This window comes from Pseudomonas violetae (genome assembly GCF_023072615.1).
Classification (GTDB): Bacteria; Pseudomonadota; Gammaproteobacteria; order Pseudomonadales; family Pseudomonadaceae; genus Aquipseudomonas; species Aquipseudomonas violetae.
Window position 1 is genome coordinate 282,679 of record NZ_JAKNRW010000003.1, and the last position, 56,275, is coordinate 338,953.

The window sequence follows — 56,275 nt, forward strand, 5'->3', positions numbered from 1 at the left end:
AGGCCATTTAATTTCATCCATTTTTGAAGAGTCTTCCAATGAAAACCCCAACAACATTGATCCGTTCGATGCTCCTGATCTGCTTCCTTGGCCTGATGACGGCATGCGGTGGTGAAAAAGGCACTACCTCCGAAAGCGCTGAGCACGGGCACTCGCACGAGTAGGTCGCTGGATGAAACAGGGCCGCATTTGCGGTCTTGTTTGCTTTCTTATCTCAACTTTTACCGAGTTCGATCACACGGTTCAGCGGCAAATTTTAGGTTTTCTAGTCGCTTACAGAGCAGGCGCCACATCCTGTTGTCATAGGGTAAGGCACGCAACCGTTCTCTTTGCTTCACTCGTGGTCAGCAGGCCACGCGGGAAGGCTGATCATAAAGGTCGTATGGCCTTCTCTGGAGACACATCCGACGGTGCCGTCATGGGCGTCAACCAGTGATTTGACGATTGCCAACCCTAACCCCGCATGGTTCGTAGCGCCCTCTCTCCGTGCGGGATCGACTCGGTAAAAACGGTCAAACAGCCGGGGCAGATGCTCTACCGCTATCTCCTCGCCGGGGTTTTCCACTGACAAGCTGATCATGTCGCCAAGGGGCTCGATTTTCACGGAGATCGTACAGTCAGGTGGGGTATACCTGAGCGCATTGGACAGCAAATTCGAGATCATCCTATCCAGCATCGTCCCGTCACCATTCACCGCGCCGTGCCCGACTACCTGCAGCTTTACCCCTGTGTCGTCTGCGAGAAGCTGGTAATACTCGAACAATTTCTCGACGACCGAACGCAACTCGATTTTCTCTTTGGCAGGTAGAATCAGACCGTTGTCTGACTTTGCTAAGAAAAGCATGCCGTCAATAATGCTGGAGAGTCGGTTCAGATCTTCCAGGTTGGAATAAAGATTCTCTTCATAATCCTCTGGTGCACGTTTCTTTGTGAGGATGACTTCGGTATGTGTGCGCAGATTGCTGATAGGAGTACGTAGCTCGTGCGCGATATCGGCTGAAAAGTTAGACAACCGAGCAAATGATTCTTCAAGGCGAGCCAGCATAGCGTTGAACGAAGTGACGAGGAGCTCTAGCTCGCGAGGCACAGAGTCCATGGGAATCCGCTGTTTCAGCGATCCGGCTGACATTGAGGCCGCGACTTGCGTCACTTGTGCGACCGGCTTCAGCCCGCTGCGCGCCACCAGCCACCCTAAACCTGCGCTGATCAAGGCGCTAATCGCCAGCCCGATCACCAACCACCAGCGCAGAGTTTCAACGAAATGCATATGGCTTGTGACGTCTAGACTCAGCCACGCGGTCAGCGGCTCAGCTTCATTCACCAAATGAACTTGGGCTTTCATGCCTCGGTACATATGGCCTCCAGCTGTCCACTCCCACATTTCTTTCCCAAGGACATCAGAGGAGAAAGGAGGAAGTCCAACTGCATTTGGAGTCGCAAAGATCGTCTTCCCTCCATTCGTGATAATTGAAGCCGAGAGTTCCTGGTGAGCACCGAGCAGAGCTTGTAGCTGCAACACAACTTCTGAGGGGTCTGCGGAGCCAGATTCGCCATCCATTATTTGCCGAATGGATTGGAGCTTTTCCGTCATCGCTTGACGGTCGAGGGCCTTGAAGTGATGTTGGCTGAATCCGTCAAAAGTAAAGCCTGCTACTACCAACACGGCCACCACGGCACAGACAAACATCATGCTTAAACGGAGGGTAAGAGATGCGCGCTTCATTCTGTATCCGGAGCATCTAGCATGTACCCCATTCCCCTCGTGGTCTGAATCAGCTTGATGTCGAAATCATCATCGATTTTGGCCCGGAGGCGACGAATCGCGACTTCGATCACGTTGGTATCACTGTCGAAGTTCATGTCCCAAACCTGCGATGCGATCAGTGATTTCGGCAAGACTTCTCCCCGACGGCGCATCAGCAGCTCTAGCAGCGAAAATTCCTTGGCGGTAAGGTCAATGCGTCGACCTGAGCGCGAAGCACGACGCTTCAGAAGATCGACCTCCAGATCCCCGATTTTAATAGATGTCTGGTTGGGTACGGCGGCACCACGGCGAAGCAAGCTTCTGACGCGAGCAAGCAACTCGGAAAATGCGAAGGGTTTGACTAAATAATCGTCTGCACCTAATTCCAAACCTTTGACCCGGTCGTCAACTCCGTCCCTGGCCGTCAGAAACAGCACAGGAACAGTGCTCCCGGCTGTGCGGATAGAGTGAATGACCTCCCAGCCATTCAGGCCCGGCATCATTACGTCCAGGATTAGAAGATCGTAGGCCTCATTTTGCGCCTGGTGCAGCGCCTCTGTTCCCGTCACAACCCGGTCGACACTGAAGCCAGCTTCTAGGAGGCCTTGCTGTAGGTACATTCCAATTTTGGGTTCGTCTTCTGCAACCAAGATTTTCATGCCGGGGCTCCGGTTTTGCGGTGTTCTAGTGTGCTACCAATCTGACGACTGTGCGGAAGCTTACGCAAATGTAATTGCCCCAACAGCAAACGGATAGCTCCCAGGCAAGACGGGGTCGGGGTGCGGTGGATTGAGGGAGAGCAGCTAGTCGGCAGCTTACAAAAACGTAATCGGCAATCTGAGCTTTTTGCGCTTAACCTACCTTCCATCCAGTGCGGAAGCGCGACTCCTGGCCTACGGCCAGTGCATACAGCGCAACCGCACACTAAAACGTGACGAGGTGCATCGAATGTTCAAACGAAAGCTATCGCTTGCTGTGGGATTGATGATTTGTGGGGTTGTGCAGGCAGCTGAGCCACTCACAATCGATGTACATCGGGACGCGAACTGCGGGTGCTGCAAGGAATGGGTCAAGCACCTCGAATCGAATGGATTCAAGGTAGTAGACCATGTGGAAAGTAATATGAGCGCTATCAAGCAGAACCTGGGCGTGCCACAGGGACTCGCTTCATGCCATACGGCTGTGATTGACGGAAAATTCGTAGAGGGTCATGTCCCAGCCGATGAAATCAAGAAGCTGAAGGGGCGTTCAGACCTCGCAGGAATTGCAGTGCCAGGCATGCCCGCAGGTTCTCCTGGTATGGACTACGGCCAGAATCATCAACCTTACCAAGTCCTGGGGCTCACCAAGGCAGGTGCACAAGAAGTGGTCGCTGACTACCCCATCAGCCGATAGTCGTTGCTCAGATCTGAGCGCCCTTGGGGCCGCTCGGATCTAGCTGCTGGATCACCCTTGAGCCATCTCGATTGAGGGGCTCAATGTTCCTAGCCAAGCCACCAAGCAAACGATGACGACAGCACAGGTCGATTCGATCACCACACTTTTTCTCAAAGCAGTTGCCGCTAGAGAAAAATCACCGGCCACCACAGACCGCTCTAGTGAAGGGCTCAGGTAGAAGCGATTGAGGGTAGCTAGCCCGATCATGCCCATGAAAAGTATGATCTTCACGAGTAGGAGAGCGCCATAGGTGCTGGTTACGACTTCGATTAATGTCGGCCCGACAATGAAGAGATAATTAGCGACGCCAGTAACTATGATCGTACCAACAATGAATGCGCCCGCTGTTTCGAATCCCTTGAGCGCTCGCGATAGCACTCGTACCAGTTGCTCCGAATTAGCCCCCCTAATACTCAACATCAGACCAAACGCCGCGAGAGCTCCGATCCAGCCGCCAGCGGCAAGTAGGTGCAGAATATCAGCGGCAAAGTGCCAGAATCGCAGGGCGCCTTCATCCATCGCCCCGTGACCTGTCCATGGGATTGTCGCTAAGGCAATGCTGCCCGCTATGGTAGCGACCCAGAGACTGCCCGTCGGCCATCGCCTGTTCTGGCTTCCAGCAAAAATCACCACTGCTAGCGAGATCATGCGTGTCACCCAGCTGTAGCCGACCTCGGTCTCGTACAGCATCATTTCCATGTGAGGTCGCAGCTCCGCCCAGTCGGATGCGCCGCTCATATTTTTTGTCATAACTACAAAAGCTGCTATGGACAAAAGCATACCTATAACAGCTGTGCCAGGTAGTAGCGACCCAAAATGCAACAGGGTTCCCGATACACGCTCTTTTCCCCGAAAGCTGTATAGCCCAAAGACGGCAAGACCGAAGAGGAGCATCAGATCCAAATACAGCGCGAGGCGCAGCGCCACGTTAATTGGGTCGCTCATACTTATTTCACTTTGAAGGTGACGCTGCCAGTAATCGGATGGGTATCGGACGAAACCGCTCGCCATTCCACTTTGTAGGTGCCAGCTGTGAGAGGAGAGGCCGGGGTCAAGACCATGGTTTTAGGGTCGTTACTGCCGGCCACGCTGGCTTTCACACCCATAGGAGAGTGCGACGACATGCCAGGCATTTCGGTCATGATCAACTTGGCTCCGGAAAACTGGGTAACCAGGTTTTCAGAAAAGTGCAGCTCAATCTTTGCTGGGGCTGGGCCGTTCGCGCCTTCAGCTGGAGTTGAAGAGACTAGCTTCGGGTGAGCCTGGGCAACTGCACTGAGCAGAAGGCTGGATGAAAGAGCGACGGCCACAACACAGGATTTAAATACAGACATGCAAGGCTCCTCACAGCGCGTAGCTGTTGTAATGAGGTTATATAATTATTTGGTGCCGCTAACTGTGGTTTAGAACCACACCCGGACGCCGAGCACCAGACGTGCTTCGTTATTGTCTTCGCCTTCCTCGCTGGCATAGTCAGCGGTCTTTCCATAAGCCCGATTCCAAGTCACGCCTACATAAGGTGCGAACTCAGGACGGATTTCGTATCGGAGCCGCAATCCGACTTCACTCTCAGACAACCCTGAACCGACTCCACGTTTGGGATCGTTTTTGCCATAGAAATTGAATTCTGCAGTTGGTTGCAAAATCAGCTTATTGGTTAGGAGAATGTCGTAGTCACCTTCCAGCCGCGCTGCGGTCTGGCCGCCTTCACCCAAATAAGCAGTAGCCTGGGCCTCGAAATTGTAGAGCGCCAAACCCTGGATGCCGAAAGCGGCCCACGTTTGAGGGTCGCCTGGTTTGAAGTCTTGACGAACCCCGCCGACTAGATCCCACCAAGGGCTGATGGCGTGTCCCCATAAAGCTTGAACCTCAGCTTCTTCAGTCTTCCCATTGGTGCGCTCGCCTTCGGAGCGCAACCATAGACGATCAACATCTCCCCCTATCCAACCTTGGGCTTCCCAGTTCAGTGCGCTTCCATCGTCAGCATCCTGCCATTCCAATTTCTCAAATATAAAAAATGAGTTGAGGGCTGTGTCATGAACCGCGTGACCACCTGGGGACTTATAGACTGCGGCTCTGTCAGCATCGGTTAGCGGCGGTATCGGAGTCCGGCTTTGGGTTTGTGGTTGCTTGGCGGGCTGCATACCCTCCATTTTGCTGTGATCCATGCCCTGCATCTGGCTGTGATCCATACCTTCCATTTTGCCGTGATCCATGCCCTGCATTTTGCTGTGATCCGCACCCTGCATTTGGCTATGATCCATACCCTGCATCTGGCTATGATCCATGGTCTGCATCTGCCCGTCTTCGGTGCCCTGGCTTATTTCAGCGGCTGCGGGGAAGACAAAACCAGCGGTCAGAGCGACCGTAAACACAGCTGAGTGCATGCGAGTCCCGCAAAGAAAATTGTTCATAGTCGACTCCTTATTCCTCTACACGCACTTCGCGGAACATCCCCATTTCCATGTGGTACAGGAGATGGCAGTGGTAGGCCCAGCGCCCCAGCGCATCGGCTGTCACTCGGTAGCTGCGCTTCGAGCCTGGCGGCATATCAATGGTGTGTTTGCGAACAAGGAATTGGCCATTTTCGTCTTCTAGGTCGCTCCACATGCCATGCAAATGGATGGGGTGAGTCATCATGGTGTCGTTGACAAGAACGATCCGGACTCGCTCGCCGTACTTCAGTTTTAACGGCTCTGCGTCCGAAAACTTCACGCCGTTGAAAGACCAGGAAAACTTCTCCATATGGCCAGTCAAGTGCAGTTCGATAGTCCGACTTGGCTCACGGCCATCTGGATCCTCAAACGTGCTCTTTAGATCAGAATACGTCAGCACTTTTCGACCATTGTCGCGAAGGCCCATGCCAGGATCATCAAGCCTTGGCGACGTTGTCATTGCCTGCATGTCGACGAGAGGGTTGTTGGATTCTGTGGCTGGGTGCGACTGCATTTCTCCCATACCACTCTTGCCGCCCATAGACATTTTGCTGTGATCCATCCCAGCCATACTGTCCATGCCGGACGTGTCTTGCGTAGCGCCATGGTTCATACTTTTCATGGCACCGCCGTCCATGCCTGACATACCCTCCATTGGGCCGTCACCCATACCGGCCATCTTGCTGTGATCCATTCCAGCCATATCGCCCATACCAGCCATCGCGCCATGATCCATACCGGCCATACCCATGTCGGCCATGGTGACGAGAGGACGTGGGTCTAGCTCAGGTACCGGAGCGGCCAGGCCTGACCGGACGGCCAAGGTGCCTCTTGCGTACCCCGACCGATCCATCGCCTGCGCAAACAGTGTGTAGGCGTCCTGAGTGGGTTCGACGATCACATCGAAAGTCTCGGCAGTGGCGATCCTGAACTCATCCACGCTCACAGGTTTGACATACTGGCCATCGGCAGCCACAACAGTCATCTTCAAGCCCGGAATACGGACATCAAAGTAGCTCATGGCCGAACCATTGATGAACCTCAATCTAAGCTTTTCGCCAGGTTTGAAGGTGCCCGTCCAGTTGGAGTTCGGCGCGTGGCCGTTCATCAAGTAGGTGTATGTCGCGCCACTGACGTCTGCAATGTCAGTGGGATTCATCTTCATTTCGGCCCACATCTTGCGGTCAGCAACGGTGGCTGACCAACCTTTGTCAGCTACGTCATGGATGAAGTCACTGACTGTGCGTTTGTGGGTGTTGTAGTAGTCAGACTGCTTCTTCAATGTTTTCATCAGCGAAGCAGGATCTTCATCCGTCCAGTCAGTGAGCATCACCACGTAGTCACGGTCATACTCAAATGGCTCGGGCTCTTTCGCGTCGATTACCAGCGGGCCATACACACCTACCTGTTCTTGGAAGCCGGAGTGACTGTGATACCAGTACGTTCCGTTCTGTTTGACCTTGAATTGATAGACATACGTGCCGTTAGGCTCGATCCCATGGAAGCTAAGGCCCGGCACACCGTCCATATTCGCGGGGAGGATAATCCCGTGCCAGTGGATTGATGTCATATCTTTGAGGCGGTTCTTGACCCGTAAGGTCACGGTATCGCCTTCACGCCAGCGCAGCTGAGGCCCCGGAATCCCACCATTGATTGTCATAGCAGTCCGGGCATTCCCAGTGATATTTACCGGGGTTTCTCCAATAAATAGGTCAAACTCTCTGCCTGACAGGACATTGGTTTCGCCCAAGCGAGGTGCCGCCCATATAGGCGTCTGCCAAAGCCCTAAGCCACCGAGAATCCCGCCTGCGGTGAGACCTTTCACAAAGGTGCGCCGAGAAGTTTTGGATTGCATACCGATTCATGTCCCGTCAGTCGGATGTCAGGTGCACACACTGTGGTGTGCTCCCGAGGGTTCACGCTTTGGATAGCTAGAGCGCTTGATACATCGGAAGATGCCATAAGCCAGCAAACGGGGTGATTACATTTCCGTAAGCTGGGCGGCTCAGCATTGATGCTTCTGCTCTTCAGCCGTGGGCTTTTCCTGTGCAATATCCTCTTGCACTTGCGCTTGTGAGACGGGTTTGGTGGTGGCCATTGCCGTCTCGCGAGCTCGTTCCATGCGCTCAACCGCACGGTCGCCGCCACCTTCGGCAAAGGCCAGGGACGAGATAGCCAAACTGAGTGTAAGAATCACAACGTTGGTTGCTTTCATAGTGCATCTCCTTCAAGGAATTGACTCTCGATGAAACCAGAGAGTTTGAGCGTCAGCTCGATGAGGATGATGAGGGGACGTACCTGTCAGCACGCTTAGCCGGTGATTACACTTTTGACAGCACACGGAGAAACTCAACATCTGAAAGATGGACGGGCTTCATAAAATTTGACCGCATCACAGAACCGACAGCCGGCTGCATAAATTGATGTAGATCAACCGTGGCACTTCAATGTGGCGTATGTTGAAGAATCAAGATCCGCTAATCAGTACCGGAGATTCTCCATGTTCTGGTTTCGCCATCGTCAACCAACGTTCATACGCCTCGCCATCGTGCTGTGGGTGTTAGCGTTTGGTCTGGCAGCGACCCAGGGATGTCTGGCACAGCCCAGCCACAATCCGGCTACAACGCATGTCTCGCTGAACACCGCGCAAGATCACGATAGCCACGACGCCCATGCCCTCGGCTGCCTTCAGCACTGCGCCGATGCGGCGATAGCTGTAAGTCCTTCGCTCCATCTTCAAACATTTGATCTGTTCAGTTGGACGTTTCTGCTCCTTATCCCAGCGTTGCTGATTTTGTATCCCGCCAATCCCTCCGCTTTTGCCTTTCTTGCATTACGACGCCCTGTACCCGCCAGACCTCCTGCCCGCCTGATTTTCGTTCGTTTCAACGATTAATCCGACCTTCTGCGCGCCGATCTTCGGCGCACTGTCTGACTGCGCCAACCTGGCGCGGCTTGGTATTACCTGAGTTGTCCTGACCCTTTGGAGATTGCCATGCATGCCACATTGAAATTGATCCTCGCCACCCTGCTCGTGAGCAGCCCACTTATCGCCTCGGCAGTCGATGAGCATCACCCGGCGGGGCAGACCGCGCCCGCCGAGACAAGCGAAGCAGCTACGCCGATGCAAAACAATGTCATGACCGAGCAAATGCAAAAAATGCAGGCTGCACACGACAAGGCAGCCGCCGCCAAGACCCCTGCCGAGCGACACGCCGCCATGCAGGAGAGCATGAAGACGATGAAGGACAGCATGGCCATGATGCATAAGAACTGTCATGGCAAGGGCATGGGCATGGGCATGGGCATGGACGGCAACAAAGACGGCATGGAGATGGGAATGATGAACATGATGATGAAAATGATGGATCAGCAAACGAGCATGATGAACATGCCGATGAGCAAGTGACGTGCACAAGCCTGTAGGCAATGCAGCGACGGTTTTACCTTAACCAATATGCCAAGGGTAAAACTGCCGCCCGTTGCACCTTTACGACGTATCACTAAACCGCACTCCCTCAGGAGTACAGAACCATGATGAATTCGCCACATTCCGCTAACACCTCTCCAACATTTTGGAGGAGCAAACCCGGCATAGCGCTGGGTATGCTGCTGGTGATCGTGCTGTTCTATCTGGCAAGAGAACACTACGGCCATATGCTGGGTTTACTGCCTTATATGATTTTGCTGTTGTGCCCGCTGATGCATTTTTTCGGGCACCACCACGGTGGTCACAATCATCACGGCGAAACCTCAGTCTCAACCAAGGATGCGAACAGGAGTTAGCTCATGCACACCCCTGAGGTTCGTCAAGAGCACGGCCCAATACAGAACTCTGAACCCCAAGCCACTGGCTCCCATGACCCGGTATGTGGCATGACCGTGAGTAACGACAGCCAGTTCAGCACGGAATATGAGGGGCAAAACTACCGGTTCTGCAGCCAGAAATGCCAAACGACCTTCAGGGCAGCGCCCGAGCGTTATCGAATATCTCAACTGAAAATCGAACCAGTCCCTCAGACAACAACAGAACCGTTAACGGGTGCCGCTGAATACACATGTCCCATGCATCCGGAAATTCGCCAGATCGGCCCCGGCGTCTGCTCTAAGTGCGGCATGACCTTAGAGCCGGTGATTCCCGAATTGGAGGAAGAAGAGAACTTAGAACTCAAGGACTTCACCCGGCGCTTCTGGTGGACATTGCCACTGACAGTGATCGTCACCGTGCTGGCTATGGGTGGCCATGCCCTGGAGCTGTTCCATGGCACCACGCAAAATTGGGTCGAGCTGGGATTGGCTACACCCGTCGTGCTGTGGGCTGGCTGGCCGTTTTATGTGCGCGGTGTGCGTTCGGTGATTCAGCGAAGTCCGAACATGTGGACGCTAATCGGCCTCGGCACGGCGGCGGCCTTCCTTTACAGCGTCGTGGCCACCCTGACCCCCGATGTATTCCCCAGCAACTTCATGATGGAGGGTCGCATCGGTGTGTACTTCGAAGCGGCGGCTGTGATCATTTCACTGACCCTTCTCGGCCAGATGCTTGAACTCAAGGCTCGCTCGCAAACCTCGGCTGCCATCAAGTCGCTGCTTGGACTTGCACCCAAAACTGCCCGACGGATCAATGCCAATGGCACGGAAGAAGACATCCCTCTGACACACGTACACAGCGGCGACACATTACGTGTGCGTCCGGGCGAAAAAGTGCCTGTCGACGGCCAGGTCTTGCAAGGCGAAAGCGCTGTAGATGAGTCGATGCTCACCGGCGAGCCAATACCAATAATGAAAAGGGCCGGCGACGCACTGATCGGAGCCACCCTCAACATTCACGGCAGTCTGTTGATGCAGGCGCAGAAGATAGGGTCGGCGACCCTGCTCGCACAGATTGTGCAGATGGTTGTGCAGGCACAGCGCTCAAAAGCGCCGATGCAACGGCTGGCAGACGTGATTGCCAGTTACTTCGTGATCGTTGTGATTGCTATCGCCGCGCTGACGCTACTCGGTTGGGGGCTGTGGGGGCCCGAGCCAAGTTGGGTGTTCGGACTGATCAACGCTGTCGCGGTCATGATCATTGCCTGTCCCTGTGCCCTTGGCCTAGCGACACCGATGTCAGTCATGGTCGCCACCGGGAAGGCTGCTGGCAGCGGCGTATTGTTTCGCGATGCCGCCGCCATCGAAAACCTGCGCAAGATAGACATCTTGATAGTCGACAAAACTGGCACCCTCACTGAAGGTCGACCAGCGTTCCATAGCGTCGAGGCCGTACCCGGATTTACTCAGGATGAAGTGTTGCGCCTAGCCGCAAGTCTCGATCAGGGCAGTGAGCATCCATTGGCCCACGCCATCGTCGAGCAGGCTCGTGCCGCAGGGCTAAAACTGGTCACGCCTGAAACCTTCGAGTCAGCCTCAGGTATCGGCGTAAGCGGTCAGGTGGAGGGTCGCCGCCTGATGCTAGGCAATACCGCGTTGATGCAGGAGGCGGGCGTTTCCACCGATAGCTTGCAAGCACATGCCGAGAAGCTACGCGGCGACGGTACGAGCATCATGTACCTGGCAGTCGATGGCGCCCTGGCGGGTTTGCTGGCTGTTGCCGACCCCATCAAACCCACCACGAAGCTGGCCGTCGAGCGTCTGCAGGCGGATGGCGTCAAGGTCATCATGGCCACTGGCGACGGCCTTACGACTGCTCGCTCGGTAGCTCGCCAGTTGGGCATCGAGGAGGTTCACGGCGAGGTCAAACCGCAAGATAAAGAGCGTCTGGTGGCATCTCTGCAACAAGCCGGACACCGGGTGGCGATGGCTGGCGACGGCATTAATGATGCCCCCGCACTGGCTCGCGCTGATATAGGTATCGCCATGGGCACTGGCACTGACGTGGCGATGAACAGCGCTCAGGTCACCCTGGTCAAGGGGGATCTGCTCGGTATCCTGCGTGCTCGCAGCCTGTCAGTCGCAACGGTGAGAAATATGCACCAGAACCTGACCTTCGCCTTCCTCTACAACGCCATGGGTATCCCACTGGCTGCCGGCTTGTTCTATCCACTTACCGGTCACCTTCTGTCACCGCTCATTGCCGCACTGGCCATGAGCGTGAGCTCGGCGTCGGTAGTATTCAACGCCTTGCGTCTGCGCCAGGCTTCCATTGATTGAGTGAAAACGACCGCTTGACCTTGCCATGGCAGCAAGGTTGAGGATAAGCCAACGCCGCAGAAAAGCCTCATGCGTCAGTCTTTCCATGATCAATTTTGTTGTGAGGAGTCACCAATGAAAGCTGTTGAACTGCAAGTCCAAGGCATGAGCTGTGGCTCATGTGTCAAACATGTCACTGAAGCGCTACGCCCACTTGAAGGAGTCAGTGACGTAACAGTGGATCTACAAGCCGGACGGGTGAAGGTCAGCGGCGATTCGGACAGCCATGCGCTGCTTACAGCCCTGGAGAACGCGGGCTATCCAGCACAGCTGGCGACAGTGGAAAGCGTAGCGAGTAAGAAAACCTCAGGTTGTGGCAGGAACGGCGGTGGTTGCTGCTGCCGGTAAGCATTATTTTTAAACTGGAGAACTCCCATGAAAACCAGTCTGCGTATCGCTGCGTTCACGAACTACTCATGACCGGAGCGGCACAAGCAGCTGAAGTCATCGACGTTTACCGCGATCCTAACTACGGCTGTTGCAGGATGCAGCCATCAATTTCAACATACATGAGGCCATGATAGATCTCTCTTTGACTGCCAGTAGGCCTGCGCTATGGTGTATGCCAAGCGCGACTTCCGTCTGGTAGAACTCACGAGCGTCGATAGGGAAGGTTGTGTTCAAATCATTTGCGTCCGACTAATCGCTTGCCCATAGCTAAGCTGTGGTGTGAAGTGACGTTGGTGGTGAGATCGCTCCTTCGGGGCAACTGGGCCCGGCTCGATATTAGCTTCTCGGGCGACTTTCAGAGCGTTCAGCTATGCATTGCCTGGAGTGCGGCTGCGGCAGTCTCGGTAGACGGAGGTGCGAGTGCTGACATCGGTGAAAGAGTACCAACCTGAGGAGTCAATCTCAGGAAGTATTTGGACAGCCTTGGGATTGCCATCGCGCGGCGCCACGCTTTTTGACCTCGTTCGCACTGGACTACCTTTCGAATTTCTCGACCAGATAGCGAACCTTCTTCAGATCAAGCGAGAGGTGATTGCTAAGGCTATTTGGGTATCTCCCCAAACGTTGGCACGCCGGGCGAAAGCAGGTCGTTTTAGCACTATCGAAAGCGATCGCTTGGTTTCCTTGATCGCTGTCTTTCAAGTAGCCCTTGCCCTGTTCGAGAGCGACGTCGGCGCGGCGAAGGATTGGATGACCTCGCCGGTTCGTGGCCTGGGATCGAAGCGTCCATTGGAAATGTTGGGAACTAGAGCCGAAACTGAAGCTGTGCTCGATCATATCGGTCGACTGGAGAGAGGAGTCCTAGCTTAGTTTCAACGCACGCTTCACTCAGAATGGCAGATCAGAGGTTGATTGTTGCTATCGCTACTTCGGGCCCGTGAGGCCCGGCTCGGTGTGACGCTTTATTGAGCCGGACACTCCGTAGGGTTCAGCTAGCGTCAAATGGGTGTAAATGGGTGTGTAATTGGGTTTTAAGGCGCTTATGTGAAAGACTTCGCACTCCTACAGTGGCGGCAGTTCGAAGCTCGTTCATCAGCGTCCTGGTGTCGAATAGTAGATATACGTCGGAGGTAGCTCAGAGTTCCTCGAGGTCACTTGTCCGGCTTCCCTGGAAGACCGCGTTGAGTTGCCAAGCCAAACGTGTCACCGCGAAGGATCTGGTCTGCTTCATCAGTAAACCTTACTTGAGCCCATCGCTCACGTTTGATGGCCGATAGCTGGGCAAAACACACGTTTCACAGAGGTGGGATCTCATACTATTCGCCGGCGTGCTGGGAGCACTTTCCCAATGTGCTGTGAGCGTGCCGAACTCAGGCGCAACGCCCTCAATTCGGACATTGCCTCCATATCGACCCGAGAGAATATCCCGTGCATCAGCTGTAACGTCTTGGGTTATTTCCACCTGTCATCGAAAGCTACAAGCGCGCCATGATCAGTTCACGAGGTGGTACAAAACTACGCCACAAGCAGATGATCAGCCGGTCTGTCGATCAAGAGCCTTTTGAATAGCTGTTACCGATCCAATCCAATGTCGCCTATTTTCATAGGGTGTGAATCCCAGCCGTTCCGCGAACGCAGATGCGTTGGCATTGGCGCATTCGACCGCCAGATATCGATAGCCGAATTTCGGCGCCAAATCTACAAGCAGCTCCACCAACGCCCGACCATGGCCAACCCGTTGCTGCTTGAATCCTATACGAGCCAGCACAAGGCATTCACGGGGCCAGAATTCCTGGGATTTTAAGAACATCCGGAAGTAGAGGTCGTACTGCCTTGTAAAAGCGGAGACGGTTCCGAATGATCTCCAGAGGCGTTGCTGAACGTACCTGGCCTTGTAGTTGAACCGATCCAGGATGAACTCTGCCAGATACGGTATGAGCTCATCACAGCGTTGCGCTGAAAAAGCGTGCCACTCGTCATCACTGGCATCGACCGCAGGAAGGGTTGGCATTGTCATGATCCTATCCCAAGAAAGAAGAGCGAAGTGTAGGTGCGGTTAATCCATTCGCTTGGCCTACATCAGACTTCAATCATGGCTCACTCGATATAGGGTCGCGCGCCGCATTGATGTACTTGCTGACGACGCCCTTGGACGGTTACAGGGAGCGGGCGGTGTTCGTGGGACGGGTTGGCCTCGAACTTGAGTCGCAGGCATTCTTTGATATTACGCATGGCTACTTGCTGCGCCGCCACCTTTTGACTCCCGGAAATGGGGCTGGGGAGGTGGCGTGTCAGGTCATGCGCAACAGTGTGGAGGGTGTTTCCCTAAGGCGTGACCGGCTGTTTCGGAACAGGATAAACGGTCACGTTTAGCGAAATGGTCGGTCACAGCTCTTCGCCCCAGCGTACCGCCCCGTCCGCTTCAACAAACAGCCACACCCCCAAGCCAAAGCCTCTCGACCCAAGCCGACGAAGCCAATCGACAGGCAACGTAAACCAGACCTTCAAAAAAGACATAGTTACAACGTATAATAAATTTCTCAAAGCATACTCCTTGTGTAATAGGTTGTCAATATATGTTTAATGTTTCGCTTCTTCGCCACTCCCCGCATGCGCCTCACCTTCCCTCATGCCTCGGCAGCCCGATCTCCCTGCTGGCCACTGAGGATCGTCTCCCACGAAAGTCTAGCGATAGGCCGCGTACGTCTAAGGAAGCAACTGCCCACCAAGTCAAACGGGGAGTTAGCCTGTGAAAAACGTGCGCCTGATCGACCGAGGCATCCCACGCCTGTATGAGATTGCAACGGGCCGACCTGTTGACGTGTTCAACACCTACTCGGATCTGTTGTTCAACAGCCTGTACCAATCAAGCGGCGCCAGTACTCCCCACCTGTACTGTCCCGATGTGGCACATTTCTTAGACTACTGCTACGAAACCGGCGTCTTAGGGGATCGGTGCCTTACCCCTAAGGCAGCAAACATAACCATCTGTCAGTATCAGAATTATCTGACCGAGGCCGAAAACAGCAAAGACTTCATCGTCAGACGCGCTGCAAAAGCACTCAATCGCAAACCAGTAAGCAAGGTCGCCGCCGCCCGATATATAGCAGCGGTCAATCATTTTTTGCATGCCAGCACCACGCTGATCCATGACACGGCGTCGTTTACGAGCATCCTTTTCGGAGGAAAACCAGTTCCGCTACTCACTCTCCCCGCTGTAAAACCAAGAAGACGGAGCCAGTCAGAACGGGGCAAAATCCTCGAAAACACTCTTCAGTACGGCGCGCGCAGATCTGATTTTGCATTCGCTCCTGGGGGGATCCCAAGCCCCAAGTTAGAACGAGATGACTCAACGCGAGACTTCCCTACACGTCATATCCTGAGCCTACTTCGCAGTGCACCAAGTGCGCTATACCGCTGCCTGTGGGCACTGCAGGCAGGCGGCGGCTTAAGGATTTCTGAAGCATTTCTCATCAAGTTAACCGACATTCATCGCAAGAACAGGACTATTCAAATTGAAGATCCGGATAACCAGCGTGACCCATCCAAGAAGAGAGATGGATCAGCGCTTCCGTTCAAGGGGCGTCAGACCACCTCCGTCATCATGTTCGAGCCTTACAAGAGCATTTTTTTTGAGGCCCTAGACCAATACCGAGCGGAACGTCCAGCATCTTCATCCGACTTTTTATTCGTGTCAGAAAAGCCTGGGAGTTATGGAGAACCAATCATACTCTCGGAAAAGTTTAACAGCGTGACCAAGGCCTACAACGAGACGCTTAAAAACATCCAAAGATCGTTTGGCATGACGATGGACGGTATCAAGCTCTTTACTTCTCATAGTCTTCGTCATTTCTATGGAAACTGGGCCCGCAACTGCGTCCATATTCCTGGGCGTAGCCGTATTGGGCTTGAACTCTCCGAGATTCAACTTTTAATGGGTCATAAGGACATTAAGTCGACTGAGCGCTATGCGCGTCTTGATGCAATGAATATAGCTGCTGAAATTGCCGCAGCCAACCAACTCGTTCATTGCTGGAGTTCCAGCTATAGCGCAGATCTGGTCAGAGGGCAAACGTACGCTAGACTCGCTGACGAACTCATGGCGAGGGCTGCTTGATGATCAATACTTCAGAGAAAATCATCTGGACAGACACGGGAAATGTAAGCAGATCGATTGATATATTAAGAAACCTTGAATCTATCACGGCAATCAACGCGCAATATAACGGCGGGCCCGTAGACGAAATTCATAGTCACCAATTTCGTTCGCGTATTGCCCTTTGCATTCTGGCACAGAAAACGAACATTGAACTCTTCAATTTTGACACCCTAGATGTCCTTTACACCATCACGACCACACCCAGCACGTCTATTTATTACCTGAAGAGTCTATATAAGAAAGTCACTGGACTCACTCCGAACTACATCGCCGATATCGAAGGCCTTAAAGCGCCTCTTCGGGCGATGTTTGCGATTCTTTGGTCTGAAGGCGCTCTAACACTGCCATTCTCTTTTAGGACTGACGGAGCTTGGCAAAAATATCCTGAGCTCAAAGAAAAAACCCAAGGATTTGTGTACAGCCTCACGAAGGACGCACCATCTTTATCTAAATCTGCTCGCTCTTTCCAGTATCGAACCAACTGGCATGGCCTAAAAGATATTTTATTCCAAGAACTCTGGGAGGTAGCGCCAAAGGTAATTGACGCGCAAACAGATATCAAAAAGTCAGGAGCGGGAGGAAATCTAGAGTTCAGCTATTTAAGTTTCGTAAAGCTCATTTCTGAAACTTTTCCGCAAGTTGTATCAGCCGATCAATGCTTTCATCTTGAAAAGTACCATCAACACTTGCAGCAAAAGTCTCGGAGCTTTACTGCACTTGAAAATCGTCAAGATTTCGAATCTTTCAGGGAAATGTGGGGCGCCAACTCTGAGGCTTGGCTAGAAATGACGCCCAAAGAGCGCGAGCGCCTCAGGGCTCAGAAGCGAACCCACGAAAACCATGCTCGGCAAACTCTACTGCGAAAGGAAGAAGCGATAGAGGCCCGAAAAGTTCTTCATGCCGAAGCAGATGATTTGAGCCCAGAAGCGCTAGCGGTACTTACCCGGAAATCCGTGGTGCGGGTCGCAAAAAACTTCTCTTGGTTAGCTAACGGAGCGTACATCGGGCTAGAGCATATTGACATCGAAACCCTTTCGGGCCACTGGCGAGCAGCCATCCTGCTTTTTGATAGTTATCTCGACAAAAAGGAAGTTGGGGCGCGAACAAGAGCGCAATACGGCGTCCATGTGGCGCTCCTTATGGATTATCTTTTTTGTTATCTTCCCCTTTGGCGAGAGGCTAATGAAAACTCACTGATTGAGATTCCTCGATTCCTGACGGATTTTTACCGAACAATATATTGGAACAATAAATTCGTTGTAGACCTGTCGAGTTCTGAAAGCAACACGCCCCAGAATGAGTTGAGCAAGATAAAAAACATGCCCCTGACCGCTCTGGATTTTTATCTTACGTGCTACAGCCAAAAAACGATCGCAGCATTTATATCCAGCATCCACCTATTTTTCGACGTTGCAATGTTTTCGGGGCGAGATATTTATATCGATGGCGAACCGCTCATCGATGACATGCTCGTCAACCCAGTTTCCCCTAGGCTCGACTCGCCTGGAAGTGGAGCCAGAACAAAAACAGATAAAGTTGTGCTTCCGCTAGCTTCGGTACCCATCGCAAAAGAATACATGTTAGCTATTGACCTGATCGGACGAGAGATCCGAGACAAAATCTTGTGCGGAACAATCCCAAGAATAGTTCAAGAGAAAATCAAGAGTTCGGATTGGATCGAACTCCAAGATGTCGATATTGTGTATACCATCAAGCTAATAAATCCCAATACGGGAGATATTGTGAAAGAAATAAAGCTTGATCGAATTGTAAATGCGTATGCTTGGCACCAAGGTAAATATTCGGATAACGGTAATATTTTATGGATGCCTTGGCTCTCCAGCATTCGGATGTTGACTGTGGCGATGTATGGAGGATTGCGACTTCAGAATTGTCAATGGTTGGATATACGAAGCTTTGACAAATTTTACGACGCATCAAGTTGCGTCCTTGGATATAACGTCTTATATGTAAATACAGACAAAAATGGCAATTCTAGGCCTGTCACTCTTTCATCAGAAGTCTTCAATTGCTTGCTCGACGAACGTCGCTTTCAAAACTCTTGGTCACACAAGCCGGTCGGCCCCGTCTATTACGAAAATAACAAGAAAGATAAAAATTACGGAGAAATATATCCTTTGTTCAGGAGCCCTTTTAACAAATCAGGACTTCCATTTTCTGATACCTATTACGCCGATAAGTGGGTGGAAATACTCATTGGCATACAATCCATTTACAATTCAATCGTTCCAAGCGAAAGAGCGCATGAGTTCACAGTGCCTAACTCGCAGGGAAAGTTATTGGCAGTACACACTCCACATGCGCTACGCGCAACATGGATTACGTACATGACAATTTATGGGCATCTACCTTTCGCACTCACTGGGCAACAGGTGGGGCATGCCAATCCCAAGACTACCGTTCATTATACGGCCCCTACTCTCCAGCAAACAGAAGAGCATATAAGAGCAGCCGAAGCCAAAACTCAACAAGCAAGTTGGGATGTACTTTGGGGCGTGCAGCCTTCGATAAAGGCTCAGGGCGACCTGCAAGCCTCTTGGCAGTCTAATATCACTGAAACTGCAAAAGCCCAAGGGTTAATTAGCCTAGCCTCTGCAGTGGTAGAAACAGATCAAATGGGGCTCGACCTCATCAAGGTCAAGAATGTGACAGAGATTGGCTGGTACCAAACCTGCGCATGCATGCTCAACGGAAAATGTTCGAACAATTTGTTGGCGTTCACTAAATCCCCAAAAACATGTGGACTTTGTCCGCATGCGGTATATGGCGTGAGTCACCTCCCAGCCATTAACGCAAAGATGCGCTCGCTTATCGATGAATGTGAAGCATTGCGAGAGAGAATTCCTCTGGTGGCTACTTCACAAGCTGGCTCACAAGACTTACAAGATCTGCATCATCTATTGACAATTCGAAAGCTGGAGTTGGCTGGCTATGAGCAGGCTCGACAAATTCTTAATCAACACATGGAAAGCGAGGAATACAAGACTAAGTATATTTCCCGCTTTGGAGATTTTCGTAATTGTAGCCACGAATTTGATAACAACCATCCTGTTCAACGCTTCCTCGCTAATATTATCGATGGGCGAGAGTATCCCGCTTTTAGCGCCGACAACTATTTAATTCGATTAAAAAAATTCGCATCTTCCCCGCACTTAATGTCTATTGCCCTAGCGAGTCCTGAAGAGAGGGACATTATAGCAAACCAAATTATATTCATGCTGACTAACACAGGCATTACTTTCCAAGAGCTTTCAACTCGAGTGCAGGAAGCTGGAGTCAAAGGCATCGGACTCGCAGCATGAGTGGAGCAAAGACAAACCTAACCACTTCGCAGGAACTGCAGCTTGAGATGACCCTCCAGCGTATGGAATTCACCCTGGCGTCGTGGGTAGAGGAGCGGAAGACTTTCAAAAACATCTCCATGCTGGCCACGAAACTGGGTGAAGCACTGGGATACGATAGGTCTCTTTTTCTGGTGAAACCCAAGACCGGAAAATCTGGAAATCAGGGAAAACATCGGCAAATCCTTGAGAAGTTTGCCACTCAACTAGGTGTCGGATCCAACAAAGTGCCATATGAAGTCCTAGAAAGGCAGCTTCAAGAGGCGAAAGTTAACTTGGCAATGATTGAGGATGCCTATAGGGCAGGCTTGAAAGCAAAGCCTTCCCTGCTTTCGCCTGACAAGCTCATCACGCAGGAACATAACTTCTTTTACGAATTCGAGCAAACTTGTCTAGTACTGCAAAAAATTTTAAATCACCCACTTACCGGATTCGAAATCATTGAGGGGAAACTCTATGACACAGCGCCAATTGTTGGGGAAGACGTCCTCATCTGCGAATCAACACCATGCAAACCTTACCTCGACTGGGAATCAGGCAAAGGAGGTTTTTCTCGAAAGCTTCTCGAAAATGACGGCTTCTAGTGACGAAGCAATCAGGCTGAAAGCCTGGGCGCTATCCGCCGTCGTTGAAGACCGATTTATGGTAATGCGAGCCGGTAACTTGCAGCTGTCGTGGGTTGCGAGTGAGATCGGTATTGATCGCCAGAAGTTATATCCTGGCCGAGGCCCTGGCGACCTTCAAGGCCTGATTTCAATACTTTCGAAGTATGCCAAGTCTAGCGTTCATACATCGACCACCAACAATCGAAAGGTCAATAACGATGTAACAGGGCTCCGTACTGCTTTGGCGATTCAACTTAAAAAAGTGCATGAGCTCAAGGCCGAAGTGTCTCGATTAAAGCTCATGCATGACCTGATCCATTCCGGCAAGCCCTTGGTACTTTGATGAAACATTACCTCGTTCTTTGCGTCCTTCATCGTCTGGATCGACGAACTATCCTTTCTGTAGTGGAGATTATTCGCAGCCGGACAGTGCGCCTCATCATCGACACAGATGAGATAGTCTCTTCTGTCCTGCCGGGCGGTGTCTACGAGATGAGGATCAGTTATCGCACGGGGCGCCCCCAGCTCGTTTACTCGCATCCGGTCGATTACGATACTCAGACAACCCGACTCGCGGTTGATCGGGGCCTGATTGGGTCAGGCCAACACCTACCTGCTGCGATCAAAAAGCTGATCCATCAGCATGCGGGCGCCATTTCCGATTGGATCAACCTCCCAAATGCCACCGACAAGTACGCTCCGATCAATGAGCCTTACGCGTCGCTGCTATGGCATGAGGCGGCCAGCCGTCGACAAGACCAGCAAGTTCTGACCGGGCTCATAGAGGGCGGTTTGAATCAGCATCAGGCCGAGCAATACCTCCAATGCTACGGTGTCGAGGCTCCAGCGAAATTGAAATCCACCCCTCTGTCAGCGCTGCCCTTCGTAAGCCGATCGGCGCCAGTATTGAAGTATCCAGTTAGCATTGTCCCCGAGGCCCCCGTCAGTCCGCTTGAAATGCTGCTTTGGTTACAAGAGCAAGCAGATCGAGGTCGCACCATCTGTGATCGCACCGATGTCCCATCAGAGTTTCAACTGGCGTTAAACACATGCCTTGAGAACCAGTGGATAAAGTCTGACGGGCAAAAAATTCAGCTTGTCTCACATGCACTGCTACAGACCAACCTTCGGGAGGCATTTGAAGCTCTCACCGCAAACTTCTTTCCGACCTACAGCGAATTGGAGGTTGAGTACGCGTACTCACGTCTTGCCGGGCTCCAATCAAGCGGAGCTGTGACTGACCTTTCCCACTCGCTATGGCAACTGGTAAACCAGCGAGTGGTGATGGTGAGCTACAGCGCCACGTCGGAGCTGACAGAGCTCCTGGAGCAATATTCCGGCTTGATTCAAACTCTTCACTGGAGCCCCCCGGAGATAATTACCTATTCAGAACACGTGATCCCGGCTCTGACCCAGAGGCTCCCCCATGAGCAGATCACTGCATTCTACAGGGCGTCTTCACTCCAAGGTAAAACAGGACGCTGCTTCATCGTCGTCGACTTCGAACTTTTCACCCCCAGCGACCTAGTCGTCCTGTTTGAGCGACTTATTGCCGATGATCAACTGATTCTCGTGAGCCACTACGCAATGGCGTCATACGCTCATAGTCGGTCATTCCACACGAGGCAGCTCCAAAACTATTTCCCCACAGTCGCCCTTAATCATGACGGTGAAGCCTTTGAGACCACTGCGGCCAGCCGAGCCCAGATCCAGGAGGCGGTCGGTCAAGGGCATACGATCATCTCGGACGATTTCGATATCATCGCGCAGATCAATTCAAGCCAAAAAGTCTCCGGCCCGCCAAAGCTTGTCACTCCAGATGGTACCTACCACAAGCATCAACCAGTTCTATTCGAACCTGCCGGCCCGCGAGATTTCGACTCGTTCATCGGAGTCATCATTTCAACAACTGACAAAGGTTTGTTGGTGAGCGCTAAAGGAGTGGTCATGCACTTCACCAACGACTTTGTCCGCAACTGCAGGACATCAGCGGCTTATGCAATCGACGTCGCGCAGGCGGCCAAGATCGGTTTGAGTCGCGGCGTTCTGGTCACCATTCGTGATCATGAGGTGGAGAAGTATTTGCGCGATGTCGGCGTTGAGATTCTTCAGCACTATGCTTTGCCGGAGTCTTCCGTACCGGCCAATAGCCCAACGGGGCAGCGCATAACACCATCAGTCGAAGGACACGGATGAGGTTGTCGTGTGGCCCAGTTGGCGTATGTATCTCAATGTCTTCGAATACGCTGCAGGAGCATCCCTTAGCCAGAGTCAGAAAATTGCGGGCTCGATGCAACACCATGACTCAATTAGAAGGCCTTGGATGGAGTCTTACTGGGCGTCAGCTGATCCGGAATCTGACGATGGCCCCGGTACTGAATCGTTTAGCGATCATGTCGGCAGAGCAAAGTCAGAGCTGCGGAAGCTTTACGGTAGGACTCGAACCATGATGGTCTTTGGTCGCGGGCAATTCATGCAGGTCATTCGCTGGGGCGGCTTTACTGGATTGTCGAGGAGGGGAGCATGGTGTTTGTATGGGGGGCTGCTTCACGCTGCCGTTCTCGCTCCTTTACTCACCATGGTGGTCGGTGGCTGGATGGAGATGTTCAGCTGTCATGGTTTGAGGAGGGCTGGTGCGTAGAAGGCGGAGTCGGAGGGGATCTAATTGTTGGAATTGCCCTGTAGGGCGCGGAATACTAGGGGTTGAGGCTGGGAGGGGTGGAGCGGGTAGAGGGAATCGAACCCTCAACTAAAGCTTGGGAAGCTTTCGTTTTGCCACTAAACTATACCCGCATTACGATACTTCTTTACTCACCAAAGCGGGCAGTCCAATAAGAACCCTCGTTATCAGCTTGGGAAGCTGGAGTAATGCCATTATACGACACCCGCTCAGAGCGGCTGACTTTGTACCAGATGTGCGCGTGGAAATGAAGTTTTTTTCTTTAAGCGCAACGCTTTAGTACAGGTGAAATCGGACAAAAGAACCAGGCGGCGGTCAATCACGGGCAAGCCCTGCTCCTACACAGGAGGAGAGGCTTGCTCGCGATGACTCTGTTTCATATTGCCAGTGCATGGTGATCCTGGACGTAGTGGTAACGCGGTCGGCTTTCATGTTGCGCGGGTTTGAGGAAGCCGAGCAGGGCATTACGGCTGTCGCGGCAGGCGGCTTTGTGTTCCATGTCGAGGAAGTGACCGGTCGCCTCCAGGGTGGTGAAGGTGCTGTGCTGCACGTGGTTGGCGAACAGTCGTGCGCCGTCGGCGGCGGTGTATTCGTCCCATTCGCCATTCATGAACAGCACCGGCACCTTGATCTTTTCTGATGCTTTCAGAAAGCACTGGCGATCGCTGTTGAGCAGGTCGCTGATGTGGAAGTGCATCTGTCCGTACTCGTGTTCTGCCAGGCTGCTGACGTGGCGGTAGTTGAAGCGCTTGAACAGCGTCGGCAGGTGTTTGCCGATGGTGCTGTTGACCAGATTGCCGACGCGGTCGCCGTCAAGGCTGCCGAGGTAGTCGATGCCGCGCTCGAGGTAGTCGAGCATGTGCGCGTTGATCTCCGGGGAGAACGAGCTGATCACGGCTTTTTCGATGCGCCGTGGCTGTTGCGCGAGGGCCACCAGGGTGGCGGCGCCGCCCCAGGAGAACGACAGCACGTGTTCGGCGGCGAAGTGGTCGATCAGTTCCAGCAGGATCTGCCCTTCGACTTCCTTGGTCAGCAATTTCTCGTGCAGGTTGTGGGCTTTCGACTTGCCCGCGTAGGGCTGGTCGTAGCAGACCACGTTGAACTGCGGATGCAGGTTTTTCACGGTTTGTGCAAACGACGCAGTCGTGGCCATCGAGCCGTTGACCAAGATGATGGTCTTCTCTGCGGCGTCTGCGCGATAGAACTCCGTGTAAACCCGATACTGACCTTGTATATCCAGCACAGCGATTTCTGGCCTCATGTCATAAGACTCCTGGCAAGCGGGTATGCGCGCAAATGAGATTGCACGAGCTTTGTGACAGGTAGGCATATGCCTGGAATTTTGTGAGGCCCATGTCGATCCGGTACGGCAGGTCGACGGGTATTATTATTGGCGGGCAGTCTGCCGGTTTGAGGCGGAACCTGAGGGTTCACTAATCGGCAAAAAGTTTCTTAGAAGTATGTTGTGACTCGTCAGTCACATTTTGGCTGACGACCTGATTCAAGCAGGGGCGACGGCATCGCGCAAGTGCCAATCGTAAATTGTTCGACAACTTCTGCTCAGCGGTAGGCCGCTTAGATCATTTCGATCTCTTGGGCGGTCAGCGGGCGGTATTCCCCCGGTTTCAGGGAGTCGTCGAGCACCAGGGCACCCATGCGTTCGCGGTGCAGGCGCAGCACCTTGTTATCAAAATAGCCGAACATTCGCTTCACCTGGTGATAACGCCCTTCGACGATGCTCAGCCGTGCCGACCTGGGGCCAAGCACCACCAGATCGGCGGGCAGGGTGGTCAGGTCTTCGAACGCGAAGTACAGGCCCTCGGTGAATTTTTGCGCATATTGCGGCCCGATCAGTTGCTCGGTCTCGACGTAATAGACCTTGGGCAGTTTGGTCTGGGGCTGGGTCAGGCGCCGCGACCAGCTGCCGTCGTTGGTGATCAGCATCAGGCCGGTGGTGTTGAAGTCCAGGCGGCCGGCGATGTGCAGGTCGTCTTTGTCCGGCTCGTGGATCAGGTCGAGAACGGTCGGGTGCTGCGGGTCGCTGGTGGCACTGACGCAGCCAGGCGGTTTGTGCAGCATGTAGTGACGAACGGGCTTGCCCGCCTGCAATATCTCGCTATCGACTTCGACGCGGCTGAACTCGCGCACTTCGGCGTGCGGGTCGCTGATCACTGCGCCATCGATGCGCACGCGTTTTTCCGCCAGCAACAGGCGCACCTGTTTGCGGTTGAAGCACGGCAGGTTGCTGAGGAAACGGTCTACACGCATGACAGGGGATCGGTCAGGAAAAGGCCGCGTATCTTACGTGATCGACCGGGCGCCTGCTTGCAGTTGCGCCTCGACGCCGGCGCAGCGAGGGCACAGGCAGGAGGCGTTGCGCAGCTCGGCGGGCAAGGCTTCGAGTACTGCCGGGTCGATGCTGACGCCGTAGCACCAGCATGCTCGAGCGGCGGTGCGTGGGTCGGCCAGCGTGCAGTCGTTGGACGCGCCGCAGGCCGGGCAGGTATCTGGTTTATTCATAAACGGTGTGAGGACTGCTTGAGTGTGACAGCACGCAGGTGCGGTTGCGGCCGGTTTGCTTGGCCCGATACATCGCATGATCCGCCCGGGACAGCAGCGTGTGCAAGGTGTCGTCGGGTTGTAAGGTGGTGAGGCCGATGCTCACGGTCAGTTTCAGCAAGTGATCGTTATAGGCATAGTCCTGCTGCTCGACGTGCCGGCGGATTTTCTCGGCGATCATCTGGCCGGTTTCACCGTCGGTGTCCTTGAGCAAGACGATGAATTCTTCGCCACCCCAGCGGCAGACGATGTCGGAATGGCGCAGGCAGCTTTCCAGGTCCCGGGCGAAGCCGATCAGCACCTGGTCACCGGCGAGGTGGCCATAGGTGTCGTTCAACGCCTTGAAGTGGTCCAGGTCGAGCAGCAACGCGGTCAACGGCTTCGGCTCACGCTGGGCCTCGTGCATGGCTTGCGCGGCCAGCAGGTCGAAGCCGCGGCGGTTGGGCAGTTCGGTCAGGCTGTCGAGGGTGGCCTGGGCATGGATGCTGGTCTGGTAGCGCTTGATCACGCGGTTCAGCAGGGCCAGCACGATCAGGGTGACCAGCAGGCAGATCAGCAAATTGAGATACAGCGAGTGGCGTATTTCGTTGAGTGCACCGTCCTCGCGCTTGTCGACGAACAGGTACCAATTAAGCTCCGGAATAAACCGCACGTTGAGGAAATGGCCGTGGCCCTGGCCCGAGTATTCATAGGTGCCGCTGTGGGGTTTGGGCAGTTGGCTGACCAGGCTCTTCATGCTTTCGAGTTCGCCCAGGGTCTGTCCGATGTGCGCACCTTGCGGCCCGCCGTCTGCGCCGGTGAGTACCAGGCGGCCGAAGGTGTCGACGAAATATACGCTGCGCTGGTATCGCTGTTGGTAGCGGTCGATCAGCTTGATCACCGCATCGACGGTCAGACCGACGCCTGCTGCGCCGATGAACCGGTTGTCGTAGTCATAGACTTTGTAGTTGATGAAGAAGGTCAGGTTGTCCTTGTTGGCGAGATCCGGATCGACATTGATCTCGTAGGGCTCAGCCATGTCGCGCACACGAAAGTACCAGGCATCGCGGGGCTCCGCGACCTTGATCTGCTTGAGCACACTCTTGGCGTGGTAGTAGGTGAGGCTGGCGTTGGAGACGAAAAACGCGGTGTAGGCGCCGTAGTGCGTCATCACCTCGTTGAGGTAGCGGGTCATCTGCTCGGGGTTCTGTTCGCCGTTCACCACCCAGTCACGCATGAAGGTGTCACGGGACATCATCGAGGAAATCAGGATCGGCCTGACCAGGTCTTTCTGGATTTCCGAATAGACGGTGTCCGATGTCAGCGGTAGCTCGGTGTTGACGATGCTGTCGCGGATCGACGCTCGCGAGGCGTAATAGCTGAGCAAGGACGTGGCAATAAAGCCAGCGCCCAGCAAGGCAATCAGTGTGAGAACCAACGAACGTTGCGAATACAGCGGCGAGCGAAGCGGCATGACAATTCCGTTGGCAATGATCCGGTGCAGAGCATTCTAAAGGCACTGCGGGGAAATAACTTTGGGATTTGTGGGGTGAATTGGCCGGGATCAGGATGGCGGTGGCAGCGAGGACGTCATCGCGGGAAAGCCTTGCTCTTGTAGGCGCTGGCTTGCCAGCGATGAAGTTGATGCGGTGTCTGCTCTGGCCCCATCGCCAGCAAGCCGGCTCCTACAGGGGTTCTTCAGGCAGCACAATGCCGCTAGATGAATAACCTTTCATCGGCGAGATGTTTCAAGTTGTTGCGAGACCGCACCAGATTCCGGAATCGATGTCTGATCTATCGACAGTCACCGAATAATTGACTGTCGCCTGCCAGCGTCGCTGGTATGGCTCACTCGCGGTCCAGGAGGCCGCCATGCTCTCTCGAATAAAACGCCGAATTCTTCTGATTGCTGTATTGGGATTATCACTGGGCGCATGCGTGCCTTATTCCGATGGAGGAGCCAGCTACTACAGTTCCGAGGTCTACACCTCGCCCGCGCCTGCCTATTATTCAGGCGGCAATTACTACTCGGGCGGCGGCGGTTACTACACCCAGCCGCGCAGGTACTACGCACCGCCTGCACGTTATTACCAGCCGACTCCGAGGTATTACTACCAGCCGCGGGTTTATCAACCGGCACCGCGTTATTACCATTCATCACCACGGGCCGATTATCGGGCTCACCAGAGTCAGCGTTGGGACGGACGTAATCGTGGTGGCAACAATGATTATCGCGGCGGCGCACGCAACGGTGGACGAGGCGACCATAATGGCCGGGGCGATCACGATGGCCGGGGTGGTCGTCGGTAATATCACCAGGCAATACATCTGTGGGAGTGAACCTGCTCGCGATCGCGGTGTATCAGATAGCATCAATACCATCTGATACGCCATCGCGAGCAGGTTCGCTCCCACAGAGGGTTCAGTATTCCGGAATTTAATACTCCGACAAATCCGCCAGTGGATGCCGCCCTTCCCAAACCTTCTGGAAATGCGCATCCACCACCGTATCGGGCACGTTGTTGATATCCGGCCAGTGCCAATGCGGTTTCTGGTCTTTGTCGATCAACCGCGCCCGCACCCCTTCACTGAATTCCGGATGACGGCAGCAGTTCAGGCTCAGGGTGTATTCCATCTGGAATACCTCAGCCAGGGACATGTGTCGCGCACGGGCAATCTGTTCCCACACCAAATGCGCGGTCAGCGGCGAGCCTTCACTCATGGTGCGGGCGGCCCGGCTGAGCAACGGGTCGCTGTGGTCGCGCTGTTGGCTGATGGCTTTCCAGGCACAGCGCACATCGCTGACATCCAGCAGCTCGTCGATCTGCTGCCGGCGTGGCAACCATTGCGCTTCGGGCATTTGCGCCAGGGCTTCCTGTTGCAGGGCCTTGAGCAGGCTGTTGAGCTGCATGGCCGTCTGTTCCTGCCAATTGATCTGTAACAGGCCTTCAAGTAGCGCTTCCTGTTGCTCATCAAGCAACAAGCGATCGGCCAGGTCGAGGTCGATCGCATCGCGAGCGTTCATGTGCGCGCCCGTCAGCCCGAGAAACAGGCCGAGCTTGCCCGGCAGTCGCGACAGGAACCAGCTGGCGCCAACGTCCGGGTAAAGGCCGATGCTGATTTCCGGCATCGCCAGGCGGCTACTCGGCGTAACAATACGCAGGCTTGCGCCTTGCAACAGGCCCATGCCACCACCGAGCACGTAACCGTGGCCCCAGCAGATCAGTGGCTTCGGGTAAGTATGCAGGTTGAAATCGAGACGATATTCCGCCGCGAAAAAATGCGCTGCCAGGGGCGGTACTTCGCCTGGGTGCGCGCGACAGGCTTCCACGAGGCTGCGCACCTCGCCACCCGCACAGAACGCCTTGGCGCCATTGCCGCGCAACAGAACGCAGACGATTTGCGGTTCCTTGGCCCAGGCGTCCAGTTGATGGCTCAGCGCATTGATCATCGGCAGGGACAGGGCGTTCAGGGATTTTTCGGCATCCAGGGTGGCCACGCCGATGCGTGCGCCGTCGGTGCCGGTGAGTTCTTCGAAGTGCAGATTCATCGTGACCTCGATCAGGAATTTGAGCGTTCAGTATGATCGCTGTGCAGGAAAGTGCCGGATCTGCGTCAGATCAATTGACAAGCGTGACCGGCCTTCTTAGGGTTCCCCCCATTGTTTTTGCCGGGTGTAATCATGACTGCTGACGACCGTATCAAACTCGAACCGAGCTGGAAGGAAGCACTGCGTGCTGAGTTCGACCAGCCTTACATGGCAGAGTTGCGCAATTTCCTGCAGCAGGAGCGTGCGGCGGGCAAGGAGATTTATCCGCCTGGCCCGATGATTTTCAATGCGCTCAATTCGACGCCGCTCGATAAAGTCAAAGTCGTGATTCTCGGTCAGGATCCGTACCACGGCCCGGGTCAGGCACACGGCCTGTGCTTCTCGGTGCAACCGGGCGTGCCGGCGCCGCCCTCGCTGGTCAACATCTATAAAGAGCTCAAGCGCGATCTGAACATTGATATCCCCAACCACGGCTACTTGCAGAGCTGGGCCGATCAAGGCGTGCTGATGCTCAACACCACCATGACGGTTGAGCGCGCCAATGCCAATGCGCACAAGGACAAGGGCTGGCAGTTTTTCACTGATCGGATCATTGAAGTGGTCAGCCAGCAGCAGCCGCACCTGGTGTTCATGCTGTGGGGCGCCCATGCCCAGAGCAAGCAGAAACTGATTGATGCGACCAAGCACCTGGTACTGACGTCGGTGCATCCTTCACCTTTGTCGGCCTATCGCGGGTTTCTCGGGTGCGGGCATTTCAGCCGGACCAACAAGTTTCTGGAACAGAATGGCGAGACGCCGATCGAGTGGCGGTTGCCGCCGGTTTGATGGGTGGACCGAGTCGACCCCTTCGCGAGCAAGCCCACACATTAGACCGCGTAGCTGTGGGGGCGGGCTTGCTCGCGAAGAAGGCAACCCGGTCTGTCAGACAGAATCCGGATTGCGATTCCAGTACTTGAACAACGGCTCCGCCAGAAACAGCACAAACAACAGCCGCATCACCTGCATCGCCGTCACCAGTGGCACCGACAGTTGCAGGGTCTGCGCGGTCAGGCTCATCTCGGCGATCCCGCCGGGCATCATGCCCAGAGTCAGCGAACGCAACTCCAGATGGGTCACGGCACTGAGGCCCAATGCCGCCAGTGCCGCGATTAGCATGGTCAGCACGGTGCCGATCAAGGTGCGGCCCATGAACGAAGGCGCGCGACGGAAAAACTGCCGGTTGAAGTGACAGCCCAATCCGCTGCCGATCAACCATTGGCCGATCTGACTGCCGCCATCCGGTAAGCCGATATGCAGGTCCCAGCCGATGCTCACTGCTGAAGTAACCAGCAACGGGCCGAACAGCCATGGGTTGGGTTGGCGCAGAAGCTCCCAGACCCAGGCGGCCAAGGCGCCTGCCGGGAACAGCAGGGCCAGCCACCACCAGCTGACAGCCGCCGGATGAAACACCGGTGCACCGTCACCCAGCAGGTATTTGAATGCCGCTGGCACGCACAGCACCACCACCAGCACCCGTAGGCTTTGCCCAGCAGCGACACGGCTCAACACCGCGCCATTGCGTGCGCCGAGGTTGACCATCTCGCCAGAACCGCCGGGCATGCTGGAAAAGAATGCGGTGGCGCGGTCCTCGCCCGTCTGGCGCATCAACCAGACACCCACTACCGCAGAAAGGCTGGTGACCAGCGCGCCAAAGAAGATCAGGCCAAAGTGGCTCAGCACCTGCTCTATCACCACAGGGGTGAAGTGCAGGCCGATGCCGATGCCGATGATCCACTGGCCGCATTTACGGCCGCCGGGTATTTCTGCCAACTGCCATGGCGTCAGGCAGCGCACCAGGATGATCGCCAGTAATGAGCCGACCATCCATGGCAGCGGCCAGCCAACCAGACTGGCGAGGTAACCGCCCAGCGCACCGACCAGCGGCGTACCCCACCAGTCGTTGAAGGGCGGTCGATCAGACATCGGCGGCGGCGCGACGAGCGACCGAACGTTTGCGCCAGATCCGCAGCAGCGGCACGAACAGCATCACTGCCGTGAGTATCCAGACACCAAAGGTGATCGGGCTGGACCAGAGGATTTCCAGCGCACCGTTGGAAATCGACAGCGCGCGACGCAGGTTCTGCTCCATCAAACCACCGAGGATAAAACCCAGCAGTACTGGCGAAAGCGGGAATTCCAGCTTGCGCAGAATGTAGCCGAAGATGCCGATGCCGATCATCAGGAACAGGTCGAAGGTGGTGGCGTGCACCGCGTAGACGCCAATCCCGGTGATGATGGCGATCACGGGCACCAGTGCCCAGTTCGGCACGGCAAGGATGCGGGTGAAGATGCGGATCATCGGGATGTTGAGGATCACCAGCATGATATTGGCGACGAACAACGACGCGATCAGCCCCCAGACGATGTCTGGCTGTTGCTGGAACAACAGAGGCCCCGGGGTGATGTTGTACAGCGACAGGGCGCCGATCATCACGGCCGTTGTGCCTGAACCGGGAACGCCCAGGGTCAGCATCGGTACCAGCGCGCCGCACGCCGAAGCGCCGATTGCAGTTTCCGGTGCCGCCAGGCCGCGCATGTCGCCTTGGCCAAAAGTGCCGCTGGCCCCGGCGATGCGTTTTTCGGTCATGTAGGCCACGGCGCTGGCAAGGGTGGCGCCGGCGCCCGGCAGTACGCCCATGATGAAGCCGAGCAGGCCGCAACGGATGTTCACTACGAACACCGCAGACGCTTCCTTGAAGTTGAACATCATGCGCCCGGTGGCTTTTACCGCTTCCTGGCCGCGGTGGGTTTTTTCCAGCAGCAGGAGGATTTCGCTGATGGAGAACAGGCCCAGCACCAGCACCACGAACTGAATGCCATCGGTCAGGTGGATATTATCCCCGGTGAATCGATACACACCGCTGTTGGCATCAATGCCGACGGTCGACAGGAACAAACCGATCAGCGCTGCGATAAACGTTTTCAGTGGTCGATCGCCGGCCATGCCGCCGAGGCAGACGATCGCGAACACCATCAGCACGAAGTATTCCGCCGGGCCGAAGGCAATTGCCCATTTTGCCAGCAGCGGCGCGAACAGCACCATGCCACAGGTGGCAATGAACGCGCCGATGAACGAACTCCAGGCCGACAGCGACAGTGCGACACCGGCCATGCCTTTGCGCGCCATCGGGTAACCGTCCAGGGTAGTCATCACGGTGGAGGCTTCCCCCGGAATGTTCAGCAGGATCGAGCTGATCCGGCCGCCGTATTCGCAGCCCAGGTACACCGCCGCAAGCAGGATCAACGCCGACTCCGGCGGCAGGCCGAGGGCGAACGCGATCGGAATCAGCAACGCCACGCCGTTGATCGGGCCGAGGCCCGGCAACAGGCCAACGACGGTGCCTATCAGGGTGCCGCACAGCGCAGTCACCAGGTTGTACGGGCTCAGCGCGACGCCGAAACCCTGGCCCAAGTAGCCGAAAGTATCCATATCAGTTCTCCAGAACGTCGAGCAGGCCCAAGGGCAACGGCACGTCCATCAACTTGTCGAACAGCAGGTAGAGACCAATGCTCATCAGCGTCGTCACGACAATGCTCGGCCCCCAGCGACCGCCGTACAGGCGGGCCATCGGAATACCGATCAGGATGCTGCTGAGGATGAAGCCCAGCGGTTCGAACAAACCGGCGAAGATCAGCAGCAGCACAACGCAGATGCCGATCTTGGTCAGGGTTGCCCGGTCGAGTTTGGGGTCATCGTCGCTGTGCACGATCGGCGTCGGACGAAACAGCATGTACAGCAAGCCCAGGCCCATCAGGCCGAGCATCAGCAGCGGAAAGGCCCGCGGGCCCACCGGTTCGTAGGAAAAAGCTGCCTGGTATGGCCACGCCATCAGCGCCAGGCCGACACAGGCCAGCAACAGCACCGAAGCGAAAATGCGTTGTAAGAGCATGGGAAACTCCTGGGCCACGACCCCGGGGCCGGGGTCGCTGCCGCTAGACAAGGACGATCACTGGATCAGGCCGAACTCTTTGGCCAGCACTTTGTAGTCCGCGACCTGCTTCTTCACGTAGGTGTCCAACTCGGGACCGGTCATGGCGAAGGGGAAGAGTTCGCGCTGATCGCGAAGCTTGGCGAACTCTTCGGATGCCAGCAGCTTGTCGAAGGCGTCTTTCCACCAGGCGTAATCCTCGTCACTGACCTTCGGCCCGAGGTAGAAGCCGCGAACCACTGGCCAGACGATGTCGTAGCCTTGCTCCTTGGCGGTCGGAATGTCTTTCATTTCCGGCTCGTCCAGGCGCTTCTCGGAGAACACCGCCAGCAGGCGCATGTCGCCGCTCTGGATGTGCGGCATGGAGTCGGATATATCGGTGCTGCCGACCTGGATATGACCGCCCAGTAATGCCGTGGCGATTTCACCACCGCCTTCGAGGGCGACGTAGCGCAGGTCGCGCGGGTTGATCCCGGCTGCCTTGGCGACCAGGGCGGTCTGCATCCAGTCCTGGCTGCCCACGGTGCCGCCGGAGCCGATCACCACTTTGCTCGGGTCTTTTTTCAAGGCCTGGACCAGATCGTCTAGGTTCTTGTAGGGCGAATCGCTTTTCACTGCGATTGCGCCATAGCTGGTGCCAACCGCCGCCAGCCAGCGCACCGCGTTCTCGTCGAAACGACCGAACTTGCCCTGGGCCAGGTTCAGCAGGGAGCCACTGGACCACGCCACCAGCGTGCCGGCATCGGCCGGACGCTGGGCGACCACCGCGTTGTAAGCCACTGCGCCGACTCCGCCGGGCATGTAGGTCACGCGCATCGGTTTGCTCAGCACTTTCTGGTTCACCAGAGCGCTCTGCACCAGTTTGCACGTCAGGTCGAAACCGCCGCCGGGCGAGGCCGGGGCGATGCATTCCGGGCGCTTGGGCTCGGCCATGAGTTGGCCAGCAAAGAGCATGCAGCTGGCGGCGAGGGCGAAACGGCGCAATGATCGATTCATGGTGTCTCCACGGGAGTTATTGTTTTTGGAATGATTCAGGCGAAGCGATTTCGCACCGTGCAAGCGGCGCCGATGAGCGTTGGGGAGCGAAAGAAAGGACGAGACGGATCAGCCTGGCGGCATGGGGACGGCATGGTGCAGTACCTCAGTTATTGTTCTTATTGGCGAAAACGCTTCAAGGCGTTTTTCGGGAGCTACATTTCAAAGCACGGGGTGATGGCTTGCAGTCGAAACCATCAGTGGCCCGACTTTAACCGGCCAACCTTTCGCTAACCTTTCAGCGTGTTTTCACCGTTTTGCTGCTTCACAGCCAAGGATCCGGCTGTAAACTCCGCGCCAAAGAATGGCGTCGACCATCCCTGAATGAGGTAGAAATCCATGCGTGTTCTGCTCGTCGAAGACCACTTGCAGCTTGCCGAAAGTGTCGCCCAGGCGCTGAAAAGTACGGGGCTGACCGTGGACGTGCTACACGATGGAGTGGCTGCGGACCTGGCATTGAGCAGCGAGGATTACGCCATGGCGATCCTCGACGTCGGGCTGCCACGCATGGATGGCTTCGAAGTGCTGGCGCGCCTGCGTTCCCGGGGCAAGAACCTGCCGGTGTTGATGCTGACGGCCCGCAGCGACGTCAAGGATAGGGTGCACGGCCTCAACCTTGGCGCCGATGACTATCTGGCCAAGCCCTTTGAACTGACCGAACTGGAGGCGCGCGTCAAAGCCCTGCTGCGCCGCAGCGTGCTGGGTGGCGAACGCCAGCAGACCTGCGGCGTGCTGTCCTACGACCTGGACACTCGACGCTTCACCCTGGCCGAGGAATTGCTCACCCTGACCTCCCGCGAACAGGCGGTGCTCGAGGCGCTGATCGCCCGGCCGGGGCGGGTGATGAGCAAGGAACAACTGGCCTCCCAGGTATTCGGCCTGGACGAGGAAGCCAGCCCCGACGCGATCGAAATCTACGTTCACCGTCTACGCAAGAAACTTGACGGCCAGCCGGTCGCCATTGTGACCTTCCGCGGCCTTGGTTACTTGCTGGAAAGCCGCGATGCATAAGCCCAGCAGTCTGCGCTGGCGGTTGTTGTGGAACCTGGCGCTGTTGCTGGTGGTGTTGATGCTGGCCAGTGGCTTGAGCGCTTACTGGAATGGACGCGAGGCGGCGGACACGGCTTATGACCGCACCTTGCTGGCCTCGGCGCGAACCATCGCGGCGGGGGTGTCGCAGATTGACGGCACCCTCAGCGCCGACGTGCCCTATGTGGCCCTCGATACCTTCGCCTACGACAGCGCCGGGCGAATTTTCTACCTGGTCAACGACATCAACCAGAAACTGATCTCCGGCTACGAAAACCTTCCACCACCGCCCCCGGGTACGCCGCGGACCGACGATTACCCGGCGCTCGCGCGGTTCTACAACGCCACGTATCGAGGCCAGAATGTTCGAGTGGTCAGCCTGCTCAAACCGGTCAGCGAGCCGAACATGAACGGCATGGCCGAGATTCGGGTCGCGGAAACCGATGAAGCCAGGGTCGATATGGCACGCAGCCTCGCGGCAGACACCTTGCTGCGCCTGGGCATGCTGGCGATCGGGGCGCTGTTGTTGGTTTGGTTTGCCGTCAGCGCTGCGTTGCGTCCGCTGGAGCGCTTGCGCACAGCGGTGGAAGAGCGTCAGCCGGACGATTTAAGGCCGCTGCCGCTGGTGGAGGTGCAGCACGAATTGTGGCCGCTGGTGCGCGCGCTAAACCATTTCACCGAGCGACTGCGTGGGCAGTTCGAGCGCCAGGCGCAATTTATCGCCGATGCCGCCCATGAATTACGTACTCCGCTTGCGGCGCTCAAGGCGCGATTGGAGCTGGGCTTGCGGGCGACCGAACCGCAAACCTGGCGCAGCACCCTGGAAACTGCAGCTCAGGGCACCGACCGCCTGACCCATCTGGCTAACCAGTTGTTGTCACTGGCCAGGGTGGAGAACGGCGCCCGGGCGATTGCCGAGGGCGGCGCGCAACTGCTCGATCTCAGCCAACTGGCCCGGGAATTGGGTATGGCCATGGCGCCCCTGGCCCATGCTCGCGGGGTGGCTTTGGCCCTGGAAGCGGACGAACCGGTGTGGTTGCGCGGCGAGCCAACGCTGTTGAATGAACTGCTGAGTAATCTGGTGGACAACGCGCTGGCCCACACGCCATCGGGCGGTAATGTGATTCTGCGGGTCACTGCGCCGGCGGTGCTGGAGGTCGAGGACGATGGCCCCGGGATTCCCCTGGCGGAGCGTGAGCGGGTATTCGAGCGTTTTTACCGACGCAACCAGCAAGTCGCCGGGTCGGGATTGGGCCTGGCGATTGTCGGCGAGATCTGCCGCGCGCACCTGGCGCAAATCAGCTTGCACGATGGCGAGCACGCGGGCTTGAAGGTACGGGTGAGCTTTATGGGGCTCGATCAGTAAAACATCGACCTCGAATCTTCCAGATCCCTGCACAGCGACTCGTTGTGCGGATCAATCCCCAGCTTCCTGAACGCCGGCACTTCAAGGGCATCGACCCGCGCAAGCGGATGATCGCTGTTCTTGTGGCAGTACAAGCTGGCTACCTGCACCAGATCGACATAGTCCAGGCGTTCGGAGTCGCGCTGCAAATCCAGGTACAGCCCGGGGATCTGCACCAGCTTCGCGGGAAACTCCCAGACCCTGAGCAACTTGCCGCCGATCAGCGGATGTATTTGGTCGATGACGTGGTTGAGGCTGACAGAGTCGGCCAGCAATTCATTGTGATCTTCGGCATAGGTCAGGATGGGCAACACGCCGATCTGGTGCACCAGTCCGCCAAGCGCTGCCTGATCCGGCTTGAGCTGGGTGTAGCGACGGCACAGCGCATAGCTGACGCCAGCGATTTCCAGGCTCTTGCGCCAAACTTCGCGCATTTTCTGTTCAACGACTTCGGAGCGGGCGTTGAAGATCTGCTCCATGACCAGGCCAATGGCGAGATTGCTGCTGTAGTTGACGCCCAGGCGCGTGATCGCCGTGTGCAGGTCAGTGACTTCCTGTGTGGCGCGCAGCAATGGGCTGTTGACGACCTTAATCAGGCGCGCCGACAAAGCTGTATCACGCCCGATCACTTTGCTCAGGGCCGTGACACTGATTTCCGGGTCTTCCGCAGCCTTGCGAATCTGCAAGGCCACTTCCGGCAACGTTGGCAGAACCAAGTCATCGTTATCGATGGCCGCAACCAAATCCTGTTGGACCTTTTCCGCCAGCTTACTCATTTCGTCTATCCAGGAGGTATTGCGACAGGTGTTGCCTTCAGCGCTGGATTTCGCGGTCGCGATCCAGCTCATAAGGCAAGTCAAGCAAGTTCAGGGCAGGCCCCTCGAGGCTACCCAGGTGGATATCACCACCTTGCGCCGCTTCGGCTTGCAATACCGCCAGGAGCTCAATGCATTGCCCAGCCTGTGCCGCAATCACCACTTCGCCGATTGCGCTAGCGTGGCTCGGGGAAAACAGCGGTGCGCCGGGTTCCGGCAATTCACTGGAGGTCAATTGCAGGCGATAGAGGCGGCGCTTGAGCTTGCCCAGGTACTGCATACGCGCGACGATTTCCTGGCCTGTGTAGCAACCTTTCTTGAAACTCACGCCACCGATGGCTTGCAAGTTAAGCATCTGCGGGATGAACAACTCGCGGGTGCCCGCCATGACTTGGCCGATACCGGCGCGAATCTGGCCCAGTAGCCATTGATTGAGTTCGCCTTCGGCCAATACGGCACCCAGTTGTTCTTTCACGGCATCGGCCTGATTGGCCGTCACCCAGAGCTCGGCGCGGTCAGGCGAAACCCTGATGGCGATGATCCCGCCGTGGCGCGCGACACTGTCGGTGCCCGCCGGCAGGTCGAGCCCCAGGCTGTTTAACGCAACATCGCCATATTCCAGGCCAAAGCGCGCCCAGGCGGCGCTTTCATCGGTCAATTTGGATTTGGAGAACACCGCGTACTTTTTCAGATCCGCCAACTGCGGCTCAAGTAGCTCGCTCGCCATGGCCATGAGCACGCCGTCACCTTCCAGCAGGATGCGGAAACTCGATTGCATCCGGCCCTTTTGCGTGCAGCGCGCGCCCAGGCTGGCCTGGGTATCACTCAGGTAGTTGAGGTTGCAGGTCAACTGGCCTTGCAGGAATTTACTGGCGTCCGCGCCTCGGACCGCGAGTACGCCTTCGTGAGACAGGTTGCAGAAAAAAGCAGAATCGGCCATGGGTCATCGCAGGGTAAAGAGTCTGGAGGACATCATAAGGGTGTGCCCTCGAAATGGGTAGTTTACAAAAGCTCGGCGGCGCCCGACCAAAGCCGAGTGTCCCGCCGGGCAGGGGGCTGTATACTCGCGGCCTATTTGAGGAGCGCTCCATGGTCGAAAATGTTGAACTCAATCGCCTCTACTGGCACAGCCGCCGCGGCATGCTTGAACTTGACGTGTTGCTGGTGCCCTTCGTCAAAGAGGTTTATCCGCATCTGAATCAGGTCGACCGCGACTGCTACGTCCGCTTGCTCGAGTGTGAAGACCAGGACATGTTCGGCTGGTTCATGGAACGCGCTGAATCGGAAGACCCGGAGCTGCAGCGCATGGTCCGGATGATCCTGGATCGTGTCCAGCCCAAGTAATCTGTTCGAATGCCGCTGGCACGCCTCAAGGCAGTTGCTGGCGGCCTATCTGCTGGCTCAGTTGCTTGCGCTGGTTTCGTTGTTTCTGCTCTCCATTCCGCTCTGGGCCACTGCGCTTGGGGTGCTGCTGTGCGTGGCGCAGGGGGCCTGGGTCTTGCCGCGGCAGGTCCTGTTGAGCCATCCGCAGGCTTTTCGGGGGCTGCGTCGTGATGCCGATGGCTGGCAGTTGTGGAGTCAGGCCGGTGGCTGGCAACCGGTGCAACTGCGGCCAGACAGCCTGGCGCTGCCGCTGATCGTGGTGTTGCGTTTTAGCCTGCGTGGGGAGCGCCGGGTTCGCTCGGTGTGCGTGCCCCGGGATTCGCAGGCGGCGGATATGCATCGCCGCCTGCGGGTCCGGCTGACGTTCAGTCGGCGTAGGTGGGCGGCACCAGAATAGTGTCCAGCGCTACTGGCAACAGGTTCGGATAGTCGAGAGTGTAGTGCAGGCCGCGACTTTCCTTGCGTTCCATGGCCGAGCGGATCATCAGTTCGGCGACCTGGGCCAGGTTGCGCAGCTCTATCAGGTCCCGACTGACTTTATAGTTGCTGTAGAACTCGTCAATTTCATCGAGCAGCAAGCGTACCCGGTGCTGGGCCCGCTGCAGGCGCTTGTTGGTGCGCACGATGCCGACGTAGTCCCACATGAACCGCCGCAACTCATCCCAGTTGTGCGCAATGATTACGTCCTCATCCGAATCGGTAACCTGACTGGCATCCCAGACCGGCAGGTCGATCGGAACGGATACTGCGGGCAGTTGTTCGAGTATGTCCGCCGCCGCTGACCGGGCGTAGACAAAACACTCCAGCAGCGAGTTGCTGGCCATGCGGTTGGCGCCATGCAGGCCGGTGAAACTGGTTTCGCCTATAGCATACAGGCCCGGTACATCGGTGCGGCCGTGCTGGTCGACCATCACGCCGCCGCAGGTGTAGTGCGCTGCCGGTACGACGGGGATCGGCTGTTTGGTGATGTCGATGGAAAATTCGAGGCAGCGTTCATAAACCGTCGGGAAGTGACTCTTGATGAACGCTTCCGGCTTGTGGCTGATGTCAAGGTAGACGCAGTCCACCCCCAGGCGCTTCATTTCATGGTCGATGGCCCGTGCCACGATGTCCCGGGGCGCCAGTTCGGCGCGGGGGTCGAAGCGCTGCATGAAGCGTTCGCCGTTGGGCAGTTTCAGGTGGGCGCCTTCGCCGCGCAGGGCTTCGGTCACTAGAAAACTCTTGGCTTGGGGGTGATACAGGCAAGTCGGATGGAACTGGTTGAACTCCAGGTTGGCCACCCGGCAGCCCGAACGCCAAGCCATGGCAATCCCGTCACCGCAGGCGCCATCGGGGTTGCTGGTATAGAGGTAGACCTTGGCGGCACCGCCAGACGCGAGGATCACGAAGCGGGCGCCGTAGGTGTCGACTTCTCCGGTGCTGCGGTTGAGCACGTAGGCACCCAGGCAGCGATCGCCGGCCAAGCCCAGGCGTTTTTCGGTGATCAGGTCGACCGCCACCCGCTGCTCCAGCAGTTCGATGTTCGGCCGTTGCTGCGCCTGGGCGAGCAGGGTGCGGAAAATTGCGGCACCGGTTGCGTCCGCTGCATGGATGATGCGCCGATGACTGTGACCGCCTTCGCGGGTCAGATGGAATTCGAATCCGCCATCTTCGGTGCCGGACTGCTCATCACGGGTGAAGGGCACACCCTGGTCGATCAGCCATTGAATGGCTTCCTTGCTGTGTTCCACGGTGAAACGCACGGCATCTTCATGGCACAGCCCGCCGCCGGCATTAAGTGTGTCATCGACGTGGGATTCGACAGTATCGGTATCATCCAGGACCGCCGCGACGCCGCCTTGGGCCCAGAATGTCGAGCCGTTCGCGAGGTCGCCCTTGCTCAAAACGGCAATGCGCAAATGACCAGGCAAGGTCAGCGCCAGGCTCAAGCCTGCAGCGCCACTGCCAATTACCAGAACATCGTGTTGAAACTGTTGGCTCATTTCAGAATTCCGCACAAAGCGACCCGAGTCGGGGTTGGCGCAAGACTCCGCAACGGCAGGTCAAGGCAGCCACACAGCCCACTAGTATATAGAGGGGGGGAGCGGCACAATAGCCGAGGCGGCATGGCATTGTGAAACTACCGTGACAAGAAAAATCGGACGCTTCGTCGGATGTTTTTTTCACTGGTTCGGCGACAGCGCGACTGTATCGTGGATTTAACAGTCGTTTTCTGCTCACATTCGCCCATTGTCGCTGGTGCAAGGCTATAAATAATTGGAACTTTTGCCAAAGTGCCAAGCTCAATAGACCGTTGCCCGAATCAAGGGACAGTGTCGGCCTCAGTGCAGGGTGTGTGTTCACAGGCCTGCAACGTGAATCCGGCGACAAGATTATTCGCGCAGCCGGGTTGACCCGCGCTGCGCTTTTCGTGCGTGCCAAATCAGAGCCCGCAGGAAACTTGCTTGGAGGGGGAGAACTTTTGCGAAAAGCCCGAGTCTATGTTTGCAAGTCTGGTCGTTTAGTTATGCAAGCCTCCTTCGAGCTTATCGAGGAGAGTTCATGCTAACCCAGGAAGAGGATCAGCAGCTGGTCGAGCGCGTTCAACGCGGCGACAAGCGAGCTTTTGATCTGTTAGTGCTGAAATATCAGCACAAAATTCTCGGGTTGATCGTGCGTTTTGTGCACGACACCCATGAAGCCCAGGATGTGGCACAGGAAGCCTTTATCAAGGCATACCGTGCACTTGGAAATTTTCGCGGAGACAGCGCGTTTTACACGTGGCTTTACCGCATCGCCATCAACACGGCGAAGAACTATCTGGTTTCACGCGGCCGCCGGCCGCCGGATAGCGATGTCAGTTCCGAAGATGCAGAGTTCTACGATGGCGATCATGGCCTCAAGGATCTCGAGTCCCCAGAACGCGCATTGCTACGGGATGAGATCGAAGGCACCGTCCATCGAACCATCCAGCAACTGCCAGAAGATTTGCGTACGGCCTTAACTTTACGTGAATTCGATGGTCTGAGTTACGAGGACATTGCAGCAGTCATGCAGTGTCCGGTGGGTACCGTGCGCTCCCGGATTTTCCGCGCTCGGGAAGCCATCGATAAAGCCCTGCAGCCGTTGTTGCAGGAAAACTAAAGACAGCGGCGACAGCCAAGAGAGGAACGCCATGAGTCGTGAAGCCCTGCAGGAATCGCTGTCCGCAGTGATGGATAACGAAGCGGACGAACTGGAATTGCGTCGGGTATTGAATGCCTTCGACGATGTTGAAACCCGTGAAACCTGGGCTCGTTATCAAATCGCTCGGGCAGTCATGCACAAGGACCTGCTGCTTCCACGCCTGGATATTGCGGCCGCCGTTTCGGCAGCCCTGGCAGACGAAACCGTACCGGTAAAAGCCACCCGTGGTCCATGGCGCAGCCTTGGTCGACTGGCTGTAGCTGCTTCCGTGACCGTTGCAGTGCTGGCAGGCGTTCGTCTGTACAACCAGGACGAAATCGCGGGTGTAGAATTGGCGCAGCAGTCCAACCAGCCGGGTCTGGCCGTTCCTCAGGTCAAGGGTCCAGCGGTATTGGCAGGCTACAGCGAGAGCTCGGAAGCGACTGGCCCAATGGCCAACGGCGTGCTGCAAGGTCAGCCCGGCTGGCATGACCAGCGTCTGCCAAGCTACTTGCGCCAACATGCTCAGGAAGCTGCATTGAAAGGTACTGAAAGCGCATTGCCGTACGCTCGTGCAGCAAGCCTGGAAAACCGTTAAGGAGGATCATGCGCGCCATACCTCTACTTTCGCTTCTGCTCAGCGGCTGGTTTGTCGCTCCAGCCCATGCGGACGAAGCCCAGGACTGGTTGACCCGGCTGGGCCATGCCGAGCAGACGCAAAGCTTTAACGGTACTTTTGTCTACGAGCGTAACGGTAGTTTTTCTACCCACAACATCTGGCACCGTGTCCAGGATGGCAAGGTCCGCGAGCGTTTACTCCAGCTCGACGGCTCGGCTCAGGAAGTCGTACGTGTTGATGGGCATACTCAATGCGTCAGCGGCACCCTGATTGCAGGGCTTGGGGAATCCTCCAAGTCTGCTGCTCGTGCTCTTGATCCACAAAAGCTCAAGAACTGGTATGAAATTGCCGTCATCGGCAAATCGCGTGTGGCTGGGCGTTCGGCGGTGATTGTTGCCCTGACGCCACGGGATCAGCATCGATACGGCTTCGAGCTGCACCTGGACAAAGAAACCGGCCTGCCACTGAAGTCGTTGTTGTTAAATGACAAGGGGCAGTTGCTGGAGCGCTTCCAGTTCACCCAGCTCAATACTTCCGATGTGCCCTCCGACACTGATCTGCAACCGGGCGCCGACTGCAAGGTCATTGCCGTCGATGGCAACAAGGCTTCCGCAGCGAACGTTGCGCAATCCTGGCATTCGGATTGGTTGCCACCTGGATTTGAATTGGTCAGCAGTTCCGCACACAAGGATCCGCAGACCAAGGCGCAGGTCAACAGCCTGATGTATGACGATGGCCTGGCTCGATTCTCGGTATTCCTCGAACCCCTGAACGGCGCAGCCGTGACTGACACCCGCACCCAGCTGGGGCCCACCGTTGCGGTTTCGCGGCGTTTGACTACACCTCAAGGCGAAATCATGGTAACGGTCGTCGGTGAAATTCCGATCGGCACCGCCGAGAGAATCGCGCTGTCCATGCGCACCGATGCCACCGCAGTCAAGTAGTGAGTCGATATCGAAATGTTTGGTGAGCATTTCAACTTGCAAAAAACTCCAGAATTTTTTATAGGTCACAGCCTCTCGGCTCTGGCCTTGTTTGTTGTTCCCGGAACAAAAATGCCGGCGTATCTTGCCCGGTGTTCCTTGCTCCATATCGCTTAACCATGCTCGTCGTAACGGGAGCCGTATGTCGATACCACGCTTGAAGTCTTACCTCTCCATTTTCGCCACCGTGCTGGTGCTCGGGCAGGCGGTCGCTGTTCAGGCGGTCGAGTTGCCTGACTTTACCCAGCTGGTCGAGCAAGCCTCGCCCGCTGTGGTAAACATCAGTACCACGCAAAAACTGCCGGAACGTAAAGTGTCCGCACAGGATATGCCCGACCTCGAAGGCTTGCCGCCAATGCTGCGCGAGTTCTTCGAGCGCGGGATGCCGCAGCCGCGCACTCCGCGCTCGCCCAGGGGGGATCGCCAGCAGGCGCAGTCCCTGGGTTCAGGGTTCATCATTTCGCCTGACGGCTACATCCTCACCAACAACCACGTGATCGCCGATGCCGACGAAATTCTTGTCCGTCTTGCCGATCGCAGTGAACTGAAGGCCAAGTTGGTCGGCACCGATCCACGCTCCGACGTGGCTTTGCTGAAAATCGAAGGCAAGGACCTGCCGGTGCTCAAGCTGGGCAAATCCCAGGACCTGAAGGCCGGCCAGTGGGTCGTTGCCATCGGTTCGCCGTTCGGCTTTGACCATACGGTGACCCAAGGCATCGTCAGCGCCATTGGTCGCAGCCTGCCGAACGAAAACTATGTCCCATTCATCCAGACCGACGTGCCGATCAACCCGGGTAACTCTGGTGGTCCGCTGTTCAACCTGAACGGTGAAGTGGTGGGGATCAACTCGCAGATCTACACCCGTTCTGGTGGCTTCATGGGCGTGTCGTTCGCCATCCCGATCGATGTGGCCATGGATGTTTCCAACCAGCTGAAAAGCGGTGGCAAGGTCAGTCGCGGCTGGCTGGGCGTGGTGATCCAGGAAGTGAACAAGGATCTGGCCGAGTCGTTTGGCCTGGACAAGCCGGCCGGTGCACTGGTGGCGCAGATCCAAGATGACGGCCCTGCTGCCAAGGGTGACCTGCGGGTCGGTGACGTGATTCTGAGCATGAACGGCCAACCGATCGTCATGTCTGCGGACCTGCCGCACCTGGTCGGCGCGCTGAAAGCCGGTTCCAAGGCCAACCTTGAAGTGATTCGTGACGGCAAGCGCCAGAATGTGGAGCTCACCGTTGGGGAGATCCCGGAAGAAGGCAAGGAGCTCGATGCCCTGCCGAAATCCGGAGTCGAGCGCAGTAGCAATCGCCTGGGTGTCTCGGTGGCCGAGCTGACCGCCGAGCAGAAGAAAACCTACGACCTCAAAGGTGGCGTGATTATCAAGGAAGTCCAGGACGGTCCTGCTTCGCTGATCGGTTTGCAGCCTAATGATGTGATCACTCACCTGAACAATCAGGCGATCGGTTCCACCAAGGAGTTCACCGACATTGCCAAGGCGCTGCCGAAGAACCGTTCGGTGTCGATGCGAGTCCTGCGTCAGGGTCGCGCAAGCTTCATCACCTTCAAGCTGGCTGAGTAACACTGGTTGTTGGCTGAAGAAAAAACCGCCTCGATAGTTGTTCTTCCGACCTGAGGATCACTGTTAGGTGCTTTTTAGCTTGTGACTACGCTAATACCCCTCCTTGAGGGGTATTTTTTTATCCGTCGCGCAGCTGTTCGTAGTTGTCAAAAAAATCAGAGTTACTACGAAATGCAGGGTATTTTTGGGAAGAGCATCGACCTGTTCAAGCATCGCGCCGCGCTCGAAAATCTTCAAATGCTTCTGGAGCAGTGCGCGGGCAATACGTGAACGGCATCGAGGGGCCAGAGGATTACGCTCGCGCCACTGTGCTGCTTGATGAACTGACCGACGGGCATGAGCTCAACAAGTATGAAGAGCTGATCCTTTTCGAGCTTGAAGACGCGATTCTGGCTTAACAACAGAAAGGCGAGCAGCTCAAGGCGTTTAACGCTGCGATAAAGGCCACCATCACGTGGGTCCAACTACTCAAGGACTTGATGGAGACGCTAGAACGGACCGGCTTGGATCTGCCCGAAATGGGCAACCCATTCGCAGTGTCCAAGGTTCTCAACGGCGATCGGCCGATCAGCCATAAATGGCTTTCGCTCTGGCCGAGCGCTTTCCTATGGACCCGAAACCATTTGTTTCGGCTACGGCACTGCTTTCCGGTAAACCGGAACGCAAGCATAAAGCTGAGCTGGTTTCCATGAGGCTCGGAAGGTCGAGGTCCAGAGAGTTCGTATATGTTTGTGATCTTCACCCGAAGCGTGAGGACCAGAAGTTAGTTGCATCGCCGAGGAAGGCTCCGGCCACGCCGCGGCCAGCCAAGGGCTGAACAGGCCTGCCACGTCGGACACATCGCTACCGTCAGGTGCCCGGTTCCACTTCATAGAGCTATGTGCCGCTGCGGTATAAGCCGTAGGACGGCGATAGCTAGCCCATCATGTCCTTGACCATCCGTTCCTGCTCCATCAGCTCACGCTGGCGCGCATCGATTCGCGAAGATAGCGGGAAGTTGCTGCCTGCCTTGCGTTTGGCGAAGTCCAGTTGCTGGATGGCCTGGCGATAGTCGCCCACCAGCGCAAAGTACTCGGCACGCGCCTGATGCAAGCCGATGATATTGCCCGACAGGCCGCGGGTTTCGGCAACCTGATACCACACGTCCGGATCGTCCGGGCGGGACTTGAGCAAGCCTTCCAGCGCCTTCTCGGCGTCGGCGGCCCGGTTCTGCTTCAGCAGCAGGTCAACGCGCACCTGGTTCAGCGGGTAGTTACCGGGAAATTGCGTGAGCATCCGGTCAACCCGTGTCTGGGCATCCGCAAGGCGATTGTTGGTGATGTCCAAGTCCACTTGCGCGAGGTTGTAGATGATCTCGTTTGGCGACTTGGTCAGCAGCTGCTTGAGGTTTTCTCGTGCTTCGTTCAACTGGCCACCCTTGACCTGGGCGATCGCCAGGCCATAGCGGGCAACGTCGCTTTTTGGATTCTCGTCGAGCTGGGCACGAAAGCGCTTGGCCCCCAGGCCCGGGGTTCCTTCGTAGATTAATTGCACGCGGGCACGAATCAACTGATACCGCAGCGTGTCTTCGATGCCACCGGGTTTGGCCTGCTCGGCGCGGTTACGTGTGTCGGCGATCCGGGATTCGGTGACCGGGTGAGTCAGGAGAAACTCCGGAGGCTTGGCGTCGAAGCGATATTGGCGTCCCAGGCGCTCGAACATGCTGGGCATCGAGCGTGGGTCGTAACCGGCTTTTTCCAGGTTGAGAATGCCGATGCGGTCGGCTTCCTGTTCGTTCTGGCGTGAAAAGCGTCGCTGTTCCTGGATCGCCGCTGCCTGGGTGCCCGCAATCGCGGCAATCCCCGCATCGCCGGCGCCGGCTGCAGCGATCACGATACCGGCCAGCAGAGCGGCCATCATCGGTACCTGCATGCGTTGTTGCGCTTCAACGCCACGGGCGAAATGGCGTTGCGATAAGTGAGCCAATTCGTGCGCGAGTACCGAAGCGTATTCGCCTTCGGTCTGGGCATTGAGGAACAGGCCGCCGTTGACCCCGACAATCCCGCCGGGTGCTGCAAAGGCGTTGAGTTGCGGGCTGTTGATCAGGATGAACTCCAGGCGCCGGTCATTCACCTGGCTGGTTTCCACCAGGCGATAAACGCTGGATTCGACGTAATCCTTGAGCTGCGGGTCGTTGAGTTGCGAGACTTGGCTGCGCAGCAGGGCGAGCCAGGCGCGGCCCAGTTGGTATTCCTGTTGCGGCGAGACGATGGCAGAGCTGGCGTCGCCGAGTGACGGCAGGTCGTCGGCGAAGCTCGGTGAGGCGAGCAGGCAAGCGAGCGTCAGCAGGGTAGGGCGCAGAAAGGTCATGCACAAAGCCTTAGTCGACAAAGACCTTACTGTAGCCGGACACTTGCCTTCGGACCAGATATTCTAAGCCGCTCAACCGCCTGACCCGGAGTGATGCAATGACTGACGCTGTAGCCCATGATGCCGAGCTGGACGCCAGCGGCCTGAATTGCCCGTTGCCGCTGCTCAAGGCCAAGCTTGAACTCAATCGCCTGGCCAGTGGCGCAGTGCTCAAGGTAATCGCCACCGATGCGGGCTCGCAGCGCGACTTTCGCACCTTCGCCCGATTGGCTGGTCATACGCTGCTTCACGAAGAAGATGAAGCAGGCGTGTACCGTTACTGGTTGAAAAAAGCCTGAATTCCGTTGGGTTCGTTTCTTAAGGATTTTTGATGTTCAAGGTGTTACGCGACTGGATTCAGCGCTATTTCTCCGATGAAGAAGCCGTGGTGCTGGCGGTTCTGCTGTTTCTGGCATTTACCGCGGTCCTGACCCTGGGCGGGATGCTCGCTCCTGTGCTTGCGGGCATGGTGCTGGCTTATTTGATGCAGGGCCTGGTGGTGACGCTCGAACGCCTGCGCGTACCCGGTGGCGCTGCCGTGGGCCTGGTGTTCGCGCTGTTCATGGGATTGCTGCTGGTGTTTATCGTGGTCGTGGTGCCGTTGCTTTGGCATCAACTGATCACCCTGTTCAACGAGCTTCCCGGCATGCTCGCGAAATGGCAGTCGCTGCTGTTGCTACTGCCGGAACGATACCCGCATCTGGTATCAGATGAGCAGGTCTTGCGGGCTATTGAAGTGGCGCGGGGCGAGATTGGCAATTTCGGACAGTGGGCTCTGACGTTCTCGCTGTCGAGCCTGCCGCTCCTGGTGAACATCATGATCTACCTGGTACTGGTGCCGATACTGGTGTTTTTTTTCCTCAAGGACCGGGAAATGATCGGCGAATGGGTGCGTGGTTATCTGCCTCGGGAACGGGCGCTGATCACCCGCGTGGCCCATGAAATGAATCGGCAGATCGCCAACTACATCCGCGGCAAGGTCATCGAAATCTTCATTTGCGGCGGTGCGACCTACATCGGCTTCGTTGTCTTGGGGCTCAACTACGCAGCGCTGCTGGCGTTGCTGGTGGGTATCTCGGTGGTTGTGCCCTACGTTGGCGCCGTGGTGGTGACCGTGCCGGTATTGCTGATTGCGCTATTCCAGTGGGGCTGGAGCGACCAGTTCATCTACCTGATGGCGGTCTACGGAATCATCCAGGTGCTGGACGGCAACGTGCTGGTGCCGCTGCTGTTCTCGGAAGCGGTGAACCTGCATCCAGTGGCGATCATCTGCGCGGTGCTGTTGTTTGGCGGGTTGTGGGGCTTCTGGGGGGTGTTCTTTGCGATCCCGCTGGCGACGCTGTTCAAGGCCGTGCTGGATGCGTGGCCGCGCAAGGAGCCGGTGGTGGCGCCGCTGCTTTAATGTTCACGCATGATTCTTCAGTGAGGATCAGGCGCTTATCGCGGGCAAGCCCGCTCCCACAGTATTAATGCGGTCCTTGTGGGAGCGGGCTTGCCCGCGATGGCGTCAGACCAGACGCTAAAAATCTCAGGCCTTGTTCAACGCCTGAGCAGCCGCCAACACCGCGTCCACATGCCCCGGCACCTTCACCCCGCGCCACTCCTGACGCAGCACACCCTCCTTATCAATCAGGAAAGTGCTGCGATCAACGCCCATGTACTCCTTGCCATACAGCTTCTTCAGCTTGATCACATCAAACAGCTGGCACAGCGCCTCTTCCTTGTCGCTGATCAGCTCGAAGGTGAATGCCTGCTTGGCCTTGAAGTTTTCATGGGATTTGAGGCTGTCGCGGGACACGCCGAAGACTTCGGTATTGGCCGCCTTGAACGCCTCGTGCTGATCACGGAAGCCCTGGCCTTGGGTGGTGCAGCCCGGCGTGCTGTCCTTCGGGTAGAAGTAGATCACCACCTGCTTGCCCTTGAGGCTCGCGAGGCTGACGGTTTGCCCGTTGGTGGCGGGTGCTTCGAAGTCGGCAACCGGTTGGTCGATGTCAACGGCCATGAAAAGCTTCCTTACATTGGGTTCTGGGGGCGCCACGGTTCGATCAGTGCATCCAGGTTCAGCGCATCCGCGAAATCCAGGAACTGATCGCGCAGCCAACTGATCTGCACGCCAGCCGGCAGGGTCACAGTAAATGTGGCATTGAGCATGGTGCCGCCGGTCTGTGGGGCCTGATAGGTGTCGCAGGTCAGGTTTTCCAGCTCGACGTTGTGGTCCATGAAGAACTGGCACAGCTCGTTGATGATGTCCGAGCGATACGCGGAGCTGACGTAGGCGACGTACGGCAGGGCCTGTGGACGATTCTCCAGGGCCGCGCTGCGCACCACGTTGACTGTGAAGGCGTGCTTCTTGGCCAGGCCCGACAGGCTGCCTTCCAGGCGAGCCAGGGCATCCCAGCTGCCGGAGATCTCGAGGATCAACGCACTGCACTCGCCATGACGGGTCAGGCGAGACGTGACCACGGCGCAGCGATTTTCATGGCTGGCGCGGCACAGGACGTTAGTCAGCTCCATAGGGTTGGCGCCGAGGGCACTGATGACAAGGAATTGTTCGCGAACTGTGGGGGTGGACATGCAGCATTCCTAAAGCGATGAGCGGTCGATACCTCAATGGGCTTTTTTAACCGTGAACGAGCCTGCGGATGCGAATTCAGAAAACCCGATGGCAGGTTGCAACGTGCTCTATTGAGGCAAGAGCGAAGGGTAGCAACGCTGGATCGGGGCTTATGATGCCGAAAATGGAGGCTGGAACGCGGCGTACGAGCTTATCGGTACCGATCAAAGTCTGAAGGGTAGCGAAAAGCGGCGCCTAGGGGAATGGCAGCAGCGCAGTACTTCGCTTGTACAAGCATCTTGGCGCCAGTACCATTACCGCTCTCTTTTTCCGGCAGGAGCGGTTGCATGATTGCGGGCAGTATGGTGGCACTGGTCACACCCATGGATGCACAGGGTCGTCTCGACTGGGACAGCCTGAGCAAACTGGTGGACTTTCACCTGCAAAACGGCACCCACGCCATCGTGGCGGTCGGCACTACAGGTGAATCGGCCACCCTTGACGTGAACGAGCACATCGAAGTGATTCGTTTCGTGGTGAAGCAGGTTGCAGGGCGTATTCCGGTGATCGCCGGTACGGGCGCCAACTCGACGCGCGAAGCCATTGAACTGACCACCAACGCGAAGACCGCTGGTGCCGACGCTTGCCTGCTGGTGACGCCGTACTACAACAAGCCGACCCAGGAAGGCCTGTACCAGCACTTCAAGGCCATCGCCGAAGCTGTCGACATCCCGCAGATTCTCTACAACGTGCCTGGCCGTACCGCCTGCGATATGCAGGCAGACACGGTGATTCGCCTGTCGACCGTGAAGAACATCATCGGCATCAAGGAAGCCACCGGCGACCTGTCCCGTGCCAAGGCTATCCTCGATGGTGTCAGCGATGACTTCCTGGTGATCTCGGGTGACGATCCTACGGCGGTAGAATTGATTCTGATGGGCGGCAAGGGCAACATCTCGGTGACCGCCAACGTTGCCCCGCGCGATATGGCCGACCTGTGCAATGCCGCTCTGAAGGGCGACGCCGTCACGGCCCGCGCCATTCACGAAAAGCTGATGCCTCTCAATAAAACCCTGTTCATCGAATCCAACCCTATTCCCGTGAAATGGGCGCTGCATGAAATGGGCTTGATGCCGGACGGTATCCGTCTGCCGCTTACCTGGCTCAGCACTGCCTGTCACGAACCGCTGCGGCAGGCCATGCGCCAGTCCGGCGTCCTGGTTTAATTGAGGAAGTACTACGCATGAAGCGATTGGCCGGACTTTCCGCACTAGCCGTGATCATCTCCAGCACCAGTGGCTGTGGATGGGTCTGGGGCCCGGAAGGTTATTTCCGTGACCGTGGTAGCGATTACCTGGAAGCGCAACAGACTGCACCGATGCAACTGCCACCGGATGTCACTACCGCCAAGCGACTGGACCCGTTGCTGCCGATCCCGCGCAACGTGGCCGATGACTCCGTCAAGGGCGAGTACGTGGTTCCCCGTCCGCAACCGCTGACTGCGGCGGCTGACGCCAGCGCCTACTCGCTGCAGAAGAGTGGCGATACCCGCTGGATCGTCGCGCAGAACCCACCGGCAGAAGCCTGGCCAGTGGCCGTGCAGTTCTTCCAGGACAACGGCTTCCGCCTGGACGAGCAGCGCCCGCAAACCGGCGAATTCACCACCACCTGGCAGCACTCCGACGAACTGTCCGCCGCCATGGCCAAGCGCCTGAGCGCCGCCGGAGTCGGTGCCGATAGCGAAACCCGTGTGCGGGTGCGTATCGAGCCGGGCGTGCAGCGCAACACCAGTGAAATCTACGTGGTCAGCGCCGAGCGTCCTGCAGGCAGCACTGCCGACGTCGAATTCACCAGCCGTTCGGTCAACACCGGCCTGGACGCGGCACTGGTCGACGACATGCTTGCGAGCATGGGCCGTATCTCCGAGAAAGGCGGTTCGGTGTCCATGTTGGCTTCGCGTGATTTCGATACGCCAAGCCGAGTCAGCCTGAGCGAAGACGGCAGCGGCAATCCGGTCCTGAACGTCGGCAACGACCTGAATCGCGCCTGGTCGAGTGTTGGTCGTGCGCTGGAACAGGGCGAATGGCGAGTTGAAGACATCAACCGCAGCCTGGGCCTGTACTACATCAACCTCGCCGAAAAGGCCGAGAAGAAAGACGACAAGCCTGGTTTCTTCAGCAGCCTGTTCGGCAGCGCGCCGAGCAAGGAAGAAGTTGAAGCACGCGCCGAGCGTTACCAGATTCGCCTGAGCAAGGTGGGTGAAAACGTCCAAGTCACCGTCGAGAAGAACATCAACACCGTGGCGCCAGCTGATGTGGCGCGCAAAGTGTTGGGCGTGATTCAGGACAACCTGGGCTGATCTCATGCGTTTTGCCGTTCTCGGCAGCGGTAGCCAAGGGAACGGCACGCTGATAGCCAGCGCTGATACGTATGTGCTGGTGGATTGTGGTTTCTCCCTGCGGGAAACCGAAAAACGCCTGTTGCGCCTGGGTGTAAACCCGGCGCAGCTGAGCGCGATACTCGTGACCCACGAACATGCAGACCATGTGCATGGCGTGGGTTTGCTGTCTCGGCGCTACAATCTGCCTGTCTACCTCAGTCGCGGTACCCTGCGCGGGATGCGCAAACCGATTGAACCGGCGGGCCTGTTGGCCGGCGGCGAGCAACTGCAAATCGGCGCACTGAGCATCGGCGTCATTACCGTGGCCCATGATGCACAGGAACCGACGCAGTACGTGTTCAGCGATGGTGAGCGGCGCTTCGGCCTGCTGACCGACCTGGGGTCGTACTGCAACAGGGTGCTGGATGGCTACAAGGACCTCGATGCATTGATGATCGAGTCCAACCATTGCCGTGACATGCTGGCTCGCGGTCACTACCCGTACTTTCTCAAGCAGCGGGTGGGCGGCGAACTGGGACATTTGAACAACCACCAGGCGGCATTCCTGGTGTCCGAGTTGGGCTGGCAAGGCCTGCAACACCTGGTCCTGGCCCATCTGAGCAGCAAGAACAACCTGCCGCAGCTGGCCCGGCAATGTTTTGTCGACACCCTCGGGTGCGACCCGGACTGGCTGCAACTGGCCGATCAAGATTCAGGGCTCGACTGGCGACACATCGCCTAGCCCACCTACTTAGCAAGCGGAGCCCATCATGGAAAAACGTGAAGAACTCTACCGCGGCAAAGCCAAATCGGTTTTCAAGACCGACGACGCTGACCGCTTGATCCTGCTGTTTCGCAACGACACTTCGGCGTTCGACGGCAAGCGTATCGAACAGCTCGATCGCAAGGGCATGGTGAACAACAAGTTCAACGCCTTCATCATGCAAAAACTCGAAGCCGCGGGCGTGCCGACCCAGTTCGACAAGCTGCTGGGCGACAACGAGTGCCTGGTGAAGAAGCTCGACATGATCCCGGTCGAGTGCGTCGTGCGTAACTACGCCGCCGGCAGCCTGGTCAAGCGCCTGGGCGTCGAAGAGGGCATGAAGCTCAACCCTTACACCTTCGAACTGTTCCTGAAGGACGACGCCAAGGGCGACCCGTTCATCAACGAATCCCACGTCGTGGCTTTCGGTTGGGGCACCGCCGAGCAACTGGCTCGCATGAAGGAACTGTCGCTCAAGGTCAACGAAGTCCTGAACAAACTGTTCGACGACGCCGGCCTGCTGCTGGTCGACTTCAAACTGGAATTCGGCGTATTCAGCGACGGCTCCATCGTCCTGGGCGACGAGTTCAGCCCGGACGGCTGCCGCCTGTGGGACAAGGCCACCGGCAAGAAAATGGACAAGGACCGCTTCCGCCAGGGCCTCGGTGACGTCATCGAAGCCTACGAAGAAGTCGCCAACCGTCTGGGCGTACCGCTTTAATCGACGCAAGCATCTGATACCACAGAAATATTTCGCTTAGGGGCTTCGCATCCGGCGAAAGTGTTGTTATGATGCGCGCCGTTGGAGAGATGCCAGAGTGGCCGAATGGGACGGATTCGAAATCCGTTGTACCTTCACCGGTACCTAGGGTTCGAATCCCTATCTCTCCGCCATACAAATAAAAGCCTCGTAAGTCTTTGATTTACGGGGCTTTTTTGTGTCCGAGTGTTTTTCGATTCTACTACTCATTTCTACTACTCAACCCCCATCCAATTCCCACCAAAATCCCAAAAACCCGTTTTGGGAATCTCGATTTCAAACCGAGTCAGTATTTTGATCTAGGGTAATCCGTCAGCGGGATATCACACGCGCTCAACGTTCAAGCATGAAAATCGAGATACCCCCACTAATGTTCTCCCAAATCCCTAGCAGAGGGTCAAAGGTCGATTGATTTGGCTATTTGCTGCGGCTGTGCTGCTGAATTAGGCGTTCTAGCGATGAAGTAGACCTACCGCCTAGCTTGCCACTTTTGCGCGTCTATTCGTGCAGAGAGACTCACTACTCCACTTCTTCAGAAAGTAAGACCAAGACGTTCCATCATTCGCTTCACTGTCATTGGTGAGAACTCACTACCGCGTGCGGTGGTAACACCCTTGGCATTCAAACATTTGGCGATAGCAGCAAATGTTGGTTGACGTTCGTACAAACAAGCTTTCAATTCAGCGTCCAATAACTTTGCGCGGTTGTTGGCATTGTCTGCCTTGGCCTGCATTGCGGCACTGTTACCAACTGCCCACGCTTTTGCACGTCCAGCATCACGACGGGCGATCTTCGCTTGAGCTTCAACATCACCAGCAGCGGCATTCTTCTTCAACTCTGCAAGACCATCCTTTGTACGTTTGCGAATCTTGACCAATTCTTCTTCGGCCAGCAGCGACTTGATGTTGCGTACCAGACCACCACCATGTACGTCTTCAGCTTCAATGAAGGTGTATTTCTTCTGCAAGGTTACAAAGTGCGCATGGTCACGAGTGAGACGGTCAACACGGTGAACAACTACAGAACATTCCAAACCTTTAGCCATGGCGAGCGCCAGACGGCATTGAGGACGTTCCAGAGGATCAATGGAACCTGAGACACCTTCGTCTGTGAACTCAGCGACAATATCCCATCCATTTGCTTCAGCAGCGATCCTGATAGCAGCAAACTGACCACCTACCGACAGGCACTGGTCATCTGTACTCATCCGTGCGTAAGCCACTACCTGTTTCATGTTTTTCCCCCGTCATCGTTGGTGATGGCGCCATCATAACATATTGCAGACGAACGACAACAATATGTTATGGGGTAGAATAAAAAGATTTACGGTGCTTGGATTTGTCATTGGATTGTGAGTTGTTCTGTTTGTGCTGGCGCTGCTGCTTGCTGCACTGGAATGAATACCAGCATGGTCATCGCTTACATGGTCACAAGGTGAATACCTCGTGTAATAGCATTGCTACCGCCATCCTATGGATGCGTTGACAGGTGTATAGCGACGATTAGCACGCGGATTGTGATGGGTGCAGCCGTTGGTGATCAGGCTCAGGCTGCATGTGGAGCGGTTTTAATGAGCCAGGAACGAACTGGCCACTTCTTCACCCTCAGGTGTTGGAATCACATCGAAGAAGCTGTCACCGTCAAATACGCCGAATACGAGTTTCTTTGAGAGGAGGAGCCTGAAGGTATGAACGGCGGAACCATCCACTTGAGTTTTGCCGTTGATGATTGCTGTGAGAAGAGATTCTTCGGTCTTGAACATGTGCATAGATAGTTTCCCAAGTGAAGCTCGGCTACCACGGATCGGGCAATTACGATTTCACTTGACAGAAGTATATCACATGTGATTTTGGACAATTTCGAGTAGATACATAATAGATGAAAACTATTAACAATGTACGATTGATATTCTTTGCATATGAAGCCCCGTGTTGAGATTCAGGGCTAGAAACGAATATGTCTAACCAATTGATCATTGGAGCCCAGTAATAATCAGTGTCTTGAAGAAGTTGCTCTAAATACTCAAACATTTTACACCCTGATACCAACGTGATTATCGCCTGTTTTGATGGAGATATTACAGGTACGAAAAAGCCCCTGAATGCTGGTGAGCATCAGAGGCTAATACTGGTGTGCTGAACATTGTGAAGACTCTCGTAATCAAATGAAGGGGAATACGGTTACCTTCACTCTGGAATAACTAGCTCGGTGAAGGTGCTGTTCACTTCACTTTCGATTTCCAGCAAACGCTTTGCTTTAGCAGATGCGATCGCATCTGCTTCTTTGATCTCATCCTTCTCAATCAATTGTGACTTTAAAAGCTCTTTGAAAAGTTCGCGTTCAGCTTTAAGATGAAAAATATAATCTTCTTTGACTTTCCCAAACTT

Annotated in this window: 55 protein-coding genes and 2 tRNA genes (1 of these 57 cut by a window edge); 30 read left to right on the plus strand and 27 right to left on the minus strand. The window is 56.2% G+C overall.

All coding sequences use genetic code 11. From position 1 onward, the window contains the following. Positions 1-334: 334 nt before the first annotated feature. Both L9059_RS05730 and L9059_RS05735 read right to left on the minus strand, forming a co-directional pair. Positions 335-1,723: a heavy metal sensor histidine kinase gene (locus L9059_RS05730; protein ID WP_247289088.1), complete on the minus strand. Its 1,389-nt coding sequence runs from the start codon at positions 1,721-1,723 to the stop codon at positions 335-337. Then, positions 1,720-2,403 (minus strand): heavy metal response regulator transcription factor, encoded by a 684-nt coding sequence (locus L9059_RS05735; protein WP_247289090.1) that lies wholly within the window; start codon positions 2,401-2,403, stop codon positions 1,720-1,722. The genes L9059_RS05730 and L9059_RS05735 overlap by 4 nt, the downstream gene beginning before the upstream one ends. A gap of 289 nt (positions 2,404-2,692) precedes the next feature. Between L9059_RS05735 and L9059_RS05740 the strand changes: the two genes are divergently transcribed. Further along, a complete protein-coding gene (locus L9059_RS05740; protein ID WP_150747179.1) occupies positions 2,693-3,139 on the plus strand; it encodes a DUF411 domain-containing protein in 447 nt (148 codons plus the stop codon). Positions 3,140-3,190: 51 nt separating this feature from the next. Here L9059_RS05740 and copD read toward each other — a convergent pair whose 3' ends face one another. From copD to L9059_RS05765, 5 genes are all read right to left on the minus strand, one after another. Beyond that, entirely contained in the window at positions 3,191-4,126 is a 936-nt protein-coding gene (gene copD, locus L9059_RS05745) for a copper homeostasis membrane protein CopD (RefSeq protein WP_247289092.1), read from the minus strand. A gap of 2 nt (positions 4,127-4,128) precedes the next feature. Then, positions 4,129-4,515, minus strand: a complete 387-nt coding sequence (copC, locus tag L9059_RS05750) for a copper homeostasis periplasmic binding protein CopC (RefSeq protein WP_033039136.1) — start codon at positions 4,513-4,515, stop codon at positions 4,129-4,131. Positions 4,516-4,584: 69 nt separating this feature from the next. Beyond that, positions 4,585-5,595: a copper resistance protein B gene (locus L9059_RS05755; protein ID WP_428480250.1), complete on the minus strand. Its 1,011-nt coding sequence runs from the start codon at positions 5,593-5,595 to the stop codon at positions 4,585-4,587. A gap of 10 nt (positions 5,596-5,605) precedes the next feature. Beyond that, on the minus strand, positions 5,606-7,471 hold the full coding sequence (locus L9059_RS05760; protein WP_247289094.1) for a copper resistance system multicopper oxidase: 1,866 nt from the start codon (positions 7,469-7,471) through the stop codon (positions 5,606-5,608). Positions 7,472-7,621: 150 nt separating this feature from the next. Further along, on the minus strand, positions 7,622-7,831 hold the full coding sequence (locus L9059_RS05765) for a co-regulatory protein PtrA N-terminal domain-containing protein (protein ID WP_075948121.1): 210 nt from the start codon (positions 7,829-7,831) through the stop codon (positions 7,622-7,624). Between the two features lie 285 nt (positions 7,832-8,116). Between L9059_RS05765 and L9059_RS05770 the strand changes: the two genes are divergently transcribed. The 6 genes from L9059_RS05770 to parS all read left to right on the plus strand — a co-directional run bounded on the left by L9059_RS05770 (position 8,117) and on the right by parS (position 13,062). Then, positions 8,117-8,512, plus strand: coding sequence for a hypothetical protein (locus L9059_RS05770; RefSeq protein ID WP_247289095.1), 396 nt, complete (start codon positions 8,117-8,119; stop codon positions 8,510-8,512). 99 nt (positions 8,513-8,611) lie between these two features. Next, positions 8,612-9,025 (plus strand): hypothetical protein, encoded by a 414-nt coding sequence (locus L9059_RS05775; protein WP_247289097.1) that lies wholly within the window; start codon positions 8,612-8,614, stop codon positions 9,023-9,025. 125 nt (positions 9,026-9,150) lie between these two features. Further along, positions 9,151-9,402, plus strand: coding sequence for a DUF2933 domain-containing protein (locus tag L9059_RS05780; RefSeq protein ID WP_075948124.1), 252 nt, complete (start codon positions 9,151-9,153; stop codon positions 9,400-9,402). 90 nt (positions 9,403-9,492) lie between these two features. Further along, the gene (locus L9059_RS05785; RefSeq protein ID WP_247289460.1) at positions 9,493-11,763 is read left to right on the plus strand and encodes a heavy metal translocating P-type ATPase; all 2,271 of its coding nucleotides are present in this window, start codon (positions 9,493-9,495) and stop codon (positions 11,761-11,763) included. A 114-nt stretch (positions 11,764-11,877) separates the two neighbouring features. After that, the gene (locus L9059_RS05790; RefSeq protein ID WP_247289099.1) at positions 11,878-12,150 is read left to right on the plus strand and encodes a heavy-metal-associated domain-containing protein; all 273 of its coding nucleotides are present in this window, start codon (positions 11,878-11,880) and stop codon (positions 12,148-12,150) included. Between the two features lie 462 nt (positions 12,151-12,612). Beyond that, positions 12,613-13,062: a type II RES/Xre toxin-antitoxin system antitoxin gene (gene parS / locus L9059_RS05795; protein WP_247289102.1), complete on the plus strand. Its 450-nt coding sequence runs from the start codon at positions 12,613-12,615 to the stop codon at positions 13,060-13,062. A 664-nt stretch (positions 13,063-13,726) separates the two neighbouring features. Here parS and L9059_RS05800 read toward each other — a convergent pair. Further along, positions 13,727-14,209 (minus strand): GNAT family N-acetyltransferase, encoded by a 483-nt coding sequence (locus L9059_RS05800; protein WP_247289103.1) that lies wholly within the window; start codon positions 14,207-14,209, stop codon positions 13,727-13,729. A 732-nt stretch (positions 14,210-14,941) separates the two neighbouring features. On the opposite strand from L9059_RS05800, the gene L9059_RS05805 reads away from it, so the two are divergent. The 5 genes from L9059_RS05805 to L9059_RS05825 are packed head-to-tail and all read left to right on the plus strand — an operon-like array spanning position 14,942 to position 22,514. Continuing rightward, on the plus strand, positions 14,942-16,309 hold the full coding sequence (locus tag L9059_RS05805) for a tyrosine-type recombinase/integrase (RefSeq protein WP_247289105.1): 1,368 nt from the start codon (positions 14,942-14,944) through the stop codon (positions 16,307-16,309). Next, positions 16,309-19,674 (plus strand): site-specific integrase, encoded by a 3,366-nt coding sequence (locus L9059_RS05810; protein ID WP_247289109.1) that lies wholly within the window; start codon positions 16,309-16,311, stop codon positions 19,672-19,674. The genes L9059_RS05805 and L9059_RS05810 overlap by 1 nt, the downstream gene beginning before the upstream one ends. Continuing rightward, entirely contained in the window at positions 19,671-20,297 is a 627-nt protein-coding gene (locus L9059_RS05815) for a hypothetical protein (protein ID WP_247289110.1), read from the plus strand. Before L9059_RS05810 ends, L9059_RS05815 begins: the two co-directional genes overlap by 4 nt. After that, positions 20,284-20,661: a hypothetical protein gene (locus L9059_RS05820; RefSeq protein WP_247289111.1), complete on the plus strand. Its 378-nt coding sequence runs from the start codon at positions 20,284-20,286 to the stop codon at positions 20,659-20,661. The genes L9059_RS05815 and L9059_RS05820 overlap by 14 nt, the downstream gene beginning before the upstream one ends. After that, the gene (locus tag L9059_RS05825) at positions 20,661-22,514 is read left to right on the plus strand and encodes a hypothetical protein (protein ID WP_247289112.1); all 1,854 of its coding nucleotides are present in this window, start codon (positions 20,661-20,663) and stop codon (positions 22,512-22,514) included. Before L9059_RS05820 ends, L9059_RS05825 begins: the two co-directional genes overlap by 1 nt. 523 nt (positions 22,515-23,037) lie before the next feature. Here the strand turns inward: L9059_RS05825 and L9059_RS05830 are convergent. The 5 genes from L9059_RS05830 to L9059_RS05850 form a co-directional block, all read right to left on the minus strand. Further along, positions 23,038-23,111 (minus strand) — tRNA-Gly (locus L9059_RS05830). A 263-nt stretch (positions 23,112-23,374) separates the two neighbouring features. Beyond that, a complete protein-coding gene (locus L9059_RS05835) occupies positions 23,375-24,259 on the minus strand; it encodes an alpha/beta fold hydrolase (protein WP_247289114.1) in 885 nt (294 codons plus the stop codon). Between the two features lie 314 nt (positions 24,260-24,573). Beyond that, the gene (locus L9059_RS05840; protein WP_247289116.1) at positions 24,574-25,266 is read right to left on the minus strand and encodes a 16S rRNA pseudouridine(516) synthase; all 693 of its coding nucleotides are present in this window, start codon (positions 25,264-25,266) and stop codon (positions 24,574-24,576) included. A 33-nt stretch (positions 25,267-25,299) separates the two neighbouring features. Next, complete coding sequence (locus tag L9059_RS05845; protein WP_247289118.1) at positions 25,300-25,518, minus strand: cysteine-rich CWC family protein; 219 nt, start codon at positions 25,516-25,518, stop codon at positions 25,300-25,302. Next, a complete protein-coding gene (locus tag L9059_RS05850; RefSeq protein ID WP_247289120.1) occupies positions 25,511-27,010 on the minus strand; it encodes a sensor domain-containing diguanylate cyclase in 1,500 nt (499 codons plus the stop codon). The genes L9059_RS05845 and L9059_RS05850 overlap by 8 nt, the downstream gene beginning before the upstream one ends. A 398-nt stretch (positions 27,011-27,408) precedes the next feature. Between L9059_RS05850 and L9059_RS05855 the strand changes: the two genes are divergently transcribed. After that, positions 27,409-27,846, plus strand: coding sequence for a hypothetical protein (locus L9059_RS05855; protein WP_247289122.1), 438 nt, complete (start codon positions 27,409-27,411; stop codon positions 27,844-27,846). Positions 27,847-27,973: 127 nt separating this feature from the next. Here L9059_RS05855 and L9059_RS05860 read toward each other — a convergent pair whose 3' ends face one another. Next, positions 27,974-29,086: an enoyl-CoA hydratase/isomerase family protein gene (locus tag L9059_RS05860; protein ID WP_247289123.1), complete on the minus strand. Its 1,113-nt coding sequence runs from the start codon at positions 29,084-29,086 to the stop codon at positions 27,974-27,976. 132 nt (positions 29,087-29,218) lie between these two features. Here L9059_RS05860 and ung point away from each other — a divergent pair, with 132 nt between their 5' ends. Next, positions 29,219-29,911, plus strand: coding sequence for a uracil-DNA glycosylase (ung, locus tag L9059_RS05865; protein ID WP_046029483.1), 693 nt, complete (start codon positions 29,219-29,221; stop codon positions 29,909-29,911). A gap of 96 nt (positions 29,912-30,007) precedes the next feature. On the opposite strand, the gene L9059_RS05870 is transcribed toward ung, so the two are convergent. The 4 genes from L9059_RS05870 to L9059_RS05885 are packed head-to-tail and all read right to left on the minus strand — an operon-like array spanning position 30,008 to position 34,050. After that, complete coding sequence (locus L9059_RS05870) at positions 30,008-31,048, minus strand: AbrB family transcriptional regulator (RefSeq protein WP_247289135.1); 1,041 nt, start codon at positions 31,046-31,048, stop codon at positions 30,008-30,010. After that, complete coding sequence (locus L9059_RS05875) at positions 31,041-32,555, minus strand: tripartite tricarboxylate transporter permease (protein ID WP_247289137.1); 1,515 nt, start codon at positions 32,553-32,555, stop codon at positions 31,041-31,043. The genes L9059_RS05870 and L9059_RS05875 overlap by 8 nt, the downstream gene beginning before the upstream one ends. 1 nt (position 32,556) lies before the next feature. Further along, positions 32,557-33,015, minus strand: a complete 459-nt coding sequence (locus L9059_RS05880; RefSeq protein WP_247289139.1) for a tripartite tricarboxylate transporter TctB family protein — start codon at positions 33,013-33,015, stop codon at positions 32,557-32,559. A gap of 57 nt (positions 33,016-33,072) precedes the next feature. Continuing rightward, positions 33,073-34,050: a Bug family tripartite tricarboxylate transporter substrate binding protein gene (locus tag L9059_RS05885; RefSeq protein ID WP_247289141.1), complete on the minus strand. Its 978-nt coding sequence runs from the start codon at positions 34,048-34,050 to the stop codon at positions 33,073-33,075. Positions 34,051-34,428: 378 nt separating this feature from the next. On the opposite strand from L9059_RS05885, the gene L9059_RS05890 reads away from it, so the two are divergent. Together L9059_RS05890 and L9059_RS05895 are read left to right on the plus strand one after the other, a co-directional pair. After that, positions 34,429-35,100 (plus strand): response regulator, encoded by a 672-nt coding sequence (locus L9059_RS05890; RefSeq protein WP_247289143.1) that lies wholly within the window; start codon positions 34,429-34,431, stop codon positions 35,098-35,100. After that, on the plus strand, positions 35,093-36,484 hold the full coding sequence (locus L9059_RS05895; protein ID WP_247289152.1) for a sensor histidine kinase: 1,392 nt from the start codon (positions 35,093-35,095) through the stop codon (positions 36,482-36,484). Before L9059_RS05890 ends, L9059_RS05895 begins: the two co-directional genes overlap by 8 nt. On the opposite strand, the gene L9059_RS05900 is transcribed toward L9059_RS05895, so the two are convergent. Both L9059_RS05900 and ygfZ read right to left on the minus strand, forming a co-directional pair. Beyond that, positions 36,478-37,299, minus strand: a complete 822-nt coding sequence (locus L9059_RS05900) for an HDOD domain-containing protein (protein WP_247289154.1) — start codon at positions 37,297-37,299, stop codon at positions 36,478-36,480. The two genes, L9059_RS05895 and L9059_RS05900, sit on opposite strands and share 7 nt — an antisense overlap. Positions 37,300-37,336: 37 nt before the next feature. Beyond that, positions 37,337-38,278 carry a CAF17-like 4Fe-4S cluster assembly/insertion protein YgfZ gene (gene ygfZ, locus L9059_RS05905; RefSeq protein WP_247289156.1) on the minus strand — a complete coding sequence of 314 codons (942 nt, stop codon included), beginning with the start codon at positions 38,276-38,278 and terminating at the stop codon, positions 37,337-37,339. 149 nt (positions 38,279-38,427) lie between these two features. Here ygfZ and L9059_RS05910 point away from each other — a divergent pair, with 149 nt between their 5' ends. Then, a complete protein-coding gene (locus L9059_RS05910; protein ID WP_045058777.1) occupies positions 38,428-38,682 on the plus strand; it encodes an FAD assembly factor SdhE in 255 nt (84 codons plus the stop codon). After that, complete coding sequence (locus L9059_RS05915; protein ID WP_247289158.1) at positions 38,666-39,118, plus strand: protein YgfX; 453 nt, start codon at positions 38,666-38,668, stop codon at positions 39,116-39,118. Before L9059_RS05910 ends, L9059_RS05915 begins: the two co-directional genes overlap by 17 nt. Here the strand turns inward: L9059_RS05915 and nadB are convergent. Then, the gene (nadB, locus tag L9059_RS05920) at positions 39,087-40,703 is read right to left on the minus strand and encodes an L-aspartate oxidase (protein ID WP_247289160.1); all 1,617 of its coding nucleotides are present in this window, start codon (positions 40,701-40,703) and stop codon (positions 39,087-39,089) included. The genes L9059_RS05915 and nadB overlap by 32 nt on opposite strands. 559 nt (positions 40,704-41,262) lie before the next feature. Between nadB and rpoE the strand changes: the two genes are divergently transcribed. The 5 genes from rpoE to L9059_RS05945 all read left to right on the plus strand — a co-directional run bounded on the left by rpoE (position 41,263) and on the right by L9059_RS05945 (position 45,441). Then, complete coding sequence (gene rpoE, locus L9059_RS05925) at positions 41,263-41,844, plus strand: RNA polymerase sigma factor RpoE/AlgU (RefSeq protein WP_007944079.1); 582 nt, start codon at positions 41,263-41,265, stop codon at positions 41,842-41,844. Positions 41,845-41,875: 31 nt separating this feature from the next. Further along, entirely contained in the window at positions 41,876-42,463 is a 588-nt protein-coding gene (locus L9059_RS05930) for a sigma-E factor negative regulatory protein (RefSeq protein ID WP_247289162.1), read from the plus strand. A gap of 8 nt (positions 42,464-42,471) precedes the next feature. Further along, positions 42,472-43,428, plus strand: coding sequence for a MucB/RseB C-terminal domain-containing protein (locus L9059_RS05935; RefSeq protein ID WP_247289163.1), 957 nt, complete (start codon positions 42,472-42,474; stop codon positions 43,426-43,428). 181 nt (positions 43,429-43,609) lie between these two features. Further along, the gene (locus tag L9059_RS05940) at positions 43,610-45,043 is read left to right on the plus strand and encodes a DegQ family serine endoprotease (RefSeq protein WP_247289179.1); all 1,434 of its coding nucleotides are present in this window, start codon (positions 43,610-43,612) and stop codon (positions 45,041-45,043) included. Positions 45,044-45,294: 251 nt separating this feature from the next. Further along, the gene (locus L9059_RS05945; protein WP_247289181.1) at positions 45,295-45,441 is read left to right on the plus strand and encodes a hypothetical protein; all 147 of its coding nucleotides are present in this window, start codon (positions 45,295-45,297) and stop codon (positions 45,439-45,441) included. 517 nt (positions 45,442-45,958) lie between these two features. Here L9059_RS05945 and L9059_RS05950 read toward each other — a convergent pair. Further along, positions 45,959-47,392, minus strand: coding sequence for a M48 family metalloprotease (locus tag L9059_RS05950; protein WP_247289183.1), 1,434 nt, complete (start codon positions 47,390-47,392; stop codon positions 45,959-45,961). Between the two features lie 98 nt (positions 47,393-47,490). Here L9059_RS05950 and L9059_RS05955 point away from each other — a divergent pair, with 98 nt between their 5' ends. Together L9059_RS05955 and L9059_RS05960 are read left to right on the plus strand one after the other, a co-directional pair. After that, positions 47,491-47,730 (plus strand): sulfurtransferase TusA family protein, encoded by a 240-nt coding sequence (locus tag L9059_RS05955; protein WP_247289193.1) that lies wholly within the window; start codon positions 47,491-47,493, stop codon positions 47,728-47,730. Between the two features lie 32 nt (positions 47,731-47,762). Next, entirely contained in the window at positions 47,763-48,833 is a 1,071-nt protein-coding gene (locus tag L9059_RS05960; protein WP_247289195.1) for an AI-2E family transporter, read from the plus strand. Between the two features lie 126 nt (positions 48,834-48,959). Here L9059_RS05960 and L9059_RS05965 read toward each other — a convergent pair whose 3' ends face one another. Together L9059_RS05965 and L9059_RS05970 are read right to left on the minus strand one after the other, a co-directional pair. Beyond that, the gene (locus L9059_RS05965; protein WP_247289197.1) at positions 48,960-49,433 is read right to left on the minus strand and encodes a peroxiredoxin; all 474 of its coding nucleotides are present in this window, start codon (positions 49,431-49,433) and stop codon (positions 48,960-48,962) included. An 11-nt stretch (positions 49,434-49,444) separates the two neighbouring features. Next, complete coding sequence (locus L9059_RS05970) at positions 49,445-50,005, minus strand: glycine cleavage system transcriptional repressor (protein ID WP_109628402.1); 561 nt, start codon at positions 50,003-50,005, stop codon at positions 49,445-49,447. Positions 50,006-50,332: 327 nt separating this feature from the next. On the opposite strand from L9059_RS05970, the gene dapA reads away from it, so the two are divergent. From dapA to L9059_RS05995, 5 genes are all read left to right on the plus strand, one after another. Then, positions 50,333-51,211: a 4-hydroxy-tetrahydrodipicolinate synthase gene (gene dapA, locus L9059_RS05975; protein ID WP_247289199.1), complete on the plus strand. Its 879-nt coding sequence runs from the start codon at positions 50,333-50,335 to the stop codon at positions 51,209-51,211. A gap of 17 nt (positions 51,212-51,228) precedes the next feature. Further along, on the plus strand, positions 51,229-52,344 hold the full coding sequence (bamC, locus tag L9059_RS05980; protein ID WP_247289208.1) for an NlpB/DapX family lipoprotein: 1,116 nt from the start codon (positions 51,229-51,231) through the stop codon (positions 52,342-52,344). A gap of 4 nt (positions 52,345-52,348) precedes the next feature. Then, complete coding sequence (locus L9059_RS05985) at positions 52,349-53,107, plus strand: MBL fold metallo-hydrolase (RefSeq protein ID WP_247289222.1); 759 nt, start codon at positions 52,349-52,351, stop codon at positions 53,105-53,107. 28 nt (positions 53,108-53,135) lie between these two features. Then, a complete protein-coding gene (gene purC / locus L9059_RS05990; protein WP_194691122.1) occupies positions 53,136-53,849 on the plus strand; it encodes a phosphoribosylaminoimidazolesuccinocarboxamide synthase in 714 nt (237 codons plus the stop codon). Between the two features lie 83 nt (positions 53,850-53,932). Continuing rightward, positions 53,933-54,022: transfer RNA gene (locus L9059_RS05995), tRNA-Ser, on the plus strand. 398 nt (positions 54,023-54,420) lie between these two features. Here the strand turns inward: L9059_RS05995 and L9059_RS06000 are convergent. The 3 genes from L9059_RS06000 to L9059_RS06010 form a co-directional block, all read right to left on the minus strand. After that, positions 54,421-55,122 (minus strand): recombinase family protein, encoded by a 702-nt coding sequence (locus L9059_RS06000; RefSeq protein ID WP_247289225.1) that lies wholly within the window; start codon positions 55,120-55,122, stop codon positions 54,421-54,423. A gap of 333 nt (positions 55,123-55,455) precedes the next feature. Then, entirely contained in the window at positions 55,456-55,656 is a 201-nt protein-coding gene (locus tag L9059_RS06005; RefSeq protein WP_247289226.1) for a hypothetical protein, read from the minus strand. 418 nt (positions 55,657-56,074) lie between these two features. After that, a protein-coding gene (locus tag L9059_RS06010) for a hypothetical protein (protein WP_247289228.1) crosses the window boundary here: on the minus strand, positions 56,075-56,275 show its final stretch. 273 nt of this gene lie beyond the right edge of the window; only the last 201 of its 474 coding nucleotides appear in the window; its start codon lies off the right edge, out of view; it ends in the stop codon at positions 56,075-56,077.

Bases quoted from the DNA above. Each gene is read 5' to 3' on its own strand.
- L9059_RS05770 (WP_247289095.1), top strand. From the start codon at position 8,117: ATGTTCTGGTTTCGCCATCGTCAACCAACGTTCATACGCCTCGCCATC.
- copD (WP_247289092.1), bottom strand. From the start codon at position 4,126: ATGAGCGACCCAATTAACGTGGCGCTGCGCCTCGCGCTGTATTTGGAT.
- L9059_RS05935 (WP_247289163.1), top strand. From the start codon at position 42,472: ATGCGCGCCATACCTCTACTTTCGCTTCTGCTCAGCGGCTGGTTTGTC.
- L9059_RS06005 (WP_247289226.1), bottom strand. From the start codon at position 55,656: ATGCACATGTTCAAGACCGAAGAATCTCTTCTCACAGCAATCATCAAC.
- dapA (WP_247289199.1), top strand. From the start codon at position 50,333: ATGATTGCGGGCAGTATGGTGGCACTGGTCACACCCATGGATGCACAG.
- L9059_RS05855 (WP_247289122.1), top strand. From the start codon at position 27,409: ATGCTCTCTCGAATAAAACGCCGAATTCTTCTGATTGCTGTATTGGGA.
- L9059_RS05870 (WP_247289135.1), bottom strand. From the start codon at position 31,048: ATGTCTGATCGACCGCCCTTCAACGACTGGTGGGGTACGCCGCTGGTC.
- L9059_RS05965 (WP_247289197.1), bottom strand. From the start codon at position 49,433: ATGGCCGTTGACATCGACCAACCGGTTGCCGACTTCGAAGCACCCGCC.
- L9059_RS05765 (WP_075948121.1), bottom strand. From the start codon at position 7,831: ATGAAAGCAACCAACGTTGTGATTCTTACACTCAGTTTGGCTATCTCG.
- L9059_RS05955 (WP_247289193.1), top strand. From the start codon at position 47,491: ATGACTGACGCTGTAGCCCATGATGCCGAGCTGGACGCCAGCGGCCTG.
- L9059_RS05845 (WP_247289118.1), bottom strand. From the start codon at position 25,518: ATGAATAAACCAGATACCTGCCCGGCCTGCGGCGCGTCCAACGACTGC.
- L9059_RS05735 (WP_247289090.1), bottom strand. From the start codon at position 2,403: ATGAAAATCTTGGTTGCAGAAGACGAACCCAAAATTGGAATGTACCTA.
- L9059_RS05880 (WP_247289139.1), bottom strand. From the start codon at position 33,015: ATGCTCTTACAACGCATTTTCGCTTCGGTGCTGTTGCTGGCCTGTGTC.
- L9059_RS05860 (WP_247289123.1), bottom strand. From the start codon at position 29,086: ATGAATCTGCACTTCGAAGAACTCACCGGCACCGACGGCGCACGCATC.
- rpoE (WP_007944079.1), top strand. From the start codon at position 41,263: ATGCTAACCCAGGAAGAGGATCAGCAGCTGGTCGAGCGCGTTCAACGC.
- L9059_RS05850 (WP_247289120.1), bottom strand. From the start codon at position 27,010: ATGCCGCTTCGCTCGCCGCTGTATTCGCAACGTTCGTTGGTTCTCACA.
- bamC (WP_247289208.1), top strand. From the start codon at position 51,229: ATGAAGCGATTGGCCGGACTTTCCGCACTAGCCGTGATCATCTCCAGC.
- L9059_RS05800 (WP_247289103.1), bottom strand. From the start codon at position 14,209: ATGACAATGCCAACCCTTCCTGCGGTCGATGCCAGTGATGACGAGTGG.
- L9059_RS06000 (WP_247289225.1), bottom strand. From the start codon at position 55,122: ATGAAACAGGTAGTGGCTTACGCACGGATGAGTACAGATGACCAGTGC.
- L9059_RS05740 (WP_150747179.1), top strand. From the start codon at position 2,693: ATGTTCAAACGAAAGCTATCGCTTGCTGTGGGATTGATGATTTGTGGG.
- L9059_RS05940 (WP_247289179.1), top strand. From the start codon at position 43,610: ATGTCGATACCACGCTTGAAGTCTTACCTCTCCATTTTCGCCACCGTG.
- L9059_RS05790 (WP_247289099.1), top strand. From the start codon at position 11,878: ATGAAAGCTGTTGAACTGCAAGTCCAAGGCATGAGCTGTGGCTCATGT.
- L9059_RS05820 (WP_247289111.1), top strand. From the start codon at position 20,284: ATGACGGCTTCTAGTGACGAAGCAATCAGGCTGAAAGCCTGGGCGCTA.
- L9059_RS05780 (WP_075948124.1), top strand. From the start codon at position 9,151: ATGATGAATTCGCCACATTCCGCTAACACCTCTCCAACATTTTGGAGG.
- L9059_RS05900 (WP_247289154.1), bottom strand. From the start codon at position 37,299: ATGAGTAAGCTGGCGGAAAAGGTCCAACAGGATTTGGTTGCGGCCATC.
- L9059_RS05885 (WP_247289141.1), bottom strand. From the start codon at position 34,050: ATGAATCGATCATTGCGCCGTTTCGCCCTCGCCGCCAGCTGCATGCTC.
- L9059_RS05910 (WP_045058777.1), top strand. From the start codon at position 38,428: ATGGTCGAAAATGTTGAACTCAATCGCCTCTACTGGCACAGCCGCCGC.
- ygfZ (WP_247289156.1), bottom strand. From the start codon at position 38,278: ATGGCCGATTCTGCTTTTTTCTGCAACCTGTCTCACGAAGGCGTACTC.
- L9059_RS05775 (WP_247289097.1), top strand. From the start codon at position 8,612: ATGCATGCCACATTGAAATTGATCCTCGCCACCCTGCTCGTGAGCAGC.
- L9059_RS05875 (WP_247289137.1), bottom strand. From the start codon at position 32,555: ATGGATACTTTCGGCTACTTGGGCCAGGGTTTCGGCGTCGCGCTGAGC.
- L9059_RS05835 (WP_247289114.1), bottom strand. From the start codon at position 24,259: ATGAGGCCAGAAATCGCTGTGCTGGATATACAAGGTCAGTATCGGGTT.
- ung (WP_046029483.1), top strand. From the start codon at position 29,219: ATGACTGCTGACGACCGTATCAAACTCGAACCGAGCTGGAAGGAAGCA.
- L9059_RS05755 (WP_428480250.1), bottom strand. From the start codon at position 5,595: ATGAACAATTTTCTTTGCGGGACTCGCATGCACTCAGCTGTGTTTACG.
- copC (WP_033039136.1), bottom strand. From the start codon at position 4,515: ATGTCTGTATTTAAATCCTGTGTTGTGGCCGTCGCTCTTTCATCCAGC.
- L9059_RS05785 (WP_247289460.1), top strand. From the start codon at position 9,493: ATGACCGTGAGTAACGACAGCCAGTTCAGCACGGAATATGAGGGGCAA.
- L9059_RS05760 (WP_247289094.1), bottom strand. From the start codon at position 7,471: ATGCAATCCAAAACTTCTCGGCGCACCTTTGTGAAAGGTCTCACCGCA.
- L9059_RS05895 (WP_247289152.1), top strand. From the start codon at position 35,093: ATGCATAAGCCCAGCAGTCTGCGCTGGCGGTTGTTGTGGAACCTGGCG.
- L9059_RS05840 (WP_247289116.1), bottom strand. From the start codon at position 25,266: ATGCGTGTAGACCGTTTCCTCAGCAACCTGCCGTGCTTCAACCGCAAA.
- L9059_RS05815 (WP_247289110.1), top strand. From the start codon at position 19,671: ATGAGTGGAGCAAAGACAAACCTAACCACTTCGCAGGAACTGCAGCTT.
- L9059_RS05890 (WP_247289143.1), top strand. From the start codon at position 34,429: ATGCGTGTTCTGCTCGTCGAAGACCACTTGCAGCTTGCCGAAAGTGTC.
- L9059_RS05985 (WP_247289222.1), top strand. From the start codon at position 52,349: ATGCGTTTTGCCGTTCTCGGCAGCGGTAGCCAAGGGAACGGCACGCTG.
- L9059_RS05730 (WP_247289088.1), bottom strand. From the start codon at position 1,723: ATGAAGCGCGCATCTCTTACCCTCCGTTTAAGCATGATGTTTGTCTGT.
- L9059_RS05825 (WP_247289112.1), top strand. From the start codon at position 20,661: ATGAAACATTACCTCGTTCTTTGCGTCCTTCATCGTCTGGATCGACGA.
- L9059_RS05970 (WP_109628402.1), bottom strand. From the start codon at position 50,005: ATGTCCACCCCCACAGTTCGCGAACAATTCCTTGTCATCAGTGCCCTC.
- L9059_RS05950 (WP_247289183.1), bottom strand. From the start codon at position 47,392: ATGACCTTTCTGCGCCCTACCCTGCTGACGCTCGCTTGCCTGCTCGCC.
- L9059_RS05810 (WP_247289109.1), top strand. From the start codon at position 16,309: ATGATCAATACTTCAGAGAAAATCATCTGGACAGACACGGGAAATGTA.
- nadB (WP_247289160.1), bottom strand. From the start codon at position 40,703: ATGAGCCAACAGTTTCAACACGATGTTCTGGTAATTGGCAGTGGCGCT.
- L9059_RS05960 (WP_247289195.1), top strand. From the start codon at position 47,763: ATGTTCAAGGTGTTACGCGACTGGATTCAGCGCTATTTCTCCGATGAA.
- purC (WP_194691122.1), top strand. From the start codon at position 53,136: ATGGAAAAACGTGAAGAACTCTACCGCGGCAAAGCCAAATCGGTTTTC.
- L9059_RS05930 (WP_247289162.1), top strand. From the start codon at position 41,876: ATGAGTCGTGAAGCCCTGCAGGAATCGCTGTCCGCAGTGATGGATAAC.